General features: G+C 51.5%; 45 protein-coding genes. 19 read left to right on the top strand and 26 right to left on the bottom strand.

All coding sequences use genetic code 11. From position 1 onward, the window contains the following. Together B036_RS31930 and B036_RS0110245 are read left to right on the top strand one after the other, a co-directional pair. Nucleotides 1-1,796 (top strand): T9SS type A sorting domain-containing protein (locus B036_RS31930; RefSeq protein ID WP_169435050.1); only part of this gene is annotated, 1,796 nt, incomplete at its 5' end. A gap of 271 nt (nucleotides 1,797-2,067) precedes the next feature. Beyond that, on the top strand, nucleotides 2,068-2,352 hold the full coding sequence (locus tag B036_RS0110245; RefSeq protein WP_157472110.1) for a hypothetical protein: 285 nt from the start codon (nucleotides 2,068-2,070) through the stop codon (nucleotides 2,350-2,352). A 53-nt stretch (nucleotides 2,353-2,405) separates the two neighbouring features. Here B036_RS0110245 and B036_RS0110240 read toward each other — a convergent pair whose 3' ends face one another. The 7 genes from B036_RS0110240 to B036_RS33905 form a co-directional block, all read right to left on the bottom strand. Then, nucleotides 2,406-5,447 carry an efflux RND transporter permease subunit gene (locus tag B036_RS0110240; RefSeq protein ID WP_020568620.1) on the bottom strand — a complete coding sequence of 1,014 codons (3,042 nt, stop codon included), beginning with the start codon at nucleotides 5,445-5,447 and terminating at the stop codon, nucleotides 2,406-2,408. Nucleotides 5,448-5,515: 68 nt separating this feature from the next. Further along, nucleotides 5,516-6,571 carry an efflux RND transporter periplasmic adaptor subunit gene (locus B036_RS0110235; protein ID WP_020568619.1) on the bottom strand — a complete coding sequence of 352 codons (1,056 nt, stop codon included), beginning with the start codon at nucleotides 6,569-6,571 and terminating at the stop codon, nucleotides 5,516-5,518. A gap of 33 nt (nucleotides 6,572-6,604) precedes the next feature. Further along, nucleotides 6,605-7,963: a TolC family protein gene (locus B036_RS0110230; RefSeq protein WP_020568618.1), complete on the bottom strand. Its 1,359-nt coding sequence runs from the start codon at nucleotides 7,961-7,963 to the stop codon at nucleotides 6,605-6,607. A gap of 14 nt (nucleotides 7,964-7,977) precedes the next feature. Further along, nucleotides 7,978-8,622, bottom strand: coding sequence for a TetR/AcrR family transcriptional regulator (locus B036_RS0110225; RefSeq protein WP_020568617.1), 645 nt, complete (start codon nucleotides 8,620-8,622; stop codon nucleotides 7,978-7,980). A gap of 259 nt (nucleotides 8,623-8,881) precedes the next feature. After that, nucleotides 8,882-9,442, bottom strand: coding sequence for a pentapeptide repeat-containing protein (locus tag B036_RS0110215; protein ID WP_020568615.1), 561 nt, complete (start codon nucleotides 9,440-9,442; stop codon nucleotides 8,882-8,884). Nucleotides 9,443-9,509: 67 nt separating this feature from the next. Further along, nucleotides 9,510-10,712: a glutathionylspermidine synthase family protein gene (locus B036_RS0110210; protein ID WP_169435049.1), complete on the bottom strand. Its 1,203-nt coding sequence runs from the start codon at nucleotides 10,710-10,712 to the stop codon at nucleotides 9,510-9,512. Continuing rightward, nucleotides 10,705-11,208 carry a hypothetical protein gene (locus B036_RS33905; protein ID WP_020568613.1) on the bottom strand — a complete coding sequence of 168 codons (504 nt, stop codon included), beginning with the start codon at nucleotides 11,206-11,208 and terminating at the stop codon, nucleotides 10,705-10,707. Before B036_RS33905 ends, B036_RS0110210 begins: the two co-directional genes overlap by 8 nt. Before the next feature lie 105 nt (nucleotides 11,209-11,313). Between B036_RS33905 and B036_RS33900 the strand changes: the two genes are divergently transcribed. Next, nucleotides 11,314-11,658: a hypothetical protein gene (locus tag B036_RS33900; protein WP_020568612.1), complete on the top strand. Its 345-nt coding sequence runs from the start codon at nucleotides 11,314-11,316 to the stop codon at nucleotides 11,656-11,658. Between the two features lie 10 nt (nucleotides 11,659-11,668). On the opposite strand, the gene B036_RS0110195 is transcribed toward B036_RS33900, so the two are convergent. Together B036_RS0110195 and B036_RS0110190 are read right to left on the bottom strand one after the other, a co-directional pair. Next, on the bottom strand, nucleotides 11,669-12,502 hold the full coding sequence (locus B036_RS0110195) for a hypothetical protein (RefSeq protein ID WP_157472108.1): 834 nt from the start codon (nucleotides 12,500-12,502) through the stop codon (nucleotides 11,669-11,671). A gap of 209 nt (nucleotides 12,503-12,711) precedes the next feature. Beyond that, nucleotides 12,712-13,557: a hypothetical protein gene (locus B036_RS0110190; protein ID WP_020568610.1), complete on the bottom strand. Its 846-nt coding sequence runs from the start codon at nucleotides 13,555-13,557 to the stop codon at nucleotides 12,712-12,714. Between the two features lie 399 nt (nucleotides 13,558-13,956). Here B036_RS0110190 and B036_RS0110185 point away from each other — a divergent pair, with 399 nt between their 5' ends. Continuing rightward, nucleotides 13,957-15,576 (top strand): polyamine aminopropyltransferase, encoded by a 1,620-nt coding sequence (locus tag B036_RS0110185; RefSeq protein WP_020568609.1) that lies wholly within the window; start codon nucleotides 13,957-13,959, stop codon nucleotides 15,574-15,576. Then, complete coding sequence (speD, locus tag B036_RS0110180; RefSeq protein WP_020568608.1) at nucleotides 15,576-15,962, top strand: adenosylmethionine decarboxylase; 387 nt, start codon at nucleotides 15,576-15,578, stop codon at nucleotides 15,960-15,962. The genes B036_RS0110185 and speD overlap by 1 nt, the downstream gene beginning before the upstream one ends. Nucleotides 15,963-16,010: 48 nt before the next feature. On the opposite strand, the gene B036_RS0110175 is transcribed toward speD, so the two are convergent. Next, nucleotides 16,011-16,769 carry a pentapeptide repeat-containing protein gene (locus tag B036_RS0110175; protein ID WP_020568607.1) on the bottom strand — a complete coding sequence of 253 codons (759 nt, stop codon included), beginning with the start codon at nucleotides 16,767-16,769 and terminating at the stop codon, nucleotides 16,011-16,013. A gap of 309 nt (nucleotides 16,770-17,078) precedes the next feature. Between B036_RS0110175 and B036_RS0110170 the strand changes: the two genes are divergently transcribed. Beyond that, a complete protein-coding gene (locus B036_RS0110170) occupies nucleotides 17,079-17,693 on the top strand; it encodes a thioredoxin family protein (protein WP_020568606.1) in 615 nt (204 codons plus the stop codon). Between the two features lie 196 nt (nucleotides 17,694-17,889). Here the strand turns inward: B036_RS0110170 and B036_RS31925 are convergent, their stop codons facing one another. Then, nucleotides 17,890-18,684 (bottom strand): TonB family protein, encoded by a 795-nt coding sequence (locus tag B036_RS31925; protein WP_169435048.1) that lies wholly within the window; start codon nucleotides 18,682-18,684, stop codon nucleotides 17,890-17,892. Nucleotides 18,685-18,908: 224 nt separating this feature from the next. Between B036_RS31925 and B036_RS0110160 the strand changes: the two genes are divergently transcribed. Continuing rightward, entirely contained in the window at nucleotides 18,909-21,269 is a 2,361-nt protein-coding gene (locus B036_RS0110160) for a TonB-dependent receptor domain-containing protein (RefSeq protein WP_169435047.1), read from the top strand. Between the two features lie 480 nt (nucleotides 21,270-21,749). Continuing rightward, entirely contained in the window at nucleotides 21,750-22,313 is a 564-nt protein-coding gene (locus B036_RS28855; protein WP_020568603.1) for a TlpA disulfide reductase family protein, read from the top strand. Between the two features lie 115 nt (nucleotides 22,314-22,428). Here the strand turns inward: B036_RS28855 and B036_RS0110150 are convergent, their stop codons facing one another. The 4 genes from B036_RS0110150 to B036_RS31920 all read right to left on the bottom strand — a co-directional run bounded on the left by B036_RS0110150 (nucleotide 22,429) and on the right by B036_RS31920 (nucleotide 26,502). Further along, on the bottom strand, nucleotides 22,429-23,697 hold the full coding sequence (locus B036_RS0110150; RefSeq protein WP_169435046.1) for a T9SS type B sorting domain-containing protein: 1,269 nt from the start codon (nucleotides 23,695-23,697) through the stop codon (nucleotides 22,429-22,431). 205 nt (nucleotides 23,698-23,902) lie between these two features. Then, complete coding sequence (locus tag B036_RS0110145; RefSeq protein ID WP_020568601.1) at nucleotides 23,903-24,661, bottom strand: metallophosphoesterase; 759 nt, start codon at nucleotides 24,659-24,661, stop codon at nucleotides 23,903-23,905. A gap of 217 nt (nucleotides 24,662-24,878) precedes the next feature. Beyond that, a complete protein-coding gene (locus B036_RS0110140) occupies nucleotides 24,879-25,799 on the bottom strand; it encodes a DUF2199 domain-containing protein (RefSeq protein WP_020568600.1) in 921 nt (306 codons plus the stop codon). A 79-nt stretch (nucleotides 25,800-25,878) separates the two neighbouring features. Beyond that, nucleotides 25,879-26,502, bottom strand: a complete 624-nt coding sequence (locus B036_RS31920) for a D-Ala-D-Ala carboxypeptidase family metallohydrolase (protein ID WP_052333943.1) — start codon at nucleotides 26,500-26,502, stop codon at nucleotides 25,879-25,881. A gap of 542 nt (nucleotides 26,503-27,044) precedes the next feature. Here B036_RS31920 and uvrB point away from each other — a divergent pair. Next, complete coding sequence (gene uvrB / locus B036_RS0110130; protein ID WP_020568598.1) at nucleotides 27,045-29,072, top strand: excinuclease ABC subunit UvrB; 2,028 nt, start codon at nucleotides 27,045-27,047, stop codon at nucleotides 29,070-29,072. Between the two features lie 238 nt (nucleotides 29,073-29,310). On the opposite strand, the gene B036_RS0110125 is transcribed toward uvrB, so the two are convergent. After that, nucleotides 29,311-29,502: a CsbD family protein gene (locus B036_RS0110125; protein WP_020568597.1), complete on the bottom strand. Its 192-nt coding sequence runs from the start codon at nucleotides 29,500-29,502 to the stop codon at nucleotides 29,311-29,313. A 172-nt stretch (nucleotides 29,503-29,674) separates the two neighbouring features. On the opposite strand from B036_RS0110125, the gene B036_RS0110120 reads away from it, so the two are divergent. After that, the gene (locus B036_RS0110120) at nucleotides 29,675-30,310 is read left to right on the top strand and encodes a peroxiredoxin (protein ID WP_020568596.1); all 636 of its coding nucleotides are present in this window, start codon (nucleotides 29,675-29,677) and stop codon (nucleotides 30,308-30,310) included. A gap of 336 nt (nucleotides 30,311-30,646) precedes the next feature. Here the strand turns inward: B036_RS0110120 and B036_RS0110115 are convergent, their stop codons facing one another. The 7 genes from B036_RS0110115 to B036_RS0110085 form a co-directional block, all read right to left on the bottom strand. Continuing rightward, nucleotides 30,647-32,092, bottom strand: a complete 1,446-nt coding sequence (locus tag B036_RS0110115) for a hypothetical protein (protein ID WP_020568595.1) — start codon at nucleotides 32,090-32,092, stop codon at nucleotides 30,647-30,649. Between the two features lie 268 nt (nucleotides 32,093-32,360). Next, nucleotides 32,361-34,016 (bottom strand): hypothetical protein, encoded by a 1,656-nt coding sequence (locus B036_RS31915; protein ID WP_020568594.1) that lies wholly within the window; start codon nucleotides 34,014-34,016, stop codon nucleotides 32,361-32,363. A gap of 1 nt (nucleotide 34,017) precedes the next feature. Continuing rightward, on the bottom strand, nucleotides 34,018-35,046 hold the full coding sequence (locus B036_RS0110105; RefSeq protein ID WP_020568593.1) for a hypothetical protein: 1,029 nt from the start codon (nucleotides 35,044-35,046) through the stop codon (nucleotides 34,018-34,020). Nucleotides 35,047-35,276: 230 nt separating this feature from the next. Then, nucleotides 35,277-36,854 carry an NAD(P)/FAD-dependent oxidoreductase gene (locus tag B036_RS0110100; RefSeq protein ID WP_020568592.1) on the bottom strand — a complete coding sequence of 526 codons (1,578 nt, stop codon included), beginning with the start codon at nucleotides 36,852-36,854 and terminating at the stop codon, nucleotides 35,277-35,279. Between the two features lie 51 nt (nucleotides 36,855-36,905). Further along, entirely contained in the window at nucleotides 36,906-37,325 is a 420-nt protein-coding gene (locus B036_RS0110095; protein WP_157472107.1) for a hypothetical protein, read from the bottom strand. Nucleotides 37,326-37,550: 225 nt separating this feature from the next. Then, nucleotides 37,551-39,422, bottom strand: coding sequence for a cation:proton antiporter (locus B036_RS0110090; protein WP_020568590.1), 1,872 nt, complete (start codon nucleotides 39,420-39,422; stop codon nucleotides 37,551-37,553). A 54-nt stretch (nucleotides 39,423-39,476) separates the two neighbouring features. After that, nucleotides 39,477-39,785, bottom strand: coding sequence for a YbaB/EbfC family nucleoid-associated protein (locus tag B036_RS0110085; RefSeq protein WP_020568589.1), 309 nt, complete (start codon nucleotides 39,783-39,785; stop codon nucleotides 39,477-39,479). Nucleotides 39,786-40,145: 360 nt separating this feature from the next. Here B036_RS0110085 and B036_RS0110080 point away from each other — a divergent pair, with 360 nt between their 5' ends. From B036_RS0110080 to B036_RS0110065, 4 genes are all read left to right on the top strand, one after another. Beyond that, a complete protein-coding gene (locus tag B036_RS0110080) occupies nucleotides 40,146-41,414 on the top strand; it encodes a 1-acyl-sn-glycerol-3-phosphate acyltransferase (RefSeq protein ID WP_020568588.1) in 1,269 nt (422 codons plus the stop codon). Between the two features lie 65 nt (nucleotides 41,415-41,479). Further along, complete coding sequence (locus B036_RS0110075; RefSeq protein WP_026231853.1) at nucleotides 41,480-42,025, top strand: energy transducer TonB; 546 nt, start codon at nucleotides 41,480-41,482, stop codon at nucleotides 42,023-42,025. A gap of 23 nt (nucleotides 42,026-42,048) precedes the next feature. Continuing rightward, nucleotides 42,049-43,224, top strand: coding sequence for an acetylornithine deacetylase (gene argE / locus B036_RS0110070; protein ID WP_020568586.1), 1,176 nt, complete (start codon nucleotides 42,049-42,051; stop codon nucleotides 43,222-43,224). A gap of 68 nt (nucleotides 43,225-43,292) precedes the next feature. Continuing rightward, the gene (locus B036_RS0110065; RefSeq protein ID WP_020568585.1) at nucleotides 43,293-46,445 is read left to right on the top strand and encodes a PVC-type heme-binding CxxCH protein; all 3,153 of its coding nucleotides are present in this window, start codon (nucleotides 43,293-43,295) and stop codon (nucleotides 46,443-46,445) included. A 7-nt stretch (nucleotides 46,446-46,452) separates the two neighbouring features. On the opposite strand, the gene B036_RS28840 is transcribed toward B036_RS0110065, so the two are convergent. After that, the gene (locus B036_RS28840) at nucleotides 46,453-47,634 is read right to left on the bottom strand and encodes a dioxygenase family protein (RefSeq protein WP_020568584.1); all 1,182 of its coding nucleotides are present in this window, start codon (nucleotides 47,632-47,634) and stop codon (nucleotides 46,453-46,455) included. A gap of 65 nt (nucleotides 47,635-47,699) precedes the next feature. Then, complete coding sequence (locus B036_RS31910; protein ID WP_020568583.1) at nucleotides 47,700-48,524, bottom strand: LytTR family DNA-binding domain-containing protein; 825 nt, start codon at nucleotides 48,522-48,524, stop codon at nucleotides 47,700-47,702. A 51-nt stretch (nucleotides 48,525-48,575) separates the two neighbouring features. Here B036_RS31910 and B036_RS0110050 point away from each other — a divergent pair, with 51 nt between their 5' ends. The 5 genes from B036_RS0110050 to B036_RS0110035 all read left to right on the top strand — a co-directional run bounded on the left by B036_RS0110050 (nucleotide 48,576) and on the right by B036_RS0110035 (nucleotide 53,246). Continuing rightward, the gene (locus B036_RS0110050; RefSeq protein ID WP_044102279.1) at nucleotides 48,576-49,538 is read left to right on the top strand and encodes a ThuA domain-containing protein; all 963 of its coding nucleotides are present in this window, start codon (nucleotides 48,576-48,578) and stop codon (nucleotides 49,536-49,538) included. Between the two features lie 233 nt (nucleotides 49,539-49,771). Then, nucleotides 49,772-50,035 carry a hypothetical protein gene (locus tag B036_RS33510; RefSeq protein WP_157472106.1) on the top strand — a complete coding sequence of 88 codons (264 nt, stop codon included), beginning with the start codon at nucleotides 49,772-49,774 and terminating at the stop codon, nucleotides 50,033-50,035. Between the two features lie 163 nt (nucleotides 50,036-50,198). Continuing rightward, a complete protein-coding gene (locus B036_RS0110045; RefSeq protein ID WP_020568580.1) occupies nucleotides 50,199-51,326 on the top strand; it encodes a DUF4221 family protein in 1,128 nt (375 codons plus the stop codon). A 112-nt stretch (nucleotides 51,327-51,438) separates the two neighbouring features. After that, nucleotides 51,439-51,846, top strand: coding sequence for a thiol-disulfide oxidoreductase DCC family protein (locus tag B036_RS0110040; protein ID WP_020568579.1), 408 nt, complete (start codon nucleotides 51,439-51,441; stop codon nucleotides 51,844-51,846). A gap of 140 nt (nucleotides 51,847-51,986) precedes the next feature. Next, a complete protein-coding gene (locus tag B036_RS0110035) occupies nucleotides 51,987-53,246 on the top strand; it encodes a LamG-like jellyroll fold domain-containing protein (protein WP_020568577.1) in 1,260 nt (419 codons plus the stop codon). A gap of 181 nt (nucleotides 53,247-53,427) precedes the next feature. On the opposite strand, the gene B036_RS0110030 is transcribed toward B036_RS0110035, so the two are convergent. Continuing rightward, nucleotides 53,428-55,158, bottom strand: a 1,731-nt coding sequence (locus B036_RS0110030; protein ID WP_020568576.1) for a T9SS type B sorting domain-containing protein, incomplete at its 5' end; no start/stop codon positions are given.

Genomic DNA, 55,158 nt, shown 5'->3' with positions numbered 1-55,158 from the left:
CCCGCCACTGGGAAGCACCGGCCCTGCCGGGTACTTATAACTTCAGTCAGACGCTGACCGTCACCGATTTTGGCGGCAACATCGTCACGGCTACCGTCACCTACATCGTCATCGTTCAGGCACCGATGGTAGACATTGAATTCGGTGTAGCCAATCAAAACGATGTTTGCCCCAACCAGCCTATTGCCCCCAACTGTCCCGTGCCTTATGGTGCGGCAAATGGTCAAGTAGTAACCGTAGGTGCCGGAGATACCCTGACCACGCGTTTTGCCTGGACGAATACCGGGCTCGGCGAATACGACCTCATCAACGTAGTTGATCAGGATGGTTTCCAAATCGCCAACACCGGCTTCGATCAGGAGCCCGGCCAAACCCTGATTTCCTCCCGTCACTGGGTAGCGCCAGGTGCTAATGGTACATACGATTGGAGCCAGACCCTTACCATTACCGATATGGGTGGAAACGTGATCACCAGAACCGTCACCTATCAGGTCATCGTAGATTGCAATATTTCAGATCTCGCCGCACCTACCGCTCTTTGCCAGGATCGTACCGTCAGCCTGAGAGATGGCCAAACCGTCAACATCAACGCCGGCCAGATCGATGACGGTAGCTTTGATGGTTGCGGACAACTAGCGGGTGGAGGCATTGACATTAGCTCCTTCACCTGTGCAGACGAAGGGGTCAATATCGTGACGCTTACCGTCGGAGACCTTCGCGGCAATTCTGCCACCTGTACTTCCGAGGTAACCGTTGTGGTGGATGATGCCATTTACGAAGGCCCTAACGGAACTTGTGTTTCTACTAGTGCTGCCGTTGCCGGCGGCCAGGCCTGGTACGACATCACGGCACCAAACGGTAAGATGATCGCCCAGGTAATTATCGGGAACAACACGAATATTACTTCGGTGATAGCGAATATTTACAAGTCGGTGGAAATGACCGAAGAGGAGAACGGGTTGCATTACCTAAGCAAGCGGATCGACCTGAAAATGATTGGCCCCGGAGGAAACCAGGTACAGCCAAATAATGAGCCAATCTACGTTCGCCTTTACTACACCGAAGCAGAGCTGGGTGCGCTTATGGCTGCTTCCCCAGGCTCTAATTCCTCGACGTTCACCATCGTGAAGACCAGCGATACAGATTGTGGAACCGGCTATTCGGGCACGAATGCCAGGGAGATGAACGTGTCTTTTAATGGCACGGGATGCGCAGGAGAAGACGCCTACTTCGAGTTTTTCACCGGCTCGTTCTCTACCTTCTACCTTTTTGCTAACAACGCCATTCTACCCGTCGAGCTGACCGAATTTAACGCCCGGGAAGTGGATAAGCAACGGGTACAACTTGACTGGCAGACCACCATTGAAACCGACAACAGCCACTTTGAGGTTACGCACAGCACTGATGGTCGTACGTTCGAGGTTTTGGGCGAGGTCGCAGGTGCAGGGAACAGTACAGCGGAGCAGGCTTATGGGTTCCTCCACAAGACACCGGCCGTTGGGCTTAATTACTATCGCCTCCGGCAGGTGGACTACGACGGTACCGAATCGCTTAGTAAAATTCGCGAGGTCAACATCTCCGGAATCCCCACCCTCTCCCTCTACCCAAACCCAACGGTGGATGCGCTGCGCATCAAGGGTTTTGCTGGCGGCCCGGTTCGTGTCATTGACCAGCAAGGGCGTAGGGTACTTCAACGTAACCTCGCGGAGTTTGAACCCCTTAGCGTTCAAGCCTTACCGGCTGGCGTCTACGTTGTACAAATTAAAAATGAGGCATTGCGGTTTGTAAAACATTAATCGTTCGTCCAGCCTGAAGGTTGGAGAACAGAAAAGATGCACATAGTTCCCGACGAGCATCGGGTTCTCCCCATCGCGTTTCGGCGCGGTGGGGTTTTTAAATTGTGCGCCGTTTCTGGTAGTCTATTTATTGGTCTACCTAAAGCAATTATCTTTCGGAGGGTTTTTACCTGGTTTTGTCGATTGGATTAGCCTGAGCCCTCCTTTCCTACGAAATTACCTGCATCACCAAACCAAATTAACCATGGGTGGCGGAGGATCAGCAGCAGCAATGAACCACAGCATACAGGCCAACAAGGCTTTGCGGCGTGGCAGGAATAGTCTTTTTGAGCGGCCGGTAACCCGGAGTTATGGGAATCGAAAAAACCTTCCCAAAAGAGAGCCGGTGCCTATCCAGGTCCGGGAGCGATTCCGGGAACAGCTAAAGTGGGAACGGCGTGCAGAACTCAGGAAATGGTCGCTGAGTTTTGTGCTCGCAGTCTTGTTCTGCTACCTGGCCTGGACATACGGAAATGACGTCATTGGTTTGATTGTCTACCAGCCGGGAACACCTTAGTAAAATAACTTCGAAAGAAAGGCAGATCAGGCCAATGAGTCGTTGACTAAGCCCTACTCCCTGGTCAACCAGCCATACAGTACCGGTACGACGAGCAAAGTCAGTAAGGTTGAACTGATCATTCCCCCGATGATCGTCCAGCCAAGGGGAGACCAAAGACTCGTTGCCTGTGCCGTCAGCGGAAGCAGGCCAAGGATGGTGGTTAGGGTTGTCAGTACGATGGGCACGAAACGGCGCTCGCTGCCCAATCGGATGGCATCGCCAAGGGCCATTCCTTCGGCTCGAAGTTGATTCATATAGTCCACCATGATGATGGAGTTATTGACCACGATACCGATCAGGGAGATGAAGCCAACGAAGGCGAAGAAGCTGAAAGACCAGCCCGTCAGCCAAAGCGCAACGAAGCTTCCCGTCACCGCCAGAGGGATGGCGGAGAAAACGATCAGCGGTTGTAATAAGGATTTAAACTGGAGGACCAAAACGGCGAAGATGGCCAACATGGCCAGGACCAGGATGATGCCAAGTGTTCCGAAGGTCGCCTGTTGGTCTTCGTACTCCCCGCCTACGGTAAATTTGTAGCCAGCGGGCCAGGTCATTTCCTCCAGAGAAGCGATGATTTCTTCGGTAATGGGAACCGTTTGGTCGGCATTGGCAACGTCTGCCGTCAGGCTGGCGATGCGTTCCAGGTTGTAGTGGCTGAGGGTAGCGGGGCTGTTGACGAACGAGACGTCGGCTACCTGCTGCAATGGTACCTGCGCTCCCGTTGCGGTGGTAAAGTAAACCCGGTTAAAGTCTTCTATGCCTGGTGCGTCATCGTCGAAGGCGATACGAACATTCAACGGGTATTCTTTACCGTCGGCAAAACTGACCTGGTCAAAGGTCAGGCCGGAGAGGCTGGCCAGTACGACCTGGTCGAAATCTAGTGTAGACAGTCCGATGAGCCCGGCTTTGTCGCGGTTCAGGTCTAGCTTCAGGTCTGTTTTCCGGTCCTGCAACTCATTTTTCAGGTTAATCACCCCTGGCGTTGCGGCCATAATACCGGCGGCCTCTTCCACCAATTCTGCCACTTTTGCTTCATCGGGACCACTGATGCGAAATTCCAGCGGGGCTTTGACGGGGGCACCGTTCTTCAGCTCCTGAAAAGTGATTTCTGCACCTGCGTACGCGCCCAAAATATTTCGCAAATGTCGTAAGGTCCCATAGAATCCTTCCGGGTCCCAGTGGGTAAAATTGACGAGAACCTGTCCTACATTCTTTTTGTAGTTGCGCGGAATCCGATTGTAGTAAATGAAGGGATTTCCGTGGCCGATGTTGGCCGTATAATCCTTTACGTATGCCATCGAATCCACAATGGACTCCACAAATCGGACGGCATCATCCGTAGCCTGTAAATCACTTCCCGGAGGTGTTTCGATATCGATCAGCAACAATGGTTTATCTGCCGTGGGAAAAAAGCTGACGCCAATACTTGGAAAGAGTGAAATAGCGCCCACCAACATGGCAATGGCTACCAGGATGATGATTGCCCCACGGCGAAGGCTCCAGTCCAGGGCAGGCCTGTAAACATTGGCCACGAAATATTCCAGCGCCCGTTGTGGCAAAGGTGACTTCCGGTTCTCCCGGTAGCGCAGCAATTTGGAAGCCACAAGCGGAGAGAAAGTAAGGGCCAGCAAAAGGGAAATACCCAGGGTGAGCATGACCGTTACCGGCAAAGATTTAAGAAATTCTCCCGGACCTCCCCCCAACTGCGTCAGGGGAAAGAAGGCCAGCAGGGTGGTTACCGTAGAGCTAACGATGGCCCAGCCGACTTCGCCGGTACCCTTCGCCGCAGCTTCCGCCGGCGAGAGCCCCTCCCGCAAATAGCGATTTATGTTCTCGATCACCACAATGCCATTATCCACCAGCAACCCAAGCGCAATAACGAGTGCGGCGATACTGATTTGTTGCAACGCAAAGCCGTTGGCGTTCAGCAAAGCCAGCGAAATGAGGATACAAAGCGGGATAACGATCATCACGATAACCGATGCCCGGAAGCCCAGGAAGAGTAGAATGATGATGCCAACCAGAACAACGCCCTGCAGAAGGTTCCCGAAGAAGTCAGAGATCCGGGCACTCACTGCCGGCGCCTGCTCAAAAGCCGTTTGCAGGCGGACAGTAGGAGGAAGTTCCCGCCGGGCCAGTTCCAGTGCTTCGTGGATTTCGGCATTCACCTCCACGATGTTACTTTCCCCTTCCAGCAGTACGGAGAGCAGCAGCGCTCTTTCGCCGTTGTAACGGGCGCGCCAGCGCTCATCTTCGTAAGCGTAGCGAACGTCGGCGATGTCTTGCAAATACACCAGCTTACCCGCGTTACTGCCAACTACTGTATTCCGTAATTCCGCCATCCCTTCATAGCTGCCGCTGGTTTTGATGCTGAAGTTTTGCGTAGCTGCGCCCAGGTCTCCACCCGGAATATTGGCGTTGTTCTGTTGCAATATCCCCAGCACACTTGCCGGTGGGATGTTTTGAGCAACACATCGCTGAAAATCCAGGCTCACCCTCACTTGTCGTTCCGGGTAGGCATCTAACTTAACGCCTTTGACGCCCGCAATCCCCTCCAGGCGTTCTTCCACAGACTCCGCAATGGTCTCCAACTCATGAAATGGAGCCGCCGGTGACGTTAGGGCTATTTGGTGGACCACCGCCCGATCCTCCTGCTTGAATTGCTCAAAATCGTAATAAACGATGCCAGCGGGTAGTTGATCCCGGATGGTATTCAGTTCCCGTTCAATCTCCACCCCTTTCTCGTCCCAATCATCCAGGGCGTAACTCGCTTCAATTCGAAGGGAGGCAATCCCTTCAGCTATTTCCGCTACGACAAAGTCAATGTCATCGATGTCTTCAATTACATCCTCCAGCGGGTCAACGACCAGCTCTTCCATATCCTCCGGGCTCGTGCCGGGATAGACAATGGTTACCAGATAAGTTGGGATATTGATGCTTGGATCCTCTGAGCGAGGCATTCCCTGATAGGAAAGTAATCCTATTGCCGTAGCGATCAGGGTAAGTACCAGGACGAAAGCGCCGTTTTTGACGGACCAATTGGGAAGTTGCATTTGTTCGGGTTGTCGAGTTATCGGTTGTCGGGTTGTCAGTAACAAGCCTGCGCAGGCCATCCTGGAACCTATTGCCGCTGAATGGCGGCGCCTTCGGTGAGATAGGCAGCGCCCATGGTGATGACTTCGGAGATTCCGGTGAGCTCTGCTTCCGGGACGACGAATTCGTCGTCCAGTAATCGGGTGAAGCGGACATTCTTTGCCCTAGCTTTTCCCTGGTCATCAGGATAGAAAATGCGAACGTAACGGCCTTCTCCTTCCACCAACGCGTCTAAAGGAAGGCGATAGTGTTTTGCCTGTTGAGACGGAAAAACCTTAGCTCTGCCAATAAATCCATTTCGGAGCGTTCTGCCCTCGGGGTTAAGCGTCAATTCTACTTCGAACGTACCGGTACGAGGATCCGCTGCGGCGGCTATTTCCGAAATAACTGCCGGTACTATGGCGCCCTGGTAAGCGTCCAGTTTCACTTCAGCACGATCCCCCATGGCCAGCGTCAGTACATCCCGGTCAGCAACACCAACCCGTAGAACGTAGCTACCACTTCCCTCTCCAATCATCAAAAAGACGGGATTACCAGGGCCGATTAACTCTCCTCGTTCCGCAAATCGTTTTACGATCCGGCCACTAACCGGTGCCGTGATCTTTGCGTAGGCTTGGTTGAAGCCGGCAATTTCCAAATCGGAGATAGCGACTTCCAGCGCTGTGGTAAGTCCTTCGACTTGCTCGAGGGTGGCCGCCTGTTCAGCGTAAAGTTTCTTTGCCCGTTCCAGGTCACGTTCCAGTTTCTCGGCAGCCTGCCGCGCCTTTCGTACCTGGGCGTCAATTTCGGTGGCGTTCAGTCGCGCCAAAACTGTTCCCCGGCGGACGTACTGCCCTTCTTTGGCGTTGACCTGGCTAATGATACCGCCTATTTTGAAGGACAACTTAGCCTCTTCTTTAGCGCCAATCGCACCACCGGCCTCAATGGGAATAACTTCGGTACTGAGCGCAAGCGGAACGACTTTTACCGGCACGGGCGCATCAGCAGGTGCCATAGTTGCTTCCTGACCTGGATAGTCTGTTTTACAGGCCGTAAGGGACAAAAGGAGGAAAGGGATAAGGGCGGAAAGTAAGCGTAGGTTCATCACTTAATTTTTTGGAGGTTTTTGGAGCTTGGGTTATTCGCCGAGGGCAGCTTGCAGGGCCGCATAGGCCTGATGAAGCCGGAAACGGGCGAGGTTGGCTTCCAGCCGGGCGGTAGTAACCTGGTTTTGGGCGTCGAGGTACTCGATGAGCAGGGCATTCTGATTGCGGTAGCGAGCCGCGACGATGCGGGCGGAGGAAGCGGCGGCCTGTTCGCGGGCTTGGGCAGCGGCCAGTTGCGCCTGCTCACTGGTGATCCTTTGGGTGGCTTGCCAGACTTGCAATTCTATGCCTCTGGCGGCATCGTCCCGGCGTTTCCCCAGCTGCGCTCGCTGCACCAGGGTTTGTTGCTGGCGAAGATCACGTTTCTTGCCGTCGTAGAGGTTCAGGCTGAAGGCGAGTCCGCCGCTGGCGTAGGGGTGGTCACTCAGGTCGCCGGAGAAGAAGCCCTGAGCACCGGCATTGAGGAAGGCTCCCAGGGTGGGCTTACGTCCGGCATCCTGAAGTGCTTCGAGACGAACGAGGCTTTCGGTGCCGGCGTCCAGTTGTTTCAGTTCGGGCCTTTGGGCGCGGGCGCGGGTGCTAAGGAGGGTAAAGGAGGCCATTGGCGTAAGTAAATCCGTCAGGGCCATTTGCTCCAACGGCTCCGTCAGGTCCCGGGCCAGCAGGCGATTGAGGGCGGCCTGGGCCAGCAGTTCCTGCTGGCGAAGGATCGCCGATTGCCCGTCAAGGGTGGCCAGCTCAGCCTGCGTGCGGTAAACCGCATCAGCCGTGCGTTTGTCGTTATCCACCAGCACCTGATTTACCCGAAGTAATTCCTGTAGGACCAGTCGGGAACTGTCTACAATCTGCTGCCCTTCCAGGCTTTGCAGCCAGGCGAAGTAAAGGTCGCGCACTTGCCGGCGCACTTCGTTTTCTAACACTTCGGTGGCCGCACGAGCTTCAAGGACCTGCGCTTCCCGCAGCGCCACTTCCCGGCCAATCACCGGCTGCAGCAAGGGGTAGCGCGCTTCAATTCTGGTATCGTGAAAATTACTTGGGAGGAAACGGGTATTAACGTTTTCCAGGTTGGTCGGAAACTGCTCAGTACCCGTCAGCTGATTCAAGGTGGCGTAAGTCGGATTCAGCAAATCACCGATCGGGAAGTCGATGCCACGGCCACCAACCGACAAGATGTAATCTGATTTCAAATCAACCTGGCCACGTTTATTGGCTGCAGCCAGCTCTACTGCCAACAGTTTTTCATTTTCCACCAACTTACTGGCCAGTAGCGTCGGGTTTTCCTGCAGTGCCTGAGCAATGTATTGCTCCAGCACCTGCGCTTGACCGGAAAGTAAAACCGGTAGCAGCAACAGACAGTATACAGCGATAATTTTATGAACAGTGTTCAGCATTGGGGTAAAAATTTTTAAGCCTGATGGCGTTCTAAAATCTGAATCATCATTTCGTGGGTATCAATTACCAGCTGATCCGTATCGATATTACAGAGCGGGCAATTGAGATGCTCCCCATTATAAATCTCCAGTCGTTGGGAGATCCGTAGTGACACCATACCATGGACGAGCGACCAGAGTGCGAAGCTGAGTCTATCGGGATCATCAGCTACAATCCGGCCCGCATCTACACATTCCTTTACGATGGAGGTCAGCAGGTTGTGAAGCGCGATGCCACTATGCCAGGCATCCCCCTCTTTCATGGCATCCATTGGGTGCTCCATCATGAACATAAGGCGGTACAAATCCGGATTCTCTATTCCGAAGCGTAAATAGCGTTCGCCAAGGTTGCGCAGTTTTTCAACGGGGTCCGCTGTTGTCTGCATTTTCTGGATAAAGGAGAAAGCACGTTCGAAAGCGGCGCTTTGGACGGCCAGGAACAACTCATCCTTGTCTTTGTAGTAGAGATAAAGCGTACCTACGCTGTACTCTACCCGCTTAGCAATCTTACGCATGCTGACGTTCGCGTAGGTCTCCTCCCGGAAGAGTTCGGTCGCCGCCGTAATGATCTTACGACGGAAGTCTTCCTTTTCCCGTTCTTTTCTTTCCTGGATACCCATACGGGGAGATAAACGCTTTAAAAATGAACAGTGTTCAGTAAAGGGTGATTTTTTTTAAAATAGCCGATGTGCCAGTACGATCCTGTATCGGTTGTAATAAAAATTATACCGTGCAAAAGGAAGTGGTGTATCAAAAGAAGCCATGAGCTGAATCCTTCTGTTGAGTTGCCAATAAATATTGGCCTGCAAGCCTCCATCAAAATGCATAATTATTTGGGCGCTGCCGCAGGTGCAAAGAAGGGTAATTGCGCAAACACGCTCAATTCACAATAATCCCATACTCCTCCAACAATCCCGGCAACCCCTGAATAGAAAATTGCGCTTTCCGCAGCCTGTTTTCCTCTGGGGAGAACTGATAATTGCGGGCTTCACGAAAATCGGATTTCCGCAAATCTGTGCGGACAAAGGTGGCCCGGGTCAGGTCACAACCAGCAAAAGAAGCCTCCCGCAGGTCCGCGCCGGTAAAGTCAACTTCCTGAAGATTACAGTTCTTGAAAACGGTATCTTTTAGCTTCCAATCCGTAAAAGTTGATAACTCCAGGTTACAATCTTTAAACGCTACCTGAAACAGGAAATCACGGCACGCTTCGAAGCGTACCCCCAGCAACTTACAACGTTTGAAGGCTACGGTTTTCAACGCAGTTTCATGCAACTTCAGATTCGTCAGGTCACAATCTTTAAACGTACAATCAGAAAAGATGTAACCGGAAAAATCGGCGTTGGCAAACACACAATGGGAGAACTTGCAGTTATCGTACTCTCCTGGCGATAACGCAGGTACGTTTTCGAAGACCTGATCTTCGTGAATTGGCTGACGCATGAGTTGCTTTGTTTGGCAATAATATTCAATCAGATTGGGAGGAAGGCCTCCGCTCCATACAAAAGGCTTAAAACCTAAGCCCGACTTTTTCTTTAAGTAGTGCCAACGATACAAATTCCCCGTCATCGTCGATGATCAGGTCATCCTGCCGGCGGCAACAGAGCGCACAGGCTTGTGGAGCCTGGTAGGTGCTGAGTTGGTACAGGTGTTTGTCCCGGTCGGTGGCAAACTGAGCCCTTTCCTGATAGATAACCGGCCCTTTGCCGTAGTCGCCTTTGGTTTGGGCAACGACGGTTCGGCCGTTCATCACCATTTCTATGTTTTCGCCCATCCGGCCAAAAATAGGCTTGCGGACGTAACCATCCAAAGGTCGGGGCAAGTCAGCGGGGTCAAAAGCTGTGGGCAAGAGCAGCGGATGGCCAGGGTTGTCTTGCCAGGCATAGGCCAGTAGTGCCTTGGATTGCAGGAGCATGGTCCATGCGGGATTAAAAACCCTTAGTTTCCTGGCCATGATCAACTCTGCCAGGTATTCCCAGAGGTCGGGTTCTTCGAGGGCTGCAAAATCCCAGGGAAAGAACTTGATCATCGTTCCGTAATGAATCCAGCGATCAGGTTTTGCTTCATGAAAGACTCCTTCGTCGGGATTGATCTCCAGGTCGGGCAGCATTATGGTGTCCACCCTTCCCCATTTCGCGGCGGTTGCGACGTGCGCCAGCACGTCGGTGTTGTGCCGGTCGTCAGCACTTCCCAGGTGGGCGGCGGCAATGGCGGTGTCTTTTCGGCCGCCGCCGAGGCGGCGGGCGTTGGCTTCCAGGGCCGCGAGTAAACCGTTCGGAGCTGGCTTCAGGCCGGCTTTACTGATGATCTCCGGCTGAAGGACGGTAGTTTCAGGCAGTAAGCTGGCGGTGTCGGCGTTGAACTCGATCAGCTTCAGGGGAAGATCGTCAAGCCCTCCGGCAAAGTCGAAACGTCCAACGAGGAAATTATCCCATTCATTTTCTACTGACCATTTGATGAGCGGGACGGCAAAATCGGGAATTCCCAGCCCAAGCAGGCGGTCTTCGATGTAGGCGCTTTTACGCGCACAGGCCCGCAAAACGTCCCAGGCTTCATCTCCTGCACGCATCGCGGCAGTTGCCTCAGTGGAATGGAGGCTCAGTATTTCGTCGGCCAGGTAATCTTCATTCTCGCCTTCAGCGTAAAAACTGAGGCCCTGCTTACTAAACCAACGGTCTTTCAACCGTGGCGCGTCGGTTATTCTGTTATCCACCAAAGGAGCGCGTGCTTTTGCCACCGCCAAATCCAGAGCGGGAGCGGGTGGTAGAACGGGCCGAATTGGTGAGTCGGGAACCGGCAGTGTTGCTGGCTTTATTGTAGGCCCCGTTATTAACGTATGCACCGGAGTTCACAGAATGTCCACCCATACGGCCCAACATCAGAAAGCCAAAATAGCCCATTCCTGCACGGTGGAAGGGACGGCTAACGGCGCTGGTGTCAGAAGAAACCTGCGTAATGAGTTTCGCTTGTTCAAGGGTAAAGGTGTCTCTAGCTCCAGACATTTTCTCCACAATGATGCGGCTATCTTCCACCAAGTCTACAGATTCTTCAGAAGCGATCTTGTAGTCATCAGGGCTCACTTCAGTAACGGTAGTGATCAGGCCTTCGGTGGGAACCTGGATGGTTTCATCGCCCAAACCACAGCCAAATAGGAAGAAGCCAAGCCCAACGGAAAAGAGGGCAGGAAAAATCAGGTGCTTACATAGCATTTCTAGATAGGATTTGTAAGGTGAAGATACGAAGGAATACGAGGATGAACAATTTGTCCTAACCACCTCACTACTTTACCCGCATGCTTGCATAACCAATGGTCTGTGCAGAAGACAACCGGTCAAAAAAAAGCGTACCCCGGATATCTTACCCGAAGTACGCCAGAATATTTCTCTTTGGTGAGACTCCAATTATTCAAAAAAACAATCAAAGTCGCAGTTCTTAAGAGACACAAATTGAACAACACAATATTTATGAGAGACAAAAAAAACACACCTGAACAGGTAGGAATCAACATGAACAGTACAAATCTTATCGAAGAACTAACTCGCTACACTATAACTGTGGAAGAATTAAGCCTTGTTTCAGATACAAAGGTAAAAGATGAAAATATGTATCTACAAGCAATCCTTGTCCCCTTTTGGACAACCCCTCTTTTCACCCCCTAAATCAAGCATCTTACAATGGAAAATAAAGGTTGAGCCATAGTGCCAACCCATGTGCAGAATCCAGCGATGGATGCTGAAAGTAGTCTATTACGTTCAACCGGATGCGTTGTTTTAGCTTATTTAGGTTTTCAAGTGTGTCAACTTCATCGATCAGGTGCAGCACCCCTCCTTTCACTTGTTTCTTCCCCTCATTCTCAAAAACAATTTTACGGTATTGCAGCATAAATTTCACCTGGGTTTCCGGAAGGAACTGGCTAAGGTATTCGGGCAAAAGCTCCAGCCCTAAACGGTTGAGTTCTTTCATACACACCTTACTAATATCTCCTGCACTGGTCATTTGGGGCATAGCGGGCAGCTGTGCTTCGTAAGGGCTACTTTGTTGGTAGTAGTTGAGATGAGCGGCTAAGGTCTCCCCATTATCGGCCACTTTGACGGATACCTGGTGGTACCAATAGTACTTTCCCGAGCGGTGCCGCATGGGAAGCTGCCTGGCAGCGGTTCCCTTCTGCATAAAAAGGTCCCTGTGTTTAAAGGCGACTTTGTACAAAGCCTCTCCGTAATTTAAATACATGAACCGCCAGGAAGGATGCATGAGGCCTATAAGGTCTTCAAACTGTAAGTCCACCAGACCAAAATGACTTTCGGTGTTGTGTCGCCAGGTCACCCTGGGTTCCTTGCTTAATAATATGGTGATGTAGCAAGCAAAAGGATTTACCTGTTCCGTACAGTTTCGCTGTACATGCTCCAGATACTCGAAGTCCTCGATATCATTCGGATCGATGTTCTTAAACAGAACAGCGGTGAGCTTTTTAATATCCGGGAAGTCAGGGCCTTGTTTAGACATAATGGCGTACATAAGGGACGGATAAATCCATCTACACACAAAGTGTAACTAATTTCCTTAGCTCGCAAGCATTTCAGGTTAAGTTTAGAGCGGTCTACGTCAATAATTAGGTGACCAAACAAGTAAAAAGTAAGATTAGTTAGATTTCTCCGGCCAAAAGCACCTTGTTTCATGCTCCCAACAAGAGAACAACAAGTAAACGCTCTGAATCAGTCGCTCTCTAATGGGAAACAGTAGTTGAGCCAAAGTCCAAGTCCATAGGCTGAATCCAGGGATGGATGCTGAAAGTAGTCCGTTACGTTTAGCCGTATACGTTGTTTCAGCTTCTTCAGGTTATCGAGCGTGTCAACTTCATCCAACCGTTTCAACAATCCTCCCTGCACTTGTTTTTTCCCGCCACTCTCGAAGAGCACTTTACGGTATTGCAACATAAATTTCACCTGGGCGTCCGAAAGGAACTGGCCAAGAAAATCGGGCAGGAATTCCAGTGTTAAGCGATTGAGCTCCTTCATACCTACTTTATTCACCTCTCCGGAAGTAGCCATTTGAGGCATAGTAGGCAGCTGTGCTTCGTAAGGAGTACTCTGTTGGTAGTAATTGATTTGAGCGGCCAGGCTGTCCCCATCGTCGGCAACCTTAACGGATACCTGATGGTACCAGTAGTACTGACCAGAGCGATGCCGCAGGGGAAGCTGCCTGACAGCGGTTGAGCCCTTCTGCATAAAAATATTTCTGTATTTATAGGCTACCTCGTAGATCACCTTCGCAGAGTTTACGTATAGGAACCGCCAGGAAGGATGAACGAGGCCGATGAGGTCTTCAAACTGCAAGTCCACCAAACCAAAATGATTTGCCGTATTGTGCCGCCAGGTAATCTTAGGATCCTTACCCAATAATATCGTAACGTAGCAAGTAAAAGGATTTACCTGCTCCATACAGTTCTGCTGTACCTGCTTCAGATATTCAAAGTCCTTGATATCATTCGAATCCAGATTCGAAAACAGTTCAGCATTAATCTTTCTTATATCCGGGAAGTCAGGATTTTGTTGCGACATGTGCAAATGCGTAAGGTTAAATGAATCAATCCAAAGTATGTGAAAGTGGACCTAAATTTCTTAGTCCACAAGCAATTCGAGTTAATTTTAGGGTACCTGCGACAAAAAATCGGTGTCTAGACACCAAAAAGGCAAGACGAATCTGTTCACTCAAGTCCGAAATGCCTTGTCTTAGCGCTATTTCGGACAAACAATTGTCGAAGGAAACACAGTATTATTTATCCCGTAATGCCTTAGGCAGCCACCATAGAAGGAGCTCCTTCCAACTACTCAATGTTATTCATAGCACCGGGGCGACTACCTGATTAGTGCATGGAGGTCATGCGCTCAAGTGGAGGAATATTTGATACCTAAAGTACGGTAAATTTTACGCCTATCGAAATTTGCGCCTAAAGACCGTTGGCCGGTCTCCTTGCTTCTGTATCCGTAACTTTGCACCTGCGCCCACGCCCTGAAGAAAAATCATCCCTTATCATCAAGCTTCCCGAAAAAACCTTCCTCATTGCCGCGGTCTTCCTGGCTGGCCTTTGCAGCATTGTCTATGAGTTGCTGATCAGTACCACGAGCAGCTATTTCCTGGGTGACAGCGTCAAGCAATTCAGCCTAACCATTGGCATTTATATGTTCGCGATGGGTGTAGGATCTTTTCTCACCAAGTACATTGAGAAGGGGGAGCTGGAAGCGTTCATTCGGACGGAAATGCTGTTGGGGTTACTGGGAGGCCTTTCTGTCCCCCTGCTGTACTTTCTTTTCCAACACCAAAATAATACGCAGTATCAGTTCACCATGCTGGGGCTTGTATTCGCCATCGGGCTGCTGACGGGGCTGGAGATCCCACTGCTGGCCCGGGTCATGAAGAAGTACGCGCCGCAAAATGATGCCCTGGCCGATGTTCTGGGCTTCGACTACATCGGCGCACTGGCCGCCACCCTGCTTTTCCCCTTTTTACTCCTTCCTTTCGTGGGTTTGTACAGCTCCAGCCTCCTCTTTGGAGCGGTAAATCTCTTGCTCGGATTCGGGGTTTGCTGGTTTTTCCGGGATCAATTAGAACGACGGCAACGACGACGGATATATGCCTATACCGCCCTCGGATTAATGGCTTTCGGGCTGCTGCTGGCCTGGGCCAAACCCTTTTTGGCACACTGGGAAGCCTCTGCCTATCCACACCGGGTAATTTACCAGGAGCGCTCTCCCTATCAACAGATCACCCTAACGCAAAATCAGGACGACCTGCGCCTCTACCTCAACCGGGTCATCCAATTTTCTTCGCGCGACGAGTACCGCTACCATGAGGCGCTCGCGCTTATTCCCGCCGCCTCGGTGCCGGCCGTAAAGCGGGCGCTTATTCTGGGAGGTGGTGAAGGACTACTGGCCCGCGAGCTGCTCAAACTTCCGGAGTTGGAGCAATTAACGGTTGTAGATCTAGACGAGCGGGTCTTTGCGCTCGCTTCCCGGCACGGGGGCATCAGGGCGCTGAACGCAGGGGCAATGGAAAGCAGCAAGGTGCAGGCATTGGCCGTTGACGCCGCCGTTTTCCTCCGTAACGACACCAACCAATACGACCTGATCATCGCCGACTTACCGGACCCCAGCAGTGAAAGCGTGGCCCGTCTTTACAGCACCTGGTTCTTCGGAATGGTAAAAGCCAGGCTGGCGGTAAACGGGGTATTTGCCACCCAGGCAACCAGTCCGTTTCATACCCGGAATACCTTCTGGTGCATTCGGGAAACGCTGGCGGCCACTGGTTTCAACCATATACGGCCTTATAAAGTATTGGTGCCCAGTTTTGGGGTCTGGGGCTTCATCATGGCCGGCGGCACCGGACACAAGCCTGGGCTAAGAACCGATGTACCCCGCAGGTTCCTTGAACCTGAAGCCCTGCCCGACATGTTTTACTTTCCCCCCGACTTGCGTCAACCTACCGACATCAACCTACTGCCAAACCGGCTTGACCGGCCGGTATTGCTGGATTATTTCCTCGACGAATGGTCCGACTGGCAACGTGAAAAAACCTCCTGATGGCCAAAGCCCCTTCCTTCAAACTCCCCGACAACCTGCGTATACTGGGCCGCCATGTCCACCTGGATCTTTACGGCTGCCCCGAAGCGTTGCTCGCTCAACCAGCAGATTCAGAACGGATATTACTGGCCGCTGCTGCGGCCATGGGCGCAACCGTGATCGGAGCACATTTCCACGCCTTCAACCCGCATGGCGTCAGCGGTGTGGTCATCATTGCGGAAAGTCACCTGACCGTCCACACCTGGCCGGAACATGGCTACGCCGCGGTGGATGTTTTCAGCTGCGGAGCGTTGGACCTCGACGCTGGGATGGCAGTGTTAGCAGCAGACTATCAAGCCGGGCGGAAGGAAATTCGGGCTTTTGACCGGGGGTTTATTAGTGGGTAGTAAGTAGTCCGTAGTCTGGCATTACTTACTACCCACTTCTAACTATTCTTACTTCCCAGGCCGGAAGCTTCGGTTTCCCTTCCTTGTGTATTTGAAGTCGGTATCCCGGCCGAAGTTTGTACCCGTCAGGTCCGTGTCTTCGTGGAATTCGGTGTACTTGAAATTCGCACTGTCATTAAAGGTAGCGTTGGCCAGGTTCGAGCCCCGGGGAAACTTGGTGTATTTGAAGTCAGCATCTTCATCGAAGTCGGCGCTGGAGAAATCAGGGCCTTCATCGAAATTCGTGTATTTGAAATTGGCAAATCCGCCAAATTTTGCTTTGGAGAAGTTAATGGCTTCTTCGAATTTCGTGTATTTGAAGTTTACCTTCTCCTCAAACGCTGAATTGTAAAAGCTCACCATTTCATCGAAATTGGAATACTTGAAGAGTACGGCTTCCTTGAACGTACAATTAACAAAGGTGACCTTCTCATCAAAGTCAGTATTCACCATTGGCTCTTTGTTTCTGTTCCAGTTGCCTTCCGGGCTGTAGTAGCCGATGACCTTACCGTTGAAGGTGCAGTTGTCGAAGGAAATCATGTTCCGCACGTAGGTCCGGATGGATTTTCGCTTGCCCCAGTTACTGCCGCTTTCTTCTTTGCGATCGGCCAGTTTTGTGAAGTCAAGATCACCCGTAATGGTAACGTCGGTAAGGGCGATGTTTTCTCCTTTATCCAACCTGGCAATCAGATCAGAACCGGAGATGCGGTCCTGAGCGGTAAGGGCGAAGGTGAAGAGGAGAAGGGAGAAAAGAGTAAGTAGTCTCATGATTTAGTGTTTTAAATTTTACAGAAAGCTCCTTAGAGCTGCGCTTACAGAAACCCGGTTTGATTTAGTCCGAATCCATTAGTAGAGACGCAGGCATTTTCGAAGGGTTGCACGGTTTTATTACCGAAGCCTGCAAATACTTTGCTTCTTTAAACTCAACCCGGCATCCCGCGTCCGCGCCCTATTAATCTGTCCTTCATCCTTACCAGATAACAAAATTTCCTGCTTCCCTACCCCAGAGAAAGCAGGGCTTTGCTTAGAACGTCGTCAGGCGGCAGAACTCTTATTCGAGCCCCCCGTTTACCCGCCATGCAAGACCTGATCAACCAAGCCCTCGCCGACGCCCGCAGCTACCCGGAATACCGAACCCACCTTTCCAATTTACTCGAGGATAACAGGACGACTGGCCCCAATCAGTCCGATTTTTACGTCCAATTCACCCGGCTGAACCAATCCCGAATGGACCGGCTGGATAAGCGTAACCGCTTTATTCCGGAAATGATCGAAATGCTCGGACAATTCGAAAAGCCGGTACTCATACTGGCCATTACGGAGGGCTGGTGCGGCGACGCCGCACAGATCATCCCCTTGCTTTACCACATGGCCCAGGCTACCGATCAGCTGGACCTCCAACTCGTCCTTCGGGATGAACACCCTGAGCTGATGGATCAATTTCTGACGGACGGTGCCCGCTCCATCCCCAAGATGATCCTCCTTGATGCCGCCACTAAAGCTGTACTCGGAGAATGGGGACCGCGACCGGCCGTTGCCCAGCAAATGACCATGGATTACAAACACCTGCCGGAGCCTAAACCCGACTATGACTCTTATCAAAAGGAGCTGCACAGCTGGTATGCGCGAGACAAGACGGCTAGTACGCAGCGGGAGTTGGCGGAGGTGTTGCGGGGGTTGGTAATTGGCTGATGAGAGATTTTGACCTTGGGTACATTCGGTAAATGATGTTACTGTAGGGGCTACCTCAAGGTTAGGGTCTTACACACAAGTTAACATTAGCGACCCCGCCCGCCGTTTTACACCTCCGAGGAGCTCGCGGTTGTGCCAGCTCGACGCCTCGGAGGAGAAAACGCCTCTGGCCGACACTTGCATAAAAGAGCCCCCCTTATTCAAGCTTAAATTTAACGGGCAGGTTAAACTGGGTTGCCACAGGCTTACCATCGACCATACCGGGGATCCATTTTGGCATTTGCTTCACCAGGCGTTGGACTTCAGCACCACAACCTCCACCGATTTCCCGGACGACACGGGGGTCCCGTGTCTCCCCTTCGGCAGTAACGACGAAGGAGACCACCACCATTCCTTCCACCTTTTGAGTTCTTGCCGTTTGCGGGTATCTGATGTTCTCGAAGATATACGTCAGCATTTTAGTATCGGCATCCTTCTTCCGTTCTTCATAAGTGTCCAGCTTCCTATTCGTTCCCTTGAAAAGCGGGAGCTCCTCCGGGCTTTTAAAGATCATTTCAGCGTCAGGATCAAACGCATTATTCTTTAGCACGCCCCACTTTCCGTCAAGCTTCACCAACGCAACGGAGTCCGGCAAAAAATAATCAATGCGTTCATACTTAAAGGCCAGCAACTCATTGCCCAGCGTATCAATCGCTCCGTAGTTGTCTGCCTGTTTTGCCAGCATCGCATCTTTACGGGCAAAGCGCAATGATTCGTATTTCGCTGGGACGATGACTTCTCCCACGCGATTCATCAGGCCGTAGCGGCCTTCGACCCCGACAATCGTGTGTCCACCCCATTTGGAAAGCACCTCGTCGAAAGTATATTCCGTCACCTGTTTTTTGTCAAGGAAGAAAGCGTATTTCCCTTTCTTCTCTTTCTTCGTTAGTTTTTGGGCGGAGAGGTGCAAAAACGGACATATGAGGATTAATAACAGGGGTAGATATTTCATGGTGCTTAAGGTTTTAAAGGTGCAGTAATGCCGGTTGGTAAGGTAATTCATTTGGTATCAAATTGCGAGATTTCGGAAACCTTACCCATCGTTAGATTACTCCTGCTATTTTTTGGGCGCGGCCGCAGGTGCAAAGGAAAGGTGAAATCGCAAAAAACTCTTCCAAAACGTTAAAACAAGGTAGTGATTATCCAATACCTCTATTTCCGATGTATAATTACGGTATGAAGTTTTTCCCTTGCCTTTTACTTGGTCTGTTTTCGCTTCCCCTCTTCGGTCAATTTCAAATCACTGGCCGGGTGCTGGATGCAGCAGGAGTTCCGCTACCTTTCGCCAACGTCCGGTTATTCCATCCCGCCGGAGACAACCTGATTTCCGGTAATACCACTAATACGTCTGGCGACTTTAGCCTGACAGTACCCGGCCCCGGAAAGTACCGTCTGGTTGCCGGTTATCTCGGCTATACCGACGCTGTACAAACACTCGCAATGGATGACGCCATGGTTATACCGGACATTAGCCTGTCTCCGGCTGCCAACGCCTTAGCAGAAGTTGTCGTAAAAGGGGACCGCCCCGTCATCGAACAGCGAGAAGACAAACTGCTCTTCAACGTAGCCGCCAGCCCGCTAAAAACCGGTTATAACGGGCTGGAGGTGCTGGAGCGATCCCCCAATGTTTGGTTGTCTGATGAGGGTGCGCTACTGGTACGCAACGCAGCGGCCCTCGTCCTGGTCAATGGCCGGCCATTGAGGTTAGAGCCTGCCGCCCTCAGTGCCTACTTGCAGGCCATTCCTTCCGAAAATATCCTCCGGATCGAGGTGCAGACCTCCGCCGGTGCAGCTACAACGGCCGACGTAGCGGGCGGTGTCGTCAACATCATCCTGAAAAAGCCGGTCCGGGGTGTCAATGGTCAGGGAAGAACAGCCTACTTGCTGCGGGGCGAGGCTTCCTGGTCCGTAACCAGTGGCCTCAGCCTCAATTACGGCGGCAAAAATTGGAACGTTTACGGCAATTACGATTACCTGGTCAATTACCGTAACCGGCAACTATTAAGCACGACGGATTACTTCACCACCGATAATTTCCTGGATGATCGCATGGTTGCGAGAGACTCCCTTACTCGCCACACCTACCGTGTTGGCGCCGTCGTCATACCTCATCCCGATCACGTCATCGGAGCAGAGCTATCAGGGAACACCTCCGTTTATAACTTCGACCAGCTCAACAGCCTGGTCCTAACCGAAGCTGGGGAATTGAAAGAAAGCGGGACCACGCGCTCCCTTGGCTTTCAAGACCGGCTTAATACCAATGCTACGCTCAACTATACCTGGACGTTGGATACTTCCGGTACCCGTTTACAGGTATTTGCCGACTACACGCGGGGCAACATCTCCTGGCTCAACAGTACCGACTCCCGGTACGACCAGGGGTTCATCGAAAACAACGAAGACCGGAATTTAACCGATAACCAAACAGAGATCCGTGACTTGCAGGCGGATTTCAACAAATCAACGGGCAAGGGGCTGAAATTCAACGGTGGCCTGAAGTGGACCTCGACCAATAGGTTCAATGTCTTGCAGGCAGCGTCCTTACTACCTGAAGGTTGGGTAACGAATGAACGCTCCAACTCCTTTGATTATGGCGAAAACGTTCTGGCAGCCTACGGCTCTTTCAGCAAACAATTAAACGAAAAAGACTTCTTCCGGATGGGTCTGCGGGCGGAACAGACGCACCTTACCAAAACGGATTTACTGGATGCCAGCGTCATCACCCAACGGTACCTCAACTGGTTTCCATCGGTCTTTCTCTCCCGGAAAATCACCGACAACACCACGCTCTCCGTGGCCTACACCAAACGGGTGAGGAGGCCATCATTCTCTGACCTCAACGACAATGTCTGGAAGCTGAACGACTTCAGGTATGAACTGGGCAATCCTGATCTTACTCCGGAGTTTTGGCACCGCTACGAAGTGGCGGCGCAGGTACAAAAACACCAGTTCGCCTTATTCTACAATAAGGTGGCCGATGCAATTAACGGCATCTACTTTCTGGAGGGGGAAGTAGCCTACTACAAGAAATTCAATGAGGGCAGCCAAACGGAGTATGGCCTGGAGTACAGCTCCACAATAGACATCCTTCCCTGGTGGAGTATGCGCACATCCGCCCGCCTGTTTAACCGTCAATTTAACGATGGTGAAGGCCAGGAAAGCTTTAAGCAAGCTACCTCAAAATTTCGCATTTGGCACAACCTGAAGTTGAGTGCCACAACTCGGGCAGAGATTCGCATGTCCTTGTATTCGCCGCAGGCCGATGCCTACTTTATTCGTGAACCACTGCGGGAGGTTGACGCCATGATCCAACAACAACTCTTAGCCAAGCGCTTCATTATCCGTTTGCATATTCGTGACATTTTCCACACCCTGATTTTTGCCAACCGTCGGCCGTTTGACACTTTTGTCACTACCTCAGACTACCGTCCCTTTACCCGCACGTTTAACCTGCGCCTGACGTACAACTTCTCGGGCAAACAGCAAGTGAGCAACCGCAATACCCAGTCTAAGAACGAGACGCGGCAACGGATGTAGAGGCATTTGCCGCTATGGTTTTTCACCACTAAGGCATTTAGGAAAAAGTAAGAACAATTCAGCGGCGCGGACGCAGGATGCAAGATGCAGGATGCAAGATGCAGGATGCAAGATGCAGGATGCAGGATGCAAGTAAGAAAACCAGAAAGCTAGGAGTAGTCAACTGTAAGTTCTTATCTACATTACTAAACCTTAGTTAACTGGAACATCTCCCCTCTCCGAGGAGAGGGGCTGGGGGCAGGGCTAACGCATAGGATCGATTTTCAAGAATTTATCGGTTAATCATAGTCTTCAGAACAAGTTGATTTTATAAAACGCGTAGCGTTTTCAAAAGCCCCTCCCCCGTGGGGAGGGGTTGGGGAGGGGGTTTCACAGGCTACAACAATTCTATGCGTTAGCCCTGGGAACCGGGGGGAGAGGGATTCAACACGCAGGTAGAACAGTAAAATTTCCCACCCTCCAGGCCCGTATCTTGGCTGCATGAAATCCCTAAGCTACCTACTTAGCCTGGCCCTGGTGCTGGGCCTTGCCAGCTGTGTCACTCCAGCTGTCCCCAAAGACTACGGTACCGCCGGCAATGCCGCCGTCAAAACCTTACTGACGCCCAACGACCCGAACCTCCCCTACCCCATTTATGCAGGTTACAGCGAGATCGAAAGCTTATTCCAGCAGAACGATGGCCGTACCTACGTCATCAACTTCTGGGCCACCTGGTGCCGTCCGTGCATCACAGAAATGCCTTACTTCGAGCAGCTTGCCCGGGAGAAGGCCGACAAAGATCTCCAGGTCATCATGGTCAGCCTCGACCGGCCGGGAGACGTACGCACCAAGCTGAAGGACTTCTTTAAACAACGGCCCATGACGCTACCCGTGGTTGCCCTGACCGACGACAATTTCCGGGGCTGGGTTCGCCGAGTCGATGCGGGCTGGACTACTGGGTCGATCCCCGTTACCCTGGTTTACCGGGGCGGATTGCGGAAGTTTAACCGGGGGCAGATTAGTAGTTACTCCGAGTTGGAGGGCTTGGTGCGGGCGGTGCAGTAGGCGCAAGTGATTCTCGATTCTCGATTAGCTACCGCAGTAACGTGCTCGCTTCGCTCGTAACGTTATTGAGGCGTGGCAAAGAAGGAAAAAAGGATTTGTGAAACAGATTACCAGGTTAACGTACTAACACCACCGTTCCATTCCGTTCCATCACCTCCCCTTCAGCGTTTTCCAGTTTCACCTGATATAAATAGGTCCCGTTGGCTGCAAACTCCCCCCGTATGCGCCCATCCCACCCCGTAGTTACCGAATCAGTTGCAATACTTTCGAATACAAGTCCACCCCAGCGATCATGGATGGCAAATGAAAGCAGCTTTCCCGTAAATCCAGTGGCCGTAAAGACCCTGAATACGTCGTTGACACCATCGCTATTCGGTGAAAAGGCACCAGGAAGATAGAAGGGACAATTACCCTGTGGCAAGAGAACATCAAATTCTTGGATACAGCCTTCACCAACAAAGGCAGGATGGTCATTTCGTATGGCGAGCGTATGGGATCCGGTGCTCAACCCCTGGAAAAGGGAATCTTCCAGAAATGGTCCACCATCAAAGGAATAAGTAAATTCGTTGGGACCAGCACTGGTTGAGTTGATGGAAATTATGCCGTTCGATTCCCCACAATCCGGCCTACGAATAATGGAAGGTAAGTGAGTAGCTTCCGACAGTATCACCAGCGTTGAATCCAGGGTTAGTTCCGGTATTGCAAAGAACGCGAAGTCGTCGAGGGCAAAGTCATTACCCTGCGGATTCGTGTTTTGGTTAACGATACAAATTTCAGCTTCTGTTGCAGTGGCGGCGTTCCAAACCGCGTAAAATTGCCGCCAGTCACAGACGTCCTCTCCGGCCATAAAAACGCCACCAAGCCGTGTTCCATTGATGCTGAATTGGAGTCGGGCAGGGTTATTGGGATTAACGGAAGTGAGCCAGGTAGAAAAGGCGTAATTCGCTCCGGCTTCAACCACGACGGTCTGGCACCACACTTTCTCGTCAGCAACGGGAGAACCATCAACCACCATCATCTGACCTGCACCTGAGGTATGATCGGGGCAATCGTTAAAGAAAGCACCGTTCAGATTGGCGGCACTCGTGTTTACCCCGTAAACACCCTGGGTCCTGATGGTGGAGACAAAGTCGTAATCGCTGGTTATCCCCGCATTACCATCGGTAAAATCGGGATTGGTAATGAGGTTGTCGCCGGTTGCTTCGCCAATGATCTGGACCACGTAAAGCGTGGTTCCTTCCGGCCGGGCAATCGGATTGCTTAAGGTTCTATTGTTTAAGCTTTGGGACGGCGACCATTCATAAGCAAATTGACCGGGTACGGTATTGAGTTGCACTTCCTGTCCCGGTGCACAGATAAAAATGGTATCGGTTTGTGCTGACAAGCAACCGCAAGTAAGGAATAAAAGAAGAATGAAGAGGCGGGCCAAATAGATATTTTTTGTGCAAAAGCTAAGGTACGGCGGTTGCTTGCCGGCACCAGTGATACATTCAGAAGTTTCGTAAACCAAGGGTTGGCCTGTAGTGGTGTGGACTAACCACGTCCATACGGAGGAAGTCAGAACATTTCCGCAACGACCCACCAATTGCTCAGACTTCCAGCACCCGCTCCAGGCTAAAATCGGCCTGCTCTCCATACTGAACGTAGCCGAGTTGATTGGTAAGTATCCTGGTACCCTTCAATTCAAATTTCGCCACGTTCCGGTGACTATGTCCGTAGATCCAGGCAGTCAGGTCAGCGGCCTCGATCAGTTCAGTGTAGTCGGTGCAGAATGCGGGGTTCAATAATGTCCCGCGAAACCGGGGGTGGTTGCAGCCATCGGCTGGAAGGTGATGAGTTACCACGACTTTGGGATTGGTGGATGGTCGGGCCAGCTCCCCTCGCAGAAAGTCCATAGACCGGGCGTGCAATTCGTTAAATCCGGCGACCGTCAGTAGTTTGCCCTGGTTCTGGATGAGCCGGAAGTCGTTTAATCCCCGCATGATGCCAATTTCGTCCCGGTCGATGAGGGACCACATGGTGGAAAAAATAAGCCGAACACCGTCCTTCTCCTCCACGACATTGTTCAGCATCGTAACGTTCTCCGCCAGGGACTGGCGGAAGCTGAAGGGCGTTTCCGTCACATCAAATCCGCCGTAATATTCGTGGTTGCCGGGAATGAGGTAAGTCTGCCGAAAGTGCCTGGCTACGTAGCGGATGAAATCATCGGCTTTATGGTGTTCGCCGAGGTAGAACGTATCGCCGGCTACTACCAGGATTTCGCCAGCGGGAACGATGGGGTTTTCCCGCAGCCAGGCGCGGTTGGCGGCAAATTCCAGGTGGAGGTCGGAGAGGTATTGGATTTTCATGGGGCGGGCATGGGTGGTGAGCAAGGTAGCAAAAGGGGAGTGCTTACCATTAAGAACATTTAGGCATTAAGAAAAGAAGGAAAGGAAGTGTGTATCAAAGAAAAGTTTCGCGCGCCCTCCTTTTTCCTTTCATTTTCCCCATTCTTCCTTTTCATCAGAGCGCGGCCACAGGTGCAAAACAGTGGATTGGGGCAATGACTAGACCGGCAGAGTTATTCTAAAGAGCATCATGATCAAACCCAACTTGCTTGATTTCTTCCTGAAAGACGGAGGATAATATTTCGATGACCAGCTCAGTTAGCAGTTTTCGATCTTCTCCAACATTAAATTGATAGGTTGGTATACCGTTCAGGTCATGTCGGGTAAACTTAGCAGATAGTGGCAAAGCAAGAAACCGTTGCTGACGCTCTACTAATTCCTGGTCCGACAAATCAAACGGTAAGTCTATACCAAACCCTGCGCTTTGATCAGAAGCCTCTTCCAAAACCCCGCTATTGACCAATTGAAAAGACACGGAATGTTTTCCCTGTAAATTGATGTAAAAGTCATCTCCTTTGTCAGCATAAGCTGTCGTCACCTCATCCAGTAGTTGGTTAAAGCGAATCGCAAAAGGTTCCTTGAATTCTTCCTGTTTTCCTGAAAAATCACCGGCATGATGCAGTCGGTTCATAATCTCCTTCATCCGATCAAGCGTGATTGGTTTGGCTTGGTCTTGTTGAAGTTGACTCGGCTGAGTCACCACTATATCAGGAGATGTGTCTGCGTCGGGGAATATTGTTACGGTACAATCGAGCGTTTCTGTTGAATCATAAAATACGGAGACACAAGGAATTGTAGCTGCAATGGTAATCGGTTCGCCCTCTATGAGGGTCTTCAATTTACTACGTAATTCTAGCTGATCTAAAGCAGCCCACGTATGCCAGGAAAAGAAAGGATTGTCTTTGCCCTCTAAAAATATGTAGATGTAGCCATTGATAAAAACATGAAGCTTGTCTACACCAACTAGTCCTCCAAGGTCGTGGATTCGTTCGGCCTTCTCGGCCTCGGGCATTTCGGTAATCAAAGCTGGTGGCGGAATTTCCAGCCCTCTGAATATTTTATGGTCTTTGTTGCAGGTTTCGCAGTGATAGGAGGTCATTAGGTGGAGTTAAAATCAGCAAGCAGGTATAATGGAGAGCATCTCGGCTGAAGAATAAATATACTAGCGAGAATTTAACTCAATAACTATCCCACCGTGCCCGCTTCCCCCGAAGATCGATGTGTACCACCTGCGTACCCGGGTATCGGCCGATGCCACCACGGTTACCGATGAGCTTGCGTTCGCAGAGGTTAAGCACAATGGCTTTGTCGGCAGCATTGGTCTGGCCGTCCTGGTTGACATCTCCGATCACCAGGTCAAGGGCGTCCCCAGCAATGTGGCGGCTGTAGGGCGCGCCGCCAACTGCCGCATTCAGGGCAGGGTGCCGGTAACCGTAGTTGCAACTAAAGGCTTCTCCATCATAGCCTTCGTTTTCCAGCGTTAGCCGTAATTCCAATAACTTGTGTAGGATGTCCGGATCGATTCCCCAATACAGCAGATCGTCGGAAAAGTAAAAACCCTTGCGTGCCGGTGCTCCTAACGCAAACAGATGGTGAATGCGGAGGTGCCCCGTAACTTTTCGGTACAGGTCCTTTTTTCGGATTACGAAGAACTTTCTGGGGGAGAGGTGCCGAAACGCCGGTGCGTCAATTCGGGTACGCAGAAGGAAATCTGTGGGTAAATCCGCTTGATTAACCACTGGAAATTCGCTTAAAATCTGGTTGATATCCTCTTCGGTGGCTATTGAACGGTCTTTGGTCATGAGCTGAAAAAAAGCTTGCTCAATATCAAATCGTAGCGCTGGGACCAAACAGCAGGAACTTGCCACAACCAGCAAAAGCAGTACAATTATCAGGAGCCATTTTCTGGACGACATAGGGTGATGGAAAAAGGGTAAAAAGGAGGAAAGGACTAAAAAGGCATCCATCACAAGCTAACGGAATCAGGCGGGGCATATGCTAAACATGAGGGTGTTTAGCAGCTCATTAACGCCGTGTTAAATGCGCCGCAGGCGCATCCTCGGGCTGCAAGCCCTCCACCCTTCTTTGCACCTGCGGCCGCGCCTTATTAGTCAGGCAGCAGGTAGTTTAGTAGTGCTTCCGCACGTGAATGCTAGCTCTGCTCGTAAGCCTTCACTAGAGAATACGATGAGCATAAATAGGCCAATGATTTCCTCCAACACACAACTTAGTGTAGTTCTTAATGCCTCAGTGCCTTAGTGGTAAAATCCAACACCAGCCGCCACCCCGAACCATATACCAACAAAAACGTTTACCTTCGGCAACTCATCCAACAAACCACCATATGGCTTTCGATCTTGTCTCCCCCTTCTCCCCTACCGGCGACCAGCCACAAGCCATCGAAGAACTGGTGGGCAACGTTGAAAGAGGGGAACGCGGACAAGTACTGCTGGGGGTAACCGGCTCGGGAAAAACGTTCACGATGGCCAACACCATCGCCCGGTTGAACCGCCCGACCCTGATCCTGACCCACAACAAAACCCTGACCGCTCAACTCTACGGCGAGTTCAAGGAATTCTTCCCCAATAATGCAGTAGAGTACTTCGTGAGCTACTACGATTACTACCAACCTGAAGCTTATCTCTCCTCCTCCGATACCTACATCGAGAAGGACCTGATGATCAACGAAGAGGTGGATAAACTCCGGTTGCGGGCAACCTCCAACCTGCTTACCGGCAGACGCGACATCATCATCGTCGCCTCCGTCAGTTGTATTTACGGTATGGGTAACCCCGACGACTACAAGTCTGGCATCATCCGCCTGGAGGCCGGACAAACCAAGAGCCGTAACGGCCTGCTTTATGATCTGGTCGACAGCCTGTACAGCCGTACGGAAATTGAATTCGGCCGGGCCACCTTCCGGGTGCGTGGCGACACCGTCGACATTAACCTGCCCTACGCCGAACACGGCTTCCGGATCGTCTTCTTCGGCGACGAGATCGAGACCATCGAACGGATCGACATCGACAGTGGCAAACGGATCGAAACCCTGAAAACAGCCGCCATCTTCCCCGCCAATCTCTACGTGGCACCGAAGGACCGGCTTAACGGCATCATCCACCAGATCGAGGACGAACTCTACAACCAGGAACGGTACTTCGAGCGCGAACAGCGCTTACTGGAAGCCAAGCGGATTCACGAACGGGTACAGTTTGACCTGGAGATGATGAAGGAACTCGGCTACTGTAATGGTATCGAAAATTACAGCCGGTTCTTTGACCGCCGCAAGCCGGGCACCCGGCCTTTCTGCCTGCTGGATTACTTCCCGGACGACTACCTGATGATCATCGACGAGAGCCACGTGACGATCCCCCAGGTAAGGGGAATGTCTGGCGGCGACCGCGCCCGTAAACTCAGTCTGGTCAATTTCGGTTTCCGCCTCCCATCGGCGATGGACAACCGACCGTTAAATTTCACGGAATTCGAAAGCCTGATCAACCAAGTGGTCTACGTTTCGGCCACGCCGGGAGATTTCGAACTGGAGCAAACTGGCGGGGAGATCGTTGAACAGTTGATTCGCCCTACCGGGTTGATCGATCCGCCAATTGAAGTGCGTAAAAGCAAAGACCAAATTGATGACTTGCTGGAAGAAATCGATGAGCGCGTCAAGAAAAACGAACGGATCCTGGTGACGACCCTCACCAAACGTATGAGTGAGGAACTGACCAAATACCTTGAAAGCCTGAGTGTAAAAGTTCGTTACATTCACAGCGAAGTAGATACGATGGAGCGGGTAGAAATCCTACGTGATCTGCGCCTCGGAGAGTTCGATGTACTGGTAGGGGTTAACCTGCTGCGGGAAGGACTCGATTTACCGGAGGTTTCCCTCGTAGCCATTCTCGACGCCGACAAAGAGGGCTTCCTCCGCAACGAACGGTCGCTGACGCAGACGGCCGGCCGGGCCGCCCGTAACGTCAACGGTAAAGTTATTTTCTACGCAGACAAGATTACCGACTCTATGCGCCGAACGATCGACGAGACAAACCGCCGCAGAGAAGTACAGATCGCTTATAACGAGGAGCACAACATCACACCAGTAGGCATGCGGAAGACCCGGGAACAGATCCTGGAGCGGGGTTCCATTCTCGACATCCGCGGCAAGAAGCAGACGCAAGCCTACGTAGAGCGCGTCGAAATCAGTAGCGCCGCCGACCCCGTGCTGAACAGCATGAGCCGCGAGCAGATCGAACTGGCGCTGCAGGAAACTGAGCGTAAGATGAAGGAAGCAGCCAAGGAACTGGACTTTATGGCCGCGGCCAGCTACCGGGACGAGGTGTTTGCTTTGAAGGCGCGGCTGAAGGGGGGGAGATAGTAGATAGTCAGTAGTCGCTACCGCAAGCCAATGCTAATTTTGTTCGGGTAAATACAAGAAAGACAACATAGCTCACCTGAATTTCCGGAGAAGCAAAAACCCTGAATGTTTTCATGAAACCTGAACACAAGATTGTTGGGATGATCATCCGGAACAGTTAACAACGTTGCGTACCAACATAAAACTCCCTATTTCCGTAACGGAAATAGGGAGCTTATTTTTAGAAAATCAAACTTGGTTAAAGGCTGTCAATCCAGTCCTTCACTTCCTGCTTGGTCTTACCCAATTTTTCCTGAAGGCGACCGAAGAGCTCGTCTTCCTTACCTTCTTCGTAGGCCAGGTCATCGTCGGTCAGTTGGCCGTACTCCTGTTTGGCTTTTCCCTTAATCTGGTTCCAGTTTCCTTTGATTTTATCGTTTGTTGCACTCATGATAAGTTGTTTTGGTTTATTAATTAAAGCAGATGCTACACTGGGTTTGTTCGAAGTCGTCAATAAAAGCCAGTAAAACTGGAATAACCCATAATTCCAGACAAAATGCCCTCGGCTAGCAACCGTACCCCCTGCTTTCACGTTTTATTTACCTAAACAAATTCAAAAAATTATGCCTATCCGCCTTGGCGAAACCGCCCCAAATTTCGATGCCCAAACGACTATGGGTGACATCAACTTCCACGAATGGGCCGGTGACAGTTGGGTCGTGCTTTACAGCCACCCCAGCGACTTCACGCCAGTTTGCACCACTGAGCTGGGTCGTACCGCCTCCCTCAAGGAAGATTTTGAACGCCGCAATGCAAAAGCCATTGCCCTCAGCGTCGACGACCTGGAAAGCCACATGAAATGGTTGGGGGACATCGAAGAAACGCAGAACGTAAAGATGAACTTCCCCATCATCGCCGATGAGAGCAAGCAAGTCGCAATTGCTTACGACATGCTCCACCCGGAAGCCGATGCTAAGTTTACGGTACGCTCAGTATTCATCATCGATCCTGATAAAAAGGTTCGACTGACCTTGACGTACCCGCCATCAACCGGTCGTAATTTCAATGAAATTCTCCGTGTGCTTGACAGCCTGCAGTTAACCGACAACTACTCTGTCGCTACGCCAGTGGATTGGCAGGACGGTGAAGACGTCGTTGTATCCCCCAGTATCGCTACCGCTGACATCCCCGACAGATTCCCTAAGGGACATAAGGTAATTAAGTCTTACTTGCGGACTACGCCACAACCCAATCGCTAAGCGATTTGACCCAGACACCATTCGCTTCGCTCATGGCTTTCAGACGGCCTTCGGCCTCGTAGACGAAACTCGCTGCGCTCGTTTCTTGTAGACGTCGCTCCGCTCCTTTTAGGCTACCGCGCACGTCTTAGTCAAATAGTTTAGTAGTCGGCAGTTCCTCGTAGCTACCGCACAGTAATGCTCACTTCGTCCTTTCGAACGAAGTGAGCATTTTTATTTCCTATAAAATTGGACTTCCTATACGAGCGCAGCGAGCGGCCACATGCGGTAGCCTACCATCTATCCACTGCCGAGGCCAAAGGCCGTCTGAAAGCCAGGAGCGAAGCGACTTTGCGTCTATTTAACTTCATAAGTCATCTTAACCAACCGTAACCGGTTCCGATGTTCACTGGGTAAAATCATCTCATTGGCCGCCACCTGAACGCCATCGCGAAAGCGTAGGCGCAGGTCCAGGTCCCGGGTATGAAATAGGCTGTTGCGGTCGAATTCTCCCCGCCCATTGACCACATACTCGCTGACGGTATTCTCAAAACGGATTTCGTCGTTAAAGAGAAAACGTAAGCTCCGCGGGTTCTCCATCAGGAAGTAACTGGAGTAGACCCCACCATCGTCCTGGCTGTATTGTTTCTTATGCAGGATATTGGTCCAGTGGGTATTCCCGTCCGGGTGCACGCTGAAAACAATCAATTCGTCGTAGTGATAATCTACCAGTGGGCGAATGCCGTAGTTGTTGATCACTTGCGTTCGGCTGGCATTACTCCGGCGTTCCAACTGGCGGTTGCGTTCGGTAATGATGAGGCCGCCGCCGTCTTGCCGCAGCACGAGGTCACGCACCGATAGTTCGTCGATCCCCGGTGATTTTTTGTTGTACTTCTTACCTTCAATGTTCCTCACCAGCGTCAGCGGAAAGGGGGTGAAATCCGGCCGGGCGCTGCTGGCGTTTTTCGGGTCAACGTTGATCCAGAAATACCCACTGGCCTGTGTAAAATCCTTAGTGGTGTAGAGCCCGCCGGCCGTCAGGGTTTTGTTTTTATTATCATATCGAAAATAGATGTCGTAGGTCAGGCTATCGCCCATCGGCAGCTCAAAGGTGGAGAAAGAGAGGTTCGGCGCCAGGGTCATTACCTCATATTTGTGCTCCTTTCGTTTGCTTTTGAAATTATCGCGTTCGATGACAAAAAACAGCTCTCCCGTATTGCTGATCTCGGCCTGCATAAAATCATCGCTGAAGAAGAATTTCTCAGGCTCCAGTTCGTGATCATAGAGCAAACTCATGGTACTTAGATCCAGGCCGATGCAGCGGGTTTTATTTTGCTGCTCGCTAATCATAAGCAGCAATTTCGTCTCGTCTTCGGAACGGTAAATCTCGTCTTCGGGCGCAGAGGTAAAGACGCCAAAATCCACCAGTGTTGTGCTGTCCTTCAGGTTACCTGCTGGGTTGTACTCGTCGAGCTGCAGGAAGTTACGGCCGCCGTTGCGGAAGATATAAACGAGGTGGAAACCCGTCCCGTCCTGCTTGGACACGGTCGTCAACAGCCGGATGTTACGACCACGCAGTTCCAGTTCTTTCTCCCAGCTCTGCCGCATGTTTCGGTCAAAGGCGGTAAGCAGGTGTTTCGTATCCCGATCCTGCATAAGCAATACCTGACCACCAAGTTTACCGATCAAATCGTACTCGGTATCACTTCGCATGATCAGTTCATCACTAACGGTAAGAACTTGGGCGCGGACGCTGGTGCAGAGAAAGGTTAAAAAGAGCAAGGAGAGGAGGAAACGATGCATAATTCCGGAGTACTTTTAATTAAGACGGAAAACACGAGTAGTTAGTTGTACCATCCGTCAGCAATTAGATGCTGGTGGATGACCAAAATGCATATTGGGGAGGGAATTGGGTTTTATCAGATTTGACACCGTAAAAAGCGAACCTTCTTTGCCCCGGATGAGGCGACAATTTAGCGGCGCGAAGCGCCGCAACGTTTGTGCACTGCTCCATGCCGCGGGTAAAAGCTTGCTTTGCGACCTTTCACCCGGGGTAATTAATGTTCGACCGCTACGTGATCACCATTTTACCCGATATAGATCTCCGTCGCCATTCCCAAAATGCAAACCCCGCGACCACCAGGTATTCCATGGCTACCAACCAGAGGTTCTCGTGGTAAGGCTCGGTGAGATAGTTGGTGTAGGTCAGCATGATCAGAAAAGACCATACCAAGGGGAAACGCCAACTGGTGAAACAGCTCAGCATTATCGGTACACTCAGGTACCAGGGGTGAACGGTAGTAGCGCAGAGAAGGTACAGCACGAAAGCCCACAGCCACCCGACGGGTAGGGAGGCCCAGTCTGATCGCCGGTCCAGCAAGGCCAACAACAGGATACCTACGGCCGATGTCCGCGCCAACAAAGGGCCGAATACAGCAATCTGGTTCCACCCCACATCCAGGTACCCATAGGCCCTCGCCAGGTAGTACAGGCTGGCGTTGAATTCAAATTTCTTCTGGTACAACTCCAGGCTGCTGCTGAAGCCCGACAGGAAGCCTTCGGACAATAAGAGCGGCGCAAAAAACAGGAGACAACTTACCCCGAAGGCGAAGGAGAAAATCCAGAATGGGCGGGCACTCTTAATTATTGACAACAGGTACTCTCTGTTTAGAAAACGCCCCTCCCTTGGCACCTCTCCCCCAGCCCCTCTCCCCCGGAGAGGGGGGGCCCAAGCATTAGTATTTTTAGGCAAGGGAGATTTTTTTACAGAATGTACCAATCGACGAATCAACAACGGTAACAACATCAACGGCAGCAACTTGCTCGCTACCGAGGCGGCCATGGCAGCACCTGCGGCCACCCACTTGCTTCGTTGCAGCAGGTAATAGGCCAGTAACAGAAAGAATACCATGGCGCCTTCGAAGTGGAGGTTGCCCATGATTTCGACCAGGATCAGGGGGTTGAGCCAGTAGAGTAGTAGTCGGGGTGTCGAGTTTTCGAGTTTTCGAGGTGTCGGGGTGTCGGGGTGTCGGGGTGTCGGGTTATCTGGTTGTCCGGACGGCCCTTGCTCCTTAACCGTTTCCTGCACCTGCGGCCCCGCCCCCTTGAAAGAAAAAAGGAAGGAAAGGGAAAAAGGAGTTGAAGACTGGCCTTTCTTCCCTTCCTCCTTTTCACCCCTTACTCCTTTAAAAAGTTGCCACATCACCCACAAACTCCCCAGCTCACAAGCCAGCAAAAACAGCTTCATCACCACCGCCGCACCGTACCAACTGCCCGGGCTCAGCCAGGCCGCCACCGTAAAAACCCCCTGTGCCACCGGCGGGTAAATCGTGTAATAATCGGGGGAGTTTAGCTTATCGAACAGCTCCTGCGATAGTCCAGGTACGGCGTTTCCTGTTTCCAGATAAAAGGCCGGCAATTCCGCGAAGGGATTGAGGCCCGCCGCTACTAAATGACCATCCCAGATGAAGCGGTAAACATCATCGCTGAGCAAGGGGAAGGCAAAAACCAGCGCCACCCGCAAGATAATGCCCAGTCCGACAAGTAATTTCATGTTGCCCCGATCGGGCTTTCGGACTAACAACAGGTACCCGCCGAAAGCGACCAGAAAGGAGCTAAACAACGAGGTAAAATCCATCCGATCTACACCGAAGCCCAGGTAGGTTACTCCGGCGGCCAGCAGCAGTGTGCCAAAGGCCAGATTAATTGGACGGGAGGTTGGCTTCATGCTAGTCCTTTAGTTGGAAGGAATTGAAGAATTTTTCAATTTCTTCGTTGATATCGTCAGATGTAGAAAGTACACCTGCCAAGTATAAACGCTTCCCAATTAATACGGCCCGGTAGTATCCCGACATTTTACCTTCAAATAGCGAAGCTTGAATTTGGTAGCCTTGCCTACCCAAAACCGTTACTGATTTACGGTCAATTAAGCTCGCGTTGGAAGATTTAAGTATCCCTTCAATAGATTCGTCATAGAATTTTTTGAGCGAAAAATCCTCTATAAACTTAGAGGCAGGATAAGCTGCCTCCTGGGAAATGAAGAAAACATTACCGATTTTCAACTCTCTTTCCAGTAGCTCTATCCTGGAAGATATTACGCCCACATCCGTCTCGATGAATGACTGACGAACTTCAGGAGTATCGGGGAATTTTACCGTAAAAGAGGCTTTATCTATGATTTCAAACCCGTAATCAATATCATTGGTTATGGTTTCATCAATGTGGAATGAATTTAAAAATGAAGTTCCGGTTACCTTGAACCAGTCGAGAGAAGTTACTTCGAGTTCTACCAGGTAATTATCAACGAGGTAAACCTGTCTGATTATTTGACCACCATCACCAGAAGCTTTAAGACGAAAGATTTTACCGGGAAATCTATTCTTAAAGACGTAGGTACTGTTCAGTAATTCTACCACTTCGTTTTCAATATCTGATGATACCGTCGAGTTAATAAACCCTTCTATTAACTGAAATGAAGAGTCGGAATGAATATATTCTGCAGGATATTCACTTACGCTAGCGTTGAGCATATAATCTGAATCCCCCTCAGATGCTGCGTTTAAGAAATGGTGGTGAACAATCACCAACTGATCACCCAAATAGAGGGAATCAAGTTGTTGTTCCGCGTCTTGAGGAAAATCGATAAAAAGGAACGATGGCTCATGGCTTATCAGCAAGTTGGCAGACTGAGCTGCCAGGGAGGCCGGGGGCACAAACAGGCAAAGTGCAAACAAGTAATGATAAAAATTGGGCATCATAAATGATTAGGTGTTTTTCATTTTGAAGGGGTAAATATAGGCTAGTGGAAGCCTCTAGACGATTTCGATTAGATTCTCGCCAGTGGGGCGGGGGCAAGCCCCGTCCCTACTGGCTGACGTGGGGTATTCCGCGTTCGCTGAGCGAACGCAGCCGCTAAACCTGACGCTGGTACGGGCGGGGCTGGCCCCCTCCCGACCAGCATAAAACCAAAAATTTCTGGAGGCGTCCACTACCCCATCACCCTTGCCGCAATCGCCCGCGCCACATTCTGCCCATCCATGGCAGCACTAAGGATGCCGCCGGCGAAGCCGGCACCTTCCCCGCAGGGGTAAAGGCTGGGTAAATCCGGGTGTTGGTAGCTCTCCTGGTCACGTGGAATCCGGACGGGGCTGGAGGTCCGGCTTTCCGTTCCGATCACGTTGGCTTCTTCCGTAAAGTAGCCCTTCATTTTGCGGCCAAAATCCTGAACGCCCTGTTGCAAACGCATGAAGATCGACTGCGGCAGCATCTGGTGCAATGGCGCGGCATGGAGTCCGGGAATGTAACTGGTGTCCGGCAGGTCTTTGGAGATGCGGCTTTTTACAAAGTCGGTCAGCCGCGCCGCAGGCGCGGACTGGCTACCATCTCCCGAAGCAAACATCTTTTGCTCCACAGACCGCTGAAATTCCAATCCGGCAAAAATGCCATGCTCGGCGAAAGGCTGCAGGTCTTCGATCTCGACGGCCACTACGGTACCGGAGTTGGCATAGGGGCTGTCCCGCCGGCTTAGGCTCATCCCGTTCACCACAATCTCGCCGGGGGCGGTCGCCGCTGGCACCACCAGTCCGCCGGGACACATACAAAAGCTGAATACGCCCCGGTCTTTGACCTGGGTAACGAGTTTATAGCTGCTGGCCGGAAGGTTCTCCTCCCGTTTCCGTTGGTTGTATTGGATCTGATCGATCAGGGGTTGCGGGTGCTCAATCCGGACACCCAGGGCGAAGGGTTTGGCCTCCATCCGGACTTTGTGTCGGTACAGCAAAGCGTAAACGTCGCGCGCAGAGTGTCCGGTAGCAAAGATGTAGGCCTTAGCCTCCAGGCGATAATCTTCTCCTTCGGGATTGGTGATGATGAGCGCTTGCAGGTCATTGTCCGTTCGCTCCAGATCGGTCATCTTGTGGCCGAAGCGAATTTCGCCGCCGTGCTTCAAGATGGTTTCCCGCATATTGGCCACCACCTTAGGAAGTTTGTTGGAGCCGATGTGCGGGTGTGCATCCATAAGGATGTCTGATTGCGCACCATGCTCGGCCAGCAGGTTAAGTGCCTTTTGGTAATTGCCTCGCTTGAGCGACCTGGTGTAGAGCTTTCCATCGGAGTAGGTCCCTGCTCCACCCTCGCCGAAGCAATAGTTAGAATCCGGGTCGACTATTCCAAATTGCTGGATCGCCTTCAGGCTCCGGCGACGGGCCTGAACGTCTTTACCACGTTCGATGATGATGGGTTTCAGGCCCAACTCAATCAGCTCGAGGGCGGCAAACATACCGGCAGGTCCGCAACCGATGATCGCCACGGCGGGCGCAGAGGCAACATCTTCGGGGTAGCCGGCGACGATGGGTGCTTCGGGCGTAAATTCTTCTCCGGGCGGTAATACGACGACCCGCATCCTGAATACCGGTTGGCGGCCCCGAGCGTCGATGCTGCGCCGCTCAATGCGAATTTCACCGACGTCAGCAGGGGCCAGCGGCCCCTGACGAAGAACGGCGTTGCGTAGCGCCTCCACATCGTGGAGGTCAGCGGGAGGAAGTTTTATTTCGAAGGAGGGGGACATGCCGCAAAGATATGTGATTGGTTTACTAGAACAATCATATATCTCAGATGATCACCTACTCACCCGGCGATAGGCCAGTTCTCCGGCAGCCTCAAATTCTTCAGGGAGGTAAACGACAATGACTACGGTCTCCGAAGTGGAGAATTCCGTGCCTTGCACCACACGGCGGACTTTATCGACGCTTTCCAGTTTCAGACTGGTGCCCGACAGGTTTTCCGCCAGGTCCCACCGCTTTTTGTCCAAAAAGAACTTAAGGATATGTGGATCACCATTGTTGAGTTTGACGCTGGTCTCGACCAGAATATCATCACCCGGCCAGGATTTGATCTCCAGCTTATCATCTTTGTAAACGTCGAAACTGACCTGGTCAATCGAGTCCAGATCAATGGTCTTGTGGTAGATGTCCGCAGGATCTTGTGCAAAAGAAAATGCGGTAACGGCCATAAAGGCTAATGTTAGTAGAAAGCGCATGTGTCTGAGAGGGAAAGTCTGTAAATCGGGTGGTATATAGTGTCTGTATGAATAACGATCAGTACAGGCCAGTTGTTGCCTTAGTGAATGGAAGCGTTAGAGCGTCGGAGAGTGGCTGCGGCAGGTACCGTTCGCAGTACTGCACTTGCTCATCCTGACAAATAAGCACAGCAAAGCAGTGGCAGTAGCAGTAATATTCAGTGACTCCCCTCTTTGAGGCTCATCTTAAACCGATTCTTCTGGTCCGACAATCGTGTCTACTTCCGGCAATACCGGGAGCTTAGAGCCCAGACAAACGAGGAAATAGTCGCCAGTCACCAGGGTCAGCGTATTTACGTCCTGCGGGATAGTATTTAACAGTCCATCAGGCGATTTAATGAAAATCGGTGCGACCGTTATCTCCTTTCTAGCGTATTCCAGCCAGCGTCCCAATTCTTCCAGTGACGAGAAGGGGACTTCATGAATGGAGGAAGATTCACGGTTCGATTCGCTGAGGTTGATGAAATCCTCGGTATGGCTAAAAATATTTTCATCGTCGACCTTAGCCGTATCTTTTAGCTCATCGACGGTGATCAGACGGTAAGCACCGCGTTCACCGAATATTTTCTCGTAGCGGTTAAGTGCGTATTCATTTACTTCGTCAGAGCTGGTAAAGGCAAGTAAATACCCTACATCGAGCAGTTCGTACAGCTCTGCCAATTCGGTATTATAAATATTGGCAACAATGCCCTCCAGACCAGCACGCTCTGCCTTAGCAATATGGCCGGGGTTGCTATCGATCAAATGAACCGTTCTTCCCTGCTCCTTGAGATAAGCACCGATGGTGATCGCAAAGTTGTTGGCTCCAAGGATCAGTACACCGCCAGAAGCATCCTGGACGACACCCAGCAAACGGGCGACCAATCGGGCGGTAGTGGCATTAAGCAGAACGGTTCCCAGCACGATCATAAACACCAGCGGGGTAATGTACTCCGCATTAGGCACTCCTTTTTCGGCCAGCGTAAGGCCAAACAGTGAGGCAATTCCTGCCGCAACGATTCCACGTGGGCCAACCCAGCTAATGAAAAGTTTTTCGGGTAAACTAAGGTTTCCATTGTACGTACTGGCAAAAACACTCAGTGGCCGGAGGACCAAAGCGACAAAGCCAAACAGGGCGATGGGACGCCAGTCCCGGACCAGCAATTCCAGCTCCGACATGTCCATATTAGCTGCCAGCAGAATGAACAGAATGGAGATCAACAATACGCTCAGACTTTCTTTAAAAGAAAGGATTTCTTCGATTCGGGGAACATCCTTATTGGCCAGTACCAGCCCCATAACCACTACGGCCAGCAGGCCTGATTCGTGGGCAAGTATATCAGAGGTAACAAATACCAACAGGACACTAGCCAGCACGAAAACGTTAAGCAGGTAGTGGGGAACAAGTTCCCTTTTAATGATTTGGTAGAGCGCCATCCCGGAAATAAACCCCAGTGCACCACCAAGTAGCACGACCTGTACAAACTGGATCATGGCGTGAGAGGTATACCCCATTCCGTGGTCCGTGGTACTCACGAATTCGAAAACGAGAACAGCTACCAGCGCACCAATGGGATCAATCAGAATTCCTTCCCATTTGAGCACCGTGGCCACATTCCGGTTCAACGGAATGTTCTGAAGGATAGGTGCAATTACCGTTGGCCCCGTCACGATGATGAGCCCGGCAAAAAGGAAGCTGATATTCCAGGTAAGGCCCATGATGAAATGCGCTGCGAAGCCTGCTCCGATAAAGGTGATCAGGCTTCCCAGTGATATGAGCCGGAGGATGGAGCGCTGGGTTTCCTGCACCTCTTTGACCCTAAGCGTCAGCCCACCCTCAAACAGGATGATACCAATGGCCAGGCTAACGAAATAGAATAGGGAACGCCCGGGAAACAAACCCGTTTCACCGTTATATATTGGATTGATCAACTTGGCACCGTCCGCCGTAATCAAGGTAGATAAGGGACCAACCAGCAGACCAATGACGATCAACGGCAAAATAGCCGGGACACGTATGCGCCAGGCGAACCACTGGGCAAAAATCCCAAGAACAATAATACCAGCTAATTCTTCCATTTAGAAGGGAAAAGGAGAGAAGGAAAAAAAGAGGTGTATGCGCCTCCGGGAAGGTTAGCCGAACAGGCTCCCCAAGCCTCCAGGCAACATATTATTCATCATAGAGCCAGCCTGGGACTTCTCGTATTCCGCCGCCTGTTCCAAAACCCGGTTGGTGGCTACAACTAGGAGATCTTCCAGACCTTCCACATCTTCGAGGTCGATCTGGGTGGTATCAATCTTAACATTGGTTATTTCACGGGCGCCATTACAAGTAACGGTTACAGCACCTCCGCCGGCATCAGCCGTAAAAGACTGCTCTGCCATTTGTTTTTGCATTTGCTCCTGCATTTCCTGCATCTGGTTCATCATGTCTCCTAACATATCAATGGCTTTTGGTTTGAACGAATAAAATGATTGGGGAGGGGGTTTAGTTCACCGGTAGTGAATTAGATAATGAGTGAGTTGGAGGGTCACTGCGTTGGTGAGTGGCTACCGCAGGTACCGTTCGTGGCGCTGGCCTTACTCACCTTAGCGAACGAGCGCAGCGAAGTGAGGGGTAGCGGTAGCAACTCAGCGATTCACCAACTCATAAGTTCACTTGGCGCGGCCGCAGGTGCAAGGTGGAGGGACAAGAGCAAGCTACTCAGCAGTAATCGTACCTTTGAGGCGAGCAAGGCGAGTGGAAACAGTGGCAGCCATTTGCTCCTTCTTTTATTCACCCATTCATTTTACCTTGCGCCCATGTCTAAACTCGTTTTCTGGATTTTCCATTTTTTGAGCCGTTGGATGCTCCGCATTTACTACCCCGGCATGGAGGTAGAAAATTTACAGAATGCCAACCACCCCGGGCCTACCCTGCTGTGTGGCAATCATCCGAACACATTGATCGACCCCCTCATTGTCGGTATTCACCTTGATTACCAAACTTACTTCCTCGCTAACGCCGCAATGTGGATCAACCCCGTTATGGCTTTCCTGATCGATCCTTTCTGTATTCCTGTGGCACGGCCACAGGATAAGCAGGCCGGAGCAACGAAAGGAATGGACACCGACGAAATATTCAACCGCACCTTTGCCGGCCTGGAGGCTGGAGAGGTGGTTTACATCGCACCCGAAGGCGCGAGTGAGCTCGAACGCAAACTCCGCCGACTCAAAGGCGGCGCAGCCAGCATGGCCCTCGAAGCCGAAAATCGTAACGACTGGAAACTCGGCCTCTCCGTACAACCCGTCGGCGTCAACTACGAAAGCCCCACCACCTGCTTCAGCAGGGCATTTATTCGCTACGGTGAACCGATCGACGTTACGCCTTACCGCGAACAATTTGAGGAAAGCCCCATGCGCGCCATCAGGGCACTGACCAACGTTTTGACCGACCAGATGCAGGGTTTACTGATCCAAACCCAAAACAAGGCCGAAGAGCACCTGCTCCGCCCCATCGAACGCGCCATCCAGAATGAGCGACCGATGAAGGTAAGCGACCATCACTACCGCACCCAACGCATTCTCGCCGCCCTCCGAAAAATGCCGGAAGACAACCTGGAAGCCCTGCGCGAAACCGCTACCTCCTATGATCAATTACTGCGCAAAAACGGTCAGCTGGACGTTGAATTCAGCAACCACCCCGACCGTAAAATGACCGCCGGCACCCTGCTGGCCCTCCCCTTCTACCTCTATGGCCTGCTCAACCACGCACCATGGTTATTGGCCATCAACGGCATCTGGAAGGCACTTGGCATCGACCGGGGCTATAAAGCCACCGTACAGACGCTGGGTAGCTGGATCGTACTCCCCATCCTGTATCTTTTACAGGTCCTGGCCTTCAACTGGATCTTCCCGGCTAGCTGGGGCTGGCTATACCTGCTCAGCCTACCCATCTCCGGTCTCTTCGCGTTGAAGTACTGGCTGACTTACCGGGCGTTCTGGAAGGGGCGGTTTTCGGGCTCATCCGCAGATAATAAGCAGCTGGAGGCGTTAAGGGCACAGATGCTTAGGGCGGTACCTGAGGTATAGGTTACTACTCCACTTCCTTAGTGCGGCTGCCCACCAAAGTATCGGCGGTGTAGCATCTTAGTTGCATGCCTTACCCATTTCCTATTCGCCACTATTATTTGCCCTGGCTTGCGGGATTACTCGTCATGGCTTTTGTTTTATTGATGCCACCAGACCAGCTGGCCACCGTTCCTTATGCTCCGCTGGTGTTGTCCCCTCAGGAGTTTACTTCGGTTATTCCCGAGGTTATTGAGCCTGTCGTCATCACCATGCCTTTCTTTCCGGGCTGCCAAAGTTTTAAAGGAAAAGACAAACGCGCCTGCAGCAGCAAAAGGATGTATGCCTATATCTACGACCAAGCCAGCTATCCCGTGGGTAATCCCACTCAACGCACGGCGGGTATTGTCGAAGTGGAATTTCTCGTAGGCTCCGACGGCTTAATCCGCAACCCAAAGCTAAAGCGTGGACCTGGACACGGACGTGGTGGGGACGCCCTGCGGATCATCAACAATATGATAGCAGAGGGAATTTGCTGGGAGCCAGCCACCGCAGGGGGCGAACCCATACGCACACAAATGGCCATCACCATTCAATACAACATGGTTTGGGCGGGAGCAAGACCCCAGCCATAGCGACCGTTCCGTACCTTCGCCTCATGACTGCAACCCAGCCCCTAACCTTCACCCAAATTCTGACCGAATTGGTCGCCTTCCCCGTCCTCGGCGGAGAAGGGAATCACAGCATTGCCAACTGGATCAAAGACTATCTTGATGGTTACGGCGTGGCGTACCAGACCGTCCCCGACGAAACCGGGACCAAGGAGGCCATCCATTGCCGGATCGGGCCGGCGGTAGACGGCGGTATCATCCTGAGTGGGCATATGGACGTCGTCCCAACGGTCGGCCAACCCTGGGATACCGATCCGTTCAAACTTACGCTGAAGGGGGATACGTTATACGGCAGGGGAAGCTGCGACATGAAGGGGTTCCTCGCCTGCTGTTTGGCAAGCGTTCCTTTGCTCCTGCGTTCGCGCCTGAAAAAACCCGTTTACTTTGCCTTCAGCTTCGACGAAGAAATCGGCTGTATGGCCGGAGACTTACTTGCCGGGGCCATACGCGACCACTACGACGAACAGCCTGCCGGCGCCATCATTGGCGAACCGAGCATGCTCCGCCCGATGGTTGGGCAAAAAGGCATCATGGTCTACACCACCACGGTACGCGGTAGCCAGGGCCACAGTAGCCGGATCAAACAAGAGGTTGACGCCATCCACGAAGCCGCCCGCCTTATCGTCTGGCTCGAAGACAAAATGGACGCCCTGATTGCCGCGGGGCATACGGATGATCGCTTCCACCCCAACCACACCAGTATCCACGTCGGCACCATCAAAGGCGGCTCCGCCTTCAACATCATTGCCAACGAGTGTAGCTTCGACTGGGACTTCCGCAACATCCCCATGGATGAAGCCCAGGACATCATCGATGCCTTCCAATCCCATTGTGAGGAACGGGTAGCCCTGCGACGCGAGGTCTTCCCCGGTTTCGCTATCGAGCACGTCGCGATGCATCCGCCCGTCCCTCCGTTGGACACCCCCGAGGACGCCCCAATCGTAGACCTGGTCAAACAGATCTCCGGCGTTCAGGATACGGGTACGGTGTCTTACGCTGCCGAGGCTGGCCAATTCTCTAATGCTGGCTTCCCATCCGTCATTTGTGGGCCCGGCGACATTGCGCAGGCGCACCGCGCGAATGAGTTTTGCACGGTGGAGCAGCTGGAGGGGTGTATGGCGATGATTGAGAAGTTGGTGGAGGAGTTGGTGGCCCGGCCTTGAGGCCGGGCAACCAATTCGACTTCCCAAATAACCAGACTTCCCCTATCTTCCCCAGGTAAAGTCGAAAAATGAAGTACCTAGCTGTTATCTCGCTCATCATTCTGCTGTTCCAGTGTAGCGAGCCGAAGCCTACCCCCGTTATTAACCTTGAGAAAAATGACCACATCGTCCTGGTCGGTAACAACCTGTGTTCGAGGATGATGGAATTCGGGCATTTCGAAACGGAGTTACAATTGCGTTTTCCCGAGCATCAACTGTTTATTCGGAACATGTGTGACGGTGGTAACACCCCGGGGTTTCAGCCGCATTCAGCCCGGATGGATGCATGGGCCTTCCCCGGTGCGGAGAAGTTTTACGAAAACAGCTTACTCTCCCGGGATTCTGATCCGCGCGGAGAATTCCCAACGCCCGATGAGTGGCTGACAACGCTGGAAGCAGATGTCGTGCTCGCCTTCTTCGGATATAGTGAATCCTTTAATGGACCGGAGGGAGTCGACAATTTTAAAGCTGAGTTAAAAGCCTGGATAGACTATACTAATTTCTCGGACTATAATGGAGAGACGGCGCCGGAAATCGCGCTGATGTCGCCCACAGCCTTCCAGGACAAATCCGCCGTGATGGATGTGCCCGATGGCTCCATAGAAAATGACAATTTGAAGTTGTATGCTGCTGCTATGCGTGAAGTCGCGGCGGCGGCCAATATCCCATTCATCGATCTTTATGCGCCCACAACCGAGTGGTTTAGGGGTGCTACCGAAGGGACGACCGACGGTGTTCAACTCACCAGCGAGTCTTACCTGAAGCTGGCTCCCTGGCTTGCTGATCGGTTGTTTGGCGGTAAAGCAAAGGAGGCGGCGCGGACGCAGGTGCAAGAACTGGTTATGGATAAAAATTGGTTATGGCACAACGACTTCAAGATCCCGAACGGTGTCCACGTTTATGGCCGCAGGCACAATCCATTCGGTCCGGACAACTACCCAATGGAGATTAAAAAAATTCGGGAGATGACCATGATCCGGGACACGGCCATCTGGATGGCGCTGCGTGGAGAAGAGATGGATATTCCAGCCGCTGACGCTAACACTTATCAGCTTCCTCCCGTCGAAACCAACTACTCATTGACTAAAGAAGACGGTACCGTCGACTACCTCTACGGTGACGAACTGGCCAATACCTTCACAGTTGCCGATGGCTACAAATTAGAACTCTTCGCCTCCGAGCGCGAATTTCCCGACCTGGCCAACCCTTGCCAAATGAGCTTTGACAACAAAGGCCGGCTGTGGGTCGCTGTCATGCCAACTTACCCGCACTACAAACCGGGCGACGCCCGCCCCAATGACAAACTACTTATCCTCGAAGACACCGACAACGACGGTAAAGCAGATAAATCTACTGTGTTTGCGGACGATCTCCACGTACCCGTTGGCTTTGAGTTTGCTCCCGAAGGGGTTTACGTATCTCAGGGTACCCACCTTAAATTGTTAAAAGACACCGATGGAGATGACAAATACGATGAAGCGGAAATCATCCTCTCCGGTTTCGACGATCATGACACTCATCATACGGCCAGCGCATTCACAACAGATCCCTCCGGTGCCATCTACATGGGAGAAGGGCTGTTCCTTCACACCAGCGTAGAAACCCCCTATGGTACAGTCCGCGGCACCAACGGCGGCTTTTACCGTTACAGCCCGCAACGCCGGCATCTGGAACGGACGGCACAGATCCCCATTCCGAACCCATGGGGTATTGCCTTCGACCGGTGGGGACAACCATTTTTTGCCCATACATCGGGGCCTTCTGTTCGCTGGATGTTACCTAGTACCATTCGTAACCGCTATGGTGTTCAGGCGCCGCTTGGCAGTCAGTTGATCGAGGAAGACCACATGGTCCGGCCCACTTCCGGTCTGGAATTTGTTTCCAGCCGCCACTTTCCTGACGACGTGCAGGGAGACATGCTGATCAATAACACCATCGGCTTCCTTGGTATGAAGCAGCATCAGATGATCGATACTGACAACGGAGAATTCACCACAAAATGGCGGCAAGACCTGGTTACGGGTACTGACCCTAATTTCCGTCCCGTCGATATGGAATTTGCTCCCGATGGCAGCCTCTACTTCATCGACTGGCACAACGTTCTGGTTGGCCATATGCAGCATAATGCACGGGACCCGTTACGGGATCATGTGCACGGGAAGGTCTACCGGATCACCTACCCATCTCGCCCGCTGGTAACACCGGCGGATATAGAAGGAGCCTCCATCGCCACCCTGCTGCAAAACCTGGAACTTCCGGAATACCGGAGCCGTTACAGGACGCATCGTGAATTGCGGGGGCGGCCTGCAGCGGAAGTTTTACCGGCAGTAAAAGCATGGGTTTCCGATCGTGACCCGAACGCCGAAGATTATGAGCAACGCCTCCTGGAAGGCCTCTGGGTCACCTGGGGGCAGAATGCCCTTGACCAGGAGTTGATGGAAAAATCTCTGCAGGCGAAGGACTTCCGGGTCCGGGCCGCAGCCGTACAGGCGTTACGCTATGGCGGTCACCAAATCAACAAACAAGCTGCTTTACTCAACATCGCTGCGGCTGACCCGCATCCCCGCGTGCGGATGATGGCACTGGTTGCCGGAACCTGGCTGCCTGAAGACGCTGGCCGCATGGTCCTGGGCACGATCGAACAGCAACCCGTAGAAGATTGGATGAAAAGTATTGTAGAAGCTGCCCCCAAGCACCTGACGGGTGAAGGACTGAAAATCAGTAAGGGTTCAGAAATCATCGTTAACCACCTGAAAGGAGATGACCTCGCTCAATTCTCTGCCGGTTGGGACATTTATCATGAAGACGGCTCTTGCCGAACTTGCCACCAGAAAACCGGTAAAGGTCTTACGGCGTCCGGCTTCCCGCCGTTGAAAGACTCGGAGTGGGTTACTGGAGACCCCAAAGTCCTTGCCAAGATCCTGCTGAAAGGCCTCATCGGGCCAATAAGCGTAAAGGGGAGGGAGTATCCCGGGCAGGTACCAATGACGCCATACGAAAACCTCCTCAACGACAAACAAATTGCCGACGTGATGACTTACGTGCGCAATGCCTTTGGCAACCGGTCTTCAGTTATCAGTGAAGATTTTATTACCAGTGTTCGGGCGGAGATAAAGGAAACCGGGAAGAAAGGCTATTACAAAGCCGAAGAACTTACCGGACCTGCTTACAGGAAGAAGTAATGAACCGCTAATCAGGCAGTCTACTGAGTTTAATTTCCTGTCCTGCTCTGGATAAGCTGGCTTCTATTTCCACCGCAGGAGGTATTACAAGCTCCGTATTCTGGTACCGATCAATGACGTTACTATTTCGATAGATTAACATGGTGAAGGCCAACTGCGAATCGAGGGCATAATGATGTATTTCTGAATTAGTATCCCTAAAACCTGGCACGCTGGTCAGCGCAACGGAGTGAAGGTTCAGCTGCTGGCCCAACTGGCGGAGGCGACCGGAGGGCTGGCCTGAAAAAATGAAGAATACGTTCATTTCTGGTCGAAAACGACCTATAGATTCGAAGTACCGCAACCAGTCCGTCAGTTCCTTCGGGTTATGGTTTGGACCAACGAAACACAGTACTCCGTAGCCTTTACCGTATTTGCAGATTGGGCAGGTTCTGGTGTTCTCATCTGGCCCCCAGGCATGATATGGGCGGAAAGAAAATAAGTCTTCTCCGATGGCGGGGCCAGAGATGGACGACCTTTCCTGCCCACTGGGGTAAGCCGGGATGTTCAGGCCGAGAATAACGTCGTGGCGAGCCACCTCGAGATCACCCTGCCGGACCGTTCGAAGTACGCCGCTCCCCCCACGATTAAGCATACGCCGGCGTTTTGCTGAAGTAAGTAATGGATCATCATCGAAAACGAACTCATCGAGGTAGTAAGGCTGCTCTAGTCCGGGCTCGTAGATGGATGGGTGAATGTGAGCAGGTTCATCGGTACCAGGATAGGCCCCGGGGCGTACAGTATAAATGGCATATTTTCCTTGCTCATCCGATTTGACCCAGCCTCTAATATAACCGTGTCGGCTGACCTGAGGGTTTAACGAAGGGGAGGCTTGGTAACGCCCTGCCACGTTGGTGTGATAGTAGTAGAGAACGACACCTGCCGCCGGTGTCTTGCCGTCATTCTGGTACATCGTTCCGGTGATGAGTAATTTTTGCCCGGGCTGGTTCCATCCCGGGCTGGTGTCTACCGACATAATTGTTGCTGGCTGGTCGATCATCCCGTACTCACTGTTCTCAAAAGGGCCGCCGATTACAACGCGGTCAGCAGAACTGTTGCTGGCTTTAACGGGTGATGTTTGCCCACTGCAAGAGGCTAAAACGAAGCATATTCCCAAAGGGAGCAGGTAAATAATGGAAGTACGGTTCATGGCTTTTCCTCCAAATTACGGGTCTGACAGACATAAACGAGCTCAGATATGGTAAGCTGAGTAATTTACCGGGTCAGCTGATGGGCAGCCATTCTCCGTTTGTATTCCGCCGTATAATTTCGACTTAAGCGGTGGATCGACTCATCCTGGAGCACGACATCATAATCACCGTTCCCCCGGGAAATATAGGAGCTCACCCAAGAAAGATTAATGATACAAGATCGATGTATCCGGACAAACCGACTCGGAGGCAATTGTAACACAAGGGCCTTTAGCGTGGTATCCTCCAGGTATTTCCGCCCCTCGGCATGGATGGCCACATACGGGCTTTCAGCCCGTAGACAAGTGATCTCTTCTACGTCAAGATAGACCGTTTTCAAGTTGACCTTAACGGCGAGGCGCTTGGTAAAGTCGGGCATGGACCTCGCCATCATTGCGGTCTCCCCCAACATTCCTTTTTCCCTGATCACACCCGCCAACGCGACTAAGATATAACCAATAATAACTGGATAGAGGTGTTCTGCCAAGGCGTATCTAAACGTCCACTCCAACGAATAAACGTGGTCAAAAAACAGCCGGGAACCGCCATGCACACAAAGCACAAAAAGGCTCAGGTGTATGGCTGCCGTAACGGCGTAGATCAGGACCGTACGAAGTTGGCCGGAGTTATTTCCTAACCTCAATCGCGACTGCCACCATTCACTAAATATGATGCCCGGTAAAAACAGCAGCCAAAAACTATTAAACAGGGCCGCTTCTGAAAGATAAAAGCTATAGTTTCGCAACGATGAGTGGAGCAAATCCTGAAATAAAAACAAGCTAAACAACAAAAGCGCTACCGTTATTGGCCTGAGGATAATCCAATCCTTTTTAATGGTAAGAAACGTCATCCGGAAATATTTTGGTCAACAGGCATTAAATTACCAACTTAAAACCCACTCATGCGTCAACTTAGTCTATTGTTTGCCTGCTGCTTTGCCTTACTCTGCTCTTGCACCTCTTCCACTGCACCTGCGACCGCGCCTGAAGATGCTACTAAACAGCCGCACATTGTTTTCGTAACCGGAGATGAGGAATACCGTTCTGAAGAATCTATGCCGATGCTCGCAAGGATGGTTGAACGTGAGCTTGGAGCAACGACCGAAGTACTCTTCGCACTAGATTCGAACGGCATCGTCAACCCGAACGTGATCGATAATATTGCCGGCCTTGAAGCGCTTGGAAAAGCTGATATGATGGTCCTGTTTACCCGCTGGCGGAAGCTGCCGGACGAACAGGCAAAATACATTTTGGACTTTGCCGAAAGTGGTAAACCCATGGTTGGCTTCCGGACCGCCACCCATGCTTTCATGTACAAAGACGACTCGCTCCGGCAGCACCTTAACAACGATTGGCCTACTGCTGTTTTTGGGCAACAATGGATCACCCACCACGGGCATTTTGATGACGGGCATGACCCGCTGACCAGCGTCGCTTTAGTCGAAAATACCCATAGCCCTATCCTCAATGGCGTTCAGCCCTTTGATGCTTACTCCTGGCTGTATCACGTCGACGGTGGCGATTGGAAAATCAATCCCAAAACAAGCCCCTTGCTACTCGGCACCTCGTTGCGCTCCAAGCACGAAGAGGGGGGGCGGCTTGATCAGTTCCCCAAAACAAACCCCGTTGCCTGGACTAATGACTACAAAGGCGCCCGGGTGTTCTTCACCACCCTTGGTCATCCCTTTGACTGGCAGAATGACAATATGCGCCGACTTACCCTAAATGGAATTGCCTGGGCCTTAGGCCGGGAAGCAGATATTCCCGCCGACGGATTCAACCCAGCCATTATTGGTTCCTACTCCCCAAACAATTCAGGCTTTGGAGAGAAGTTTAAACAAGGGATGCGACCAAAAGAGTTTTAATTGCAACCTTGCTTTAACCCGATAACCAATCAAGGACAGATACAAAAAAACATGCGCTAATTTCGTATTCTGACCAATAATTGTAAATTAACTTGGCTTTTAAGGCATTTAGCACCTAACTTTGTATTCTCTCTTGATAAACCTTTTTGATTAAAAGCTTATTTCAACCTTCCCGCATTGCCTTGGCAATGAGGCTACGACTTTTAGTCATCTGTCCTTTTAACTTTTCTCTCATGAAATCTTTAATTATAACCCTACTAACGCTGCTTTTTCTTGTCGTTTCCTTCGTTACCATGACTGCCAGTTCTGACAGTTTCGACAGTAATCATAGCCCCAACTGTTCCACCGATGGTGGGCAGTATAGTTGGAAACCCGACGAGGTGTGGTGCTACGACCCATTTGGTGGCCAATTTCGCTGGGTCACTCAATGTGACGAATCAGGTGGTGCCTGCAACGACCAGTATTGCCCTTGCACCGGACATATAATTGAAATGTAGTTGTCGGTTAACTTGTATTATACCTATTTTCGCTACTAACCGTGGCCTAGGAATATCGTGTCCATAAACAATACTTTAAGGAGACCCCTTCCGTACTCTATTTGACACCTCCTAACACTTTCTCCCATTTCCGATTTTCGCGAATCAGCTATCATCTTAATGCATGCCCACTTTACTTTTTCGAGGACTTCTCCTGCTCTTATTTCTCAGCGCTTTCTTAACCAGCTGCGCTTCCAAACAGGATGTATTTGCAGAGTTATCTGAAAAAAAAATTGGTGGCCCAATTTCTGCCCCACGACAAAGCTGGCATGCACTGATCGAAGGATACGAAGATGAGCACGGAGACAAAAATTTTATCGGTTACAACGTCGCCAACCACAGCCTCGACTTTTTCTCCATTTCGGAGGAGGATATTGAGTTCTCCCAAGAGATAAAATTTATTTTCGAAGGCCCTGGTTCCATTGACCGGGTTCGTGCCATAGACTACGTTAATTCCGATACGATTGTGGTCATGTCCCGCTATTGGATCATTATGGTCGATGAAACAGGAAGAGAATTTTATCGCAAAAACATTTCCACGAACCCCGAAAACATTGTTGACGGGTTAGACTTGTCCTCCTACCACCCTTCGGCAAAACAAAGCAAGGGCAATCGCATTGCCCTGATCGGCGAAGAACTTTATCTTCCTTTAAATTATTTCGCTCATGATGCCTACGTCGATAAAAATGCCTACGCTGAACACATCCACCTTATTGGAAAACTAAACATTCGTACGGATGAGTTTGAGCCCTTACCTATCCATTTTCCTGCCGCGTTCCGGAAGAACCTGTACGGTTTTGCCAACTCCTTTCAATTCAATTACACACAGGATCGGATCATTTATAGTTTTCATGGATTTCCGGAGATATACGTTTACTCCATGCAAAGTGGTAAGACCAAAACGCTGAAACCAACCTACGAATTCCCCGCTACGCCAATTGCTGGATCAATGGAGATTTCAGAGCATATGCTACTGATGACTTCTTACAACAATAGTGTGATTGATTGGCAGAAAGAGTGGTGTTACCAGGCTGTTGTCCCACCTACTTTTGGGGAGCCGGCAACAGATATTTACCTGCGGGCCATTAATCTGAATACCGGTGAAGAAAAGTTAAGTCTCCTACCACAACGACGGGTTTTCATGGGCATGGTCACGCTACCAGATGGGATTTACCTGCCTTACGTATTACCAACGGACGACAGCATGCGTTACTCCAGATTTACTTTCGAACAGCAGCAGTTAGCGGAGTAATCAGACGGTTTTCTTATTGATCGGGTGATGCTTAAATCTTAACTTGTGAAGAAGGTCGGGAGAACACCCGCGGGAGCCTAAACCACCCAGCCCGGCCACGTGTTCTTAATCCATGTCCGATTCTCATCCCATCCTCTTCTTCGACGGTGTCTGCAACCTTTGTAACGGTGCGGTACAATGGTTCATCACCCGGGACAAAAGCGAGCACCTCCGCTTTGCCAGCCTACAGTCCGACCTGGCACAGGAATTACTCCCGCCCGCAGGGATAGACCCTTCCTCGCTCTCGAGCCTTGTTTTATTGGAAGAAGGAAAAGCCTATTCAAAAAGCACCGGAGCTCTGCGCGCAACAGGCCATTTGGGCGGTATTTGGTCGCCATTGGCAACCGCACTACGCCTTTTTCCACGTTTTATTCGCGACGGCGTGTATGATTTTATTGCCAAATACCGCTACCAGTGGTTTGGCAAAGAAGAAGCATGCATGTTGCCCCGGCCCGAATGGAAACACCGCTTTGTGGGTTAAGGGAGGCCCTCCTTTGCAATGATTGATGGCAAGATCACGTTGATCTATTCGGCGCAGGGTTGCCCGTTGAAGGTTGGAAGCGGATTTTCTCGCAAACTCTTAGACTATCAATCTACCTTTGCCCTCCTCAAAATCGGTATATGAGAGCTTTTTTACTGGTACTATTTATTTTTTCAGGCGCCGCCGCAGGTGCAATTTTCGGACAAGGAGCAGGCCCAACCACCCTGAACCTGGTGGCCCACTACACCTTCGATGGTGATTTCGCCGACGCCACCGGAGACAGCGCCAACAACGCTATTGCAAGCGGTGTACCTGAATTCGGATGTGGCGTAGAAGGGGATGCATTGATCCTAAACGGAGGTAATGACTTTCTCCGTGTAGCTGGCGGGAACACCAACAACGTTAATCGGGTGTTCGGCTCGGAAGACTTTACCATTAGTTTCTCTTTCAAACCAGTGGGCGTTAACGGCACTCAGTTTCTGATGTCCAAACGGGATACCAGCTGCAACAACCTGCAGTTCTTCACCGTGCGTTACGCACCACTGACCCGTACCGTGTCAGTAATCCTGCAGCAGAATAACCAGCAAGCCCGCATCGATCATCGCATCAATAACGGAGGTTGCTGGCAACACCTGGTGATCGTTCGGGATGAGAACAGCGTTCTATTATTTCTGAATGCCCAGGAAGTCGGCGAAGCGCGTACCTCGAGCCGGGTAGATGTCGAAAATAACGGCGAATTCCTAATCGGCTCCACCGTATGCCGGAGCATCGGAGAAATCCCCTTCGACGGGCTTATCGACGAAGTCAGGGTCTACGACCGGGCGCTGCGGCTGTCCGAGGTGCGGGGTCTTTACTCCTCTCCAGATCAGATCTTAACAGAAAACCAGCGCGTATTCCTTGGGGAAAGCGTAGACGTTGAAGTCAACAGCAATTGCGGCATCTCCTTCAATTGGACGCCTCCAGCCGACGTCATTAACCCGACCGACGCAGAGCCAACAATCACCCCGGTTAACGCCGGCCGACAATCTTACCTCGTTCGCATCAGCGATATGGAAAGCAACTGTACAGCCATCGACAGCCTCGTACTTCAGGTCATCGACCCCTCTGCACTCGACTGCGGGCAGGTTTTCCTACCTAAAGCCTTCACCCCTAACGGTATTGGCCCAACGGCGAACGAGAATTTTGGTATTTCCAACCCCTTCGCCATCCCTGAATTACTCAGCTTCGAAATCTATGACCGGTACGGCGCCCAAATGTTTCAATCTGCCGATGCATTTGCCCGCTGGGATGGAACCTTCAAAGGCGACCCCGTTCAGCCCGGCCCCATCGTCTGGCGGGTCGTATTTAACTGTAATGGCAGGGAACTTGTCGAGAGTGGGAGTGCGATGATCTTACGATAGTCTCGAAAAATAGCTCCGCTCCTTTTATCCGTAATCGGCCTGGCGGCCTTGGTCGTCGGTAAGCCACAGCACCACGAAGCTCGCTCTATCCATACCCGTGAAACCATCGGCAGAAACGAGTGCAACACGCTGCAACGTGAGTGAAACGAACCTGCAACTCCTGCAACATGAGCGAAGCGAATCATCGCATCAACACCATATCCGATTTAATGGTAACCAGCCGACCATCCGCCAATTCCACCTCAATACTGTAGACGTAGACCGCCGGTTCGTGAATTTCTCCGTGTTCATCCCTGCCGTCCCAGCCCCAATTCGTGTCTTGGGGATCAATTGGTCCATCCAGGAAATAAACCAGGTGGCCCCACCGGTTGAAGATTTGGAAGTTTTGAAAACTAACCACCGTTGGGCGGGCAAAGAGCCGGAACATGTCGTTTCTGCCATCACCGTTGGGAGAAAAAGCCGATGGAGAATAAACGGGAACAAAGGCCTGCACAATTACCTCTACTTCCGTAGATGCGCTGCACCCTGCTGAATCAAGAACAAAAACATCGTAGCTGGTTGTTTCCAATGGCTTAACGAAGGTGCTGCTACCAAAAATCAATGAGTCAGGGCCCGGGCTTAAGCGGAAACCGTTGACATCCAGTCCCGTCATCACTCGAAGCTCCACACTGTCGCCCAGGCTGATGGTGGACCGGGCGGGAGAAACCGTCACCTCACTGGTAGGTGGACCATCCAGGTCGAAAGATTCTTCCAGTAAGCAGCCATTTACGTCCTCTATCTGAAGGTTCGTACGCCCAACTTCAACGGGGAAGGTTTCGGGAAAAGCCCGCACTTGTCGAAATGAACCGTTAGCTGACGTCCTGTACAAATAGGGGCCTACACCTCCCTGAACGTCCCGAATGGTAAGCGAAGGAGTATTATTGAGGCAGTTAGCTGGCACCTCTGCAATGGCCGCAACCATAGCGTCCGGAGAAGACAATACCACCAGTGCTTCTGCTTCACAACCCCGGGCGCTCGTAGCCACAACGGCGTACCTTCCGGCACTCAGCCTTTCCAGTCGGGGGCCGGTTACTCCCGTACTCCAACTATAAGCATAGGGTGCTGCTCCTCCTTCTCCAAAAGCAATTACTTCCCCGTCGCTGCCTTCGGCACAGCTAACGGCAAATACGCCGTCACCGCTCATAACATCAATCCTAACGCGCAAGTCTGTTTCCTGCACCGCTATGGTTCCACCGATTATTGGCGGACAGTTACCTCCATTGGTGGCGGAGTTTATCCGAACCAAGGTTCCGGGAGCAATCATCCGCTGAATGGTCAACGTCCCCGAAGGAACACTGATCACTTCACCCGGATCTGAGCTAAGGACTACCATCGCAGTTCCCGTGCCGTCGTAACTCAGGGTTATATCGAGTTCTCCACCAACACAAACGATCCCGTCTCCGGAAAGCGTCACCGTTGGAACCTGCTCAATCCTTACCGTAACCGAAACGATGCTGTCACAGCCGTTTGCCGTTGGTTCAGGGATGGTTACCAGTACATCATTTACTGCCGTGGAAAAGCTTCGTCCAGCATAATCAAATGTAGTTCCCGCACAAATAGTGGTGTCAATGACACCAGCTGCCTGTGGGAAAAAACTAAGGTTGACCGTTACCGTGGAATCACATCCATTCACCGAGGGGGTAGGAACAATAACGTCGCCCGTCGTCCGGCCTCCATCAAAAATTTCTCCAAAGAAATTCAGTTGGGTGCCCGCGCAAATAATCGTATCAAGGGCGCTGAACGCAGGTGCAAAGAAGGTTAAAGTTACCGCCACCATCGAGTCACAACCGTTCACCGAGGGCGTGGGGACAACAACGTCGCCCGTCGTCCGGCCGGCGTTGAAGATCTCGCCGAAGTAGTCCAGGTCCGTGCC

The organism is Neolewinella persica DSM 23188, assembly GCF_000373105.1.
Classification (GTDB): Bacteria; Bacteroidota; Bacteroidia; order Chitinophagales; family Saprospiraceae; genus Neolewinella; species Neolewinella persica.
The sequence above is the reverse complement of the archived record's forward strand: the minus strand, read 5'-3'. Positions and strand labels throughout refer to the sequence as shown.

Coding starts and splice junctions, on each gene's coding strand:
- B036_RS0110040 (WP_020568579.1), top strand. CDS start 51,439: ATGTCCGATTCTCATCCCATCCTCTTCTTCGACGGTGTCTGCAACCTT.
- B036_RS33905 (WP_020568613.1), bottom strand. CDS start 11,208: ATGCTATGTAAGCACCTGATTTTTCCTGCCCTCTTTTCCGTTGGGCTT.
- speD (WP_020568608.1), top strand. CDS start 15,576: ATGGCCAAAGCCCCTTCCTTCAAACTCCCCGACAACCTGCGTATACTG.
- B036_RS0110095 (WP_157472107.1), bottom strand. CDS start 37,325: ATGCGCTTTCTACTAACATTAGCCTTTATGGCCGTTACCGCATTTTCT.
- B036_RS0110125 (WP_020568597.1), bottom strand. CDS start 29,502: ATGAGTGCAACAAACGATAAAATCAAAGGAAACTGGAACCAGATTAAG.
- B036_RS0110215 (WP_020568615.1), bottom strand. CDS start 9,442: ATGCGTCAGCCAATTCACGAAGATCAGGTCTTCGAAAACGTACCTGCG.
- B036_RS0110230 (WP_020568618.1), bottom strand. CDS start 7,963: ATGCTGAACACTGTTCATAAAATTATCGCTGTATACTGTCTGTTGCTG.
- B036_RS0110045 (WP_020568580.1), top strand. CDS start 50,199: ATGCCCACTTTACTTTTTCGAGGACTTCTCCTGCTCTTATTTCTCAGC.
- B036_RS0110225 (WP_020568617.1), bottom strand. CDS start 8,622: ATGGGTATCCAGGAAAGAAAAGAACGGGAAAAGGAAGACTTCCGTCGT.
- B036_RS0110065 (WP_020568585.1), top strand. CDS start 43,293: ATGAAGTACCTAGCTGTTATCTCGCTCATCATTCTGCTGTTCCAGTGT.
- B036_RS0110240 (WP_020568620.1), bottom strand. CDS start 5,447: ATGCAACTTCCCAATTGGTCCGTCAAAAACGGCGCTTTCGTCCTGGTA.
- B036_RS33510 (WP_157472106.1), top strand. CDS start 49,772: ATGAAATCTTTAATTATAACCCTACTAACGCTGCTTTTTCTTGTCGTT.
- B036_RS0110080 (WP_020568588.1), top strand. CDS start 40,146: ATGTCTAAACTCGTTTTCTGGATTTTCCATTTTTTGAGCCGTTGGATG.
- B036_RS0110195 (WP_157472108.1), bottom strand. CDS start 12,502: ATGTCTAAACAAGGCCCTGACTTCCCGGATATTAAAAAGCTCACCGCT.
- uvrB (WP_020568598.1), top strand. CDS start 27,045: ATGGCTTTCGATCTTGTCTCCCCCTTCTCCCCTACCGGCGACCAGCCA.
- B036_RS0110190 (WP_020568610.1), bottom strand. CDS start 13,557: ATGTCGCAACAAAATCCTGACTTCCCGGATATAAGAAAGATTAATGCT.
- B036_RS0110085 (WP_020568589.1), bottom strand. CDS start 39,785: ATGTTAGGAGACATGATGAACCAGATGCAGGAAATGCAGGAGCAAATG.
- B036_RS0110160 (WP_169435047.1), top strand. CDS start 18,909: ATGAAGTTTTTCCCTTGCCTTTTACTTGGTCTGTTTTCGCTTCCCCTC.
- B036_RS0110145 (WP_020568601.1), bottom strand. CDS start 24,661: ATGAAAATCCAATACCTCTCCGACCTCCACCTGGAATTTGCCGCCAAC.
- B036_RS31915 (WP_020568594.1), bottom strand. CDS start 34,016: ATGAAGCCAACCTCCCGTCCAATTAATCTGGCCTTTGGCACACTGCTG.
- B036_RS0110075 (WP_026231853.1), top strand. CDS start 41,480: ATGCCTTACCCATTTCCTATTCGCCACTATTATTTGCCCTGGCTTGCG.
- B036_RS0110115 (WP_020568595.1), bottom strand. CDS start 32,092: ATGCATCGTTTCCTCCTCTCCTTGCTCTTTTTAACCTTTCTCTGCACC.
- B036_RS31910 (WP_020568583.1), bottom strand. CDS start 48,524: ATGACGTTTCTTACCATTAAAAAGGATTGGATTATCCTCAGGCCAATA.
- B036_RS31925 (WP_169435048.1), bottom strand. CDS start 18,684: ATGAAATATCTACCCCTGTTATTAATCCTCATATGTCCGTTTTTGCAC.
- B036_RS28840 (WP_020568584.1), bottom strand. CDS start 47,634: ATGAACCGTACTTCCATTATTTACCTGCTCCCTTTGGGAATATGCTTC.
- B036_RS0110175 (WP_020568607.1), bottom strand. CDS start 16,769: ATGAGACTACTTACTCTTTTCTCCCTTCTCCTCTTCACCTTCGCCCTT.
- B036_RS0110105 (WP_020568593.1), bottom strand. CDS start 35,046: ATGATGCCCAATTTTTATCATTACTTGTTTGCACTTTGCCTGTTTGTG.
- B036_RS0110035 (WP_020568577.1), top strand. CDS start 51,987: ATGAGAGCTTTTTTACTGGTACTATTTATTTTTTCAGGCGCCGCCGCA.
- B036_RS28855 (WP_020568603.1), top strand. CDS start 21,750: ATGAAATCCCTAAGCTACCTACTTAGCCTGGCCCTGGTGCTGGGCCTT.
- B036_RS0110170 (WP_020568606.1), top strand. CDS start 17,079: ATGCAAGACCTGATCAACCAAGCCCTCGCCGACGCCCGCAGCTACCCG.
- B036_RS0110100 (WP_020568592.1), bottom strand. CDS start 36,854: ATGTCCCCCTCCTTCGAAATAAAACTTCCTCCCGCTGACCTCCACGAT.
- B036_RS0110245 (WP_157472110.1), top strand. CDS start 2,068: ATGAACCACAGCATACAGGCCAACAAGGCTTTGCGGCGTGGCAGGAAT.
- B036_RS0110120 (WP_020568596.1), top strand. CDS start 29,675: ATGCCTATCCGCCTTGGCGAAACCGCCCCAAATTTCGATGCCCAAACG.
- B036_RS0110050 (WP_044102279.1), top strand. CDS start 48,576: ATGCGTCAACTTAGTCTATTGTTTGCCTGCTGCTTTGCCTTACTCTGC.
- B036_RS0110235 (WP_020568619.1), bottom strand. CDS start 6,571: ATGAACCTACGCTTACTTTCCGCCCTTATCCCTTTCCTCCTTTTGTCC.
- B036_RS0110140 (WP_020568600.1), bottom strand. CDS start 25,799: ATGACCTCCTATCACTGCGAAACCTGCAACAAAGACCATAAAATATTC.
- B036_RS0110090 (WP_020568590.1), bottom strand. CDS start 39,422: ATGGAAGAATTAGCTGGTATTATTGTTCTTGGGATTTTTGCCCAGTGG.
- B036_RS31920 (WP_052333943.1), bottom strand. CDS start 26,502: ATGACCAAAGACCGTTCAATAGCCACCGAAGAGGATATCAACCAGATT.
- argE (WP_020568586.1), top strand. CDS start 42,049: ATGACTGCAACCCAGCCCCTAACCTTCACCCAAATTCTGACCGAATTG.